The sequence below is a fragment of the Paracoccus salsus genome (genome assembly GCF_021556615.1).
GTDB classification, from domain to species: Bacteria; Pseudomonadota; Alphaproteobacteria; order Rhodobacterales; family Rhodobacteraceae; genus Paracoccus; species Paracoccus salsus.
In genome coordinates this window covers 1-56,054 of record NZ_JAKGGD010000008.1, presented here as the reverse complement: position 1 = coordinate 56,054, position 56,054 = coordinate 1, and the positions used below count along the sequence as shown (strand labels likewise).

Here is a 56,054-nt window from a genome sequence, read left to right as displayed (position 1 = left end):
GCCGATGACCACTTCGGGGTGGATCGACAGTGACCCTTCGGCATGGATGATGTGAAAACCCTCGCCCAGCGTCACGGTCGGTGGAATCCAGACCTTGGTGACATTCAGGATGAAGATGCAGAACAGCCCGTAAAGCTTGTTCGCGAACCAGCGTCCGACCCGGTTCTGACGCTGCATCGCCCACCGCCCATAGCGATAGACCGCCAGGGAGACGAAGGCCGGATCAGAGATTCGGCGGCCATGCCGTTCAAAATCCTTGCGAATATCATGCCACACGGGCCGAACACTCCGAACTGACAACATGATCGGAAGGTTCACACCTTCCATGCGGGACACACCCCACGGGGCGCGGCAAAAATGACCGGGGCGACCAGTCTTTTCAAGCGCATATTGGTTCCAATGCAGCCAAATTGTCCAAAACTACAGGATCAGCGCCAGCGTGCGCTGGACTTCATCCCACGCGATCCGGAAGGAACCGGCCGTCCCGGTGCCAACCAGCAGCGCGAAACGCTGCTGCCAGCGGTCGGTCAGAAGCTTCATCGCGGTGGTGGTGCGGTCGGCCGGCTGGATGGTCAGCAAGGTGCCGCCGGGCGGCATGGCGGCCAATCCGTGGTTGAGCTGGCTTCCCTCGATCCCCGCGACGACGCGTGTCGCGCCGCAGGCGTCCAGCAACTCGTCAACCGTGTGATCCTCGGGGAACATCACGCGAAAGCCGTATTGCGCCTGCAGTTTCCCGGCGATCTCGTCCTCGTTTTCAAGGATTCGCGCATCGCCGCTGCGGCCGCGATACAGGAACACGCCAGGATTCGGCTGCGGCGTCCTGCCGCTCAGCAATCGTCGCCGCATGTCCTGGGCGCGCGCGATCCGACCGCGATTGTTGTGATGATCGTCGAACAGGATCAGTTCATCGAAATGCACGTCGCCGATCCGCTCGGGCGCCATCGACAGCAGTTGCTCGTAGCGCGGTACATGCCCGCCGCGCTCCGGCATCGAGGTGACCGGGTGACCGGCCTGTTCGGCCAGCCGGTAGCTGAGGCAGTCGTCCAGCAACCAGTTGCCGAACCAGCGATTTCCGACCCATGTCTCGTAGAGCGCGCCGGACAGGCTGCGATCCGGCCTGCGACGCCTCAGCGCGTATCGCGTTTGTCGCCGCAGGTGAAGCTCGGCCTTCCCCGAATACAGCACGCCATCGACGAAATCGACGTCGCGCAGCCGGTATCCGATCGTCGCGGGAATGTGCTCCGCGGGATCGCCACGCAGCGATCGCAGGACCACGTCGAGCGGCGCGAATGCGGTGCGCGTGATCCGTTCCGCCTGACCGGGCAGGCAGATGACCGGTGGAACCGGCCGCGTTTCCGCCGGGCTGATCTGCCATGTCTCGACCGCATGATCGGTCAGCGTCCCTGGCCGCCTGCCAGCCATGCGACGCAGTTTGCTTGCCAGATGGCGCAGGGATGTCGTCTGCATCGGCGGGGTCCTTCGATTACCATCACGCCCTGGATCGCATCGGCCTGAACGGCCAGATGCCGGCGCTGAAACGGCTGCCTGGACAGGCGCGGCCGATCCGCTGTCCTGCGCGCTGCGGATCAGGGTGGCGATCGCAGCAGTCCAGTCAGCGTCATCGCGATGACCTGATGGTCGTTCAGCGACGGATGCCAGTGGCAGGCTGTGCGCGCCAGTTCCGGCAACACGACCAGATCGGCGTGATCGCCCGCGGCCGCGAATTCGTCGCGAGCCTGACGGTGCGCGTCTACCAGATTTCTGCCGTATTCGCCGAACACCAGCAGCACGATCCGCGCATCCGGGGCCTCGGCCCGGCGAGCATGCATGAAGTCAAGCAGGGCCGCCGAGAACGCGCGTTGAAAGCGCAGCGTCGCCTCGCGACTGTCGTCAGCGTCGGAAGGCCTGGCGAAATCGTTCGAGCCGAGGCCGATCACCACGGCGTCGGCTGCCGGTTCCGGTGCGCGGGGCGCGTCGGGCAAGGCCGGAACGGCGAGGTCATAGAGATCACGCATGGTCACATCGGTGTCGCCGCCCAGATTGCGGATCAGCCCGATCCCCGATTTGGCGACGACGCGGTAATCCGCCCCCAACGCGCGCGCCGTCAGCGGACCGTAGGCTTTCGAGGTATCGGTCGCCAGATATTGCTGTTCCGCCGTGCAGTCGCGTCCGGGCGCGGTGTTGCCGTAACCGACGGTGTCCGAATCGCCCACGAACTCGATCAGGGGTGCGCTGGCGAGCGGCGGCAGCGCGGTTCCCCCGGCGGGCAGGAAGAAGCCGCCGAACCTTGCGGGCTCCAGCGTCTCGCTCAGCTTCTCGATGCTGATCCGGTGCTCTCCGCGGCCCAGCCCGTCGATCCACAAAAGCCCCTCGCCTGGCCGTGTCAGCATCACGGTCGCCTCGTCCACGGTGATGCGATAGCGGTTGGCGGCATCATCGATCGCCAGCGCGATCCGGGGACCCGTGAACCGGGCGCTGGCGCGAAAGGCCGGCCATTGATGGATGTAACCGTCCGGTCGCAGGCTGGCGCGGCCGGTCACATGGGCGTGCAGCAGCACCATCTGCGGGTCTGGACGCGCGCCGGGCTCAAACCGGGCGTCCATGCCGGCGGGCGCGTGCTGTCCAGGCTGCACCTGCGGCACCGGTCCCTCGGCCGCGCGCGGAGCCTGCGCCGCGATGAGGCCAAGCACGAAAAGTCCCGCCGAGGCGAGCGCCGGCAGCGCGACCCATGTAGCCGTGACGGACATACGCCTCTCGTGGTCCAGCGATCCTTCGGCTGCGATCATATCCTGTGCAGCCGCGCCCGCAACGTCGTTCCAGTCCGGCGGCGGATCGTTGCGCCAGAACTGGCCGAGCCTGGAACGCAGCCGCCCCTGCGCGCCTCTGAGACGGCGCCGGGGTCGGCCATCACGGCCTCCAGTTCAGGAAATTCGCGATCAGCCGCAGCCCGACGGCCTGCGATTTCTCGGGGTGGAACTGGGTGCCGACGATGTTGTCGCGGCCGACCACCGCCGTCACCGGCTGGCCGTAATCCACATGCGCCAGTCGATGCGCCGGATCGGCCACGCGAAACTGCCAGCTATGGACGAAATAGGCATGATCGCCCGTCGAGATGCCCTCGAGCACCGGGTGCGGGCGGTCGATGACGAGATCGTTCCAGCCCATATGCGGGACCTTCAGTCCCGGCGCATCGATGGCCTCCACCTCGCCAGCGATCCAGTCAAGCCCCGCCGTCCGGCGATATTCATGCCCCGTCGTCGCCAGCATCTGCATCCCGACGCAGATGCCGATGAAGGGTACGCCGCGTTTCAGCACGGCCTCTCGCAGCGCCTCGGCCATGCCGTCGACCTCGCCCAGTGCCGCGCGGCAGGCCGGAAATGCGCCGTCGCCCGGCAGCACGATCCGGTCGGCGCGGGCGGCAATCTCGGGGTCCGAGGTCACGTCGATCCGCGCATCAAGATCGCGGCCCATCTTCTGGAACGCCTTCTCGGCCGAATGCAGATTCCCGCTGTCATAGTCGATCAGGGCGACATGCATCTACAGCGCGCCCTTGGTCGAGGGCAGCACGCCCGACATGCGCGGATCGGGCTCGACCGCCTCGCGCAGCGCCCGGGCGACCGCCTTGAAGGCGGCCTCGGCGATGTGGTGGCTGTTGATGCCATCCAGCCGCGCGACGTTCAGGCTGATGCCGCCATGCGTGGACAGCGCCTGGAAGAACTCGCGCACAAGCTGGGTATCGAAGCTGCCGATCCTTTCGGTCGGGAAGCCGACGTTCCAGACCAGATAGGGCCGCCCTGACAGGTCCAGCGCGGCGCGGACCAGCGAATCGTCCATTGCCAGCAGGAAGCCGCCATAGCGCCGGATGCCCTTCTTGTCGCCAAGCGCGCGGGTCAGCGCCTGACCGATGGCGATGCCGGTGTCCTCGACGGTGTGGTGGTCGTCCACATGCAGGTCGCCCGTCGCGCGGATCGTCATGTCGATCAGCGAATGCCGCGACAACTGATCCAGCATGTGATCGAAAAAGCCCACGCCAGTCTGGTTGTCATAGGCACCGCTGCCGTCAAGATTCAGCGTGACCTCGATCTGCGTCTCGGCCGTGTTGCGGGTGATCGTGGCAATACGCATCGGAATTCCTTTCGTCGCGCCGGCCTTATAGGCCGATGCAGGCGATCCGCCAAGATGCCGCTGAATTTCGGAACAGCGTCCCGGCGAGGTTCTCAGCGGGAAATTCCCGCCCAGGGCCATGCCCGAGCCCGACAAGGTGGCACACGCCATTCCAACGCCCGAGGGCGCGACGGAGATCCTCGAGACCGACCACCGGATCGGCCAGAACACCATCGAGGGTCGCGCCGGCACGTTTATCGCCCGCGTCAGCCGCGCCCGGACAAGACGCCCGTTTTCGTGGGCGGTGCTGATCGTGAATTCGGTGCGTCTGGTGCCGCGGATGACCACGCGTGTCGGAACGGCGAGAACGCGCCTGAAAGTCAGCCCGCAGCCAACGGAACGGGCAGCGTTTTCCGCGCCCGTTCTTGTCTTATGCCGCGGGCGGTGCCAAAACCGTGACAGAGGCCATCAAAGGACCGACGCGATGAGCGATATCTCTGTCAGCGAGCGGCGCCTCAGCGCCGCGCTTGACCGCATCGACCACCTGCTCGAGGTCGGGCTCAGGCGACCTGCCGCCGCCGCAACGCTTCAGGAAGAAGCCGAACCGGCGAGCATGTTGCAGGCGCGGATTGCCGATCTCGAATCCGAGAACACCCGCCTTGCCGGGGAGCTGGGGGCGTTGCGGACCGATCGCGGCGGCCCGCTGGAGGCTGCGCTGGCCGAGGCGCGGGCAAGGCTGACCGCGGCCGGGCAACAGGCCGCGCGCCTGTCGGCCGCGAATGATGATCTGGCAGCGGCGAACCGCAGATTGATCGAGGCGGCCTCGGGCGTGGATGCGCCCGAGGATGCGGGCCGTGCCGCGCTGGAGGCCGAGATCGAGGCGCTGAGGGCGGCGCGGGCGGCCGAAATCGCGCAGATGGGCGACATCATGATCGAACTGGAACGTCTGCTTGCGGACGAGCCGTCGGCGGATCGCGCGCGGATTGCAACCCGCGCCGGCGATGACGCCGTTCTGCCCGAGGTGACGGGCGACGTCGCCGGCGTGCCCGAGGACGAGACCGGCGACGACGATCATTCGCCGGACGGTCCCCGTGGACCGCAAGGCGTGGAAGTCAGGGACGGGGACAGGTAGATGGCGGAAGTCGATTTCACGATCGGTCACAAGGAATACCGGCTGGGGGCGCAGGACGGCGAGGAAAACCTGCTGAAACGCGCCGCCGCGCTGCTGGACGGCGAAGCGCAGCAGATCCTCGAACAGGCCGGGCGCATGCCCGAACCGCGGCTGCTGTTGCTGGCCGGGCTGATGCTGGCCGACCGGTATTCGACGATGGAGGATCGCGCCGAGAAGGCCGAACGTCATCTGAACCGGTTGCAGCAGAACCCGGCGCGCGTCGAGGTTCCGGTCATCCCGTCGGACCTGAAGGAAGCCATGGCCGAACTGGCGGCCCGCGCCGAGGCACTGGCGGAACGGCTTGAGGATCAGCAGAACGGCTAGCCGTTTCGGATAGCGGGCGGCCCCTTCCGATGCGGCTGGCTTGGCGAGGCTCGCAGGTCGCGCGCAGCGTTGCCGTCAGGAAGCGATCATCCGTGCTGGGGGCTGGGGCTGGGGCTGGGGCGGCCGGTCGCGTCGCTGTCGGGTTAAGCTGTTTTTAACGAACTCGTGCGACGAATGCGCGATGCGCCGCCTTCTGCCTCTTGTCCTGCTCCTGTCCGCCTGTGCCAGCGGATCGCCCGACATGCTGGGCGCCGCACGCCACGAGGTGAGGGTGGACGGGCTGGATTTTGTCGTCTTCGCCAAGGGAAGCGAGGCCGAAACCGTCCGGATGGGCTATCTGACCCGACCGCAGCGCGCGCGCGTGCCCGCGGCGATGGCGCGCGCGACGGCTCTGGCGACCGGCTGCAGGGTGATCCCTGGCAGCATGACGACGCGCATCCCCGGTGACACCGGCGTTGCCCGCTTCGACCTGGATTGCAGCATCTGAATCGGCCGGACAGCGCCTCAAGCAGGGCCGAGGAACGCGGCCAGCGTTGCGGCGACGGCCTCGGGGGCGTCGGCATGCATCCAGTGCCCGGCATCCTTCAGCGTCACGATCCGCAGCTGCGGGAAATGATCGCGCAGCGCCTGTTGACCGCGATCATCGACATAGTCCGATCTCTCTCCGGCCATCGCCAGCACCGGGCCCTCGAAGGCGCCTTCCGGCAGGTCCGCGGGCCAGCCGGTGATGTCGGACATGCTGTCCTTCAGCACCGGCAGGTTCAGGCGCCATTCAGGAGGGTCCGACTTGAAATCCAGCGATTGCAGCAGGAAGGCCCGCAGCCCGGCATCGTCGATGCTTTCGGCAAGCCGCGTGTCCGCCTCGCTGCGTCGAGACAACCCGCTCAGGTCAAGCTGCGCCATCGCGTCGATCAGCCCGGCCTGGCTGTGATCATAGGCGACGGGGGCGATGTCCATCACCGCCAGCTTGCGAATCAGCGCCGGCCGGGTCAGCGCCAGCACCATGGCCGCCTTGCCGCCCATCGAGTGGCCGACCAGATCGGCCTTGCCGCCAAGATCCCCGATGATTTCCGCCAGATCCCCGGCCATCGCGACATAGCTGTGATCGGGATCCTGCGGGCTTTCACCGTGATTTCGCATGTCCACGGTCACGACGCGGCGGGTTTCGGCCAGCCGGCGGGCGATGGCACCCAGGTTCCTGCCCTGTCCGAACAGCCCGTGGACAAGCAGGACGGGCGGGCCGTCCCGGGGCCCGGCGATGGTGTGATTCAGCTTCATGGTCCTGATCCTAGAGCGTCTGGCGCCCTCCCGCCATCCCGACTATCCTGCGCTCATGAACCGCGACACACATTGTTTCGAAGACGTCCCGGCCATGGCGGACGAGATTTCCCGGCTGATGGTCGCCCGGTTCGGGGGGGCGCGGCGGGGCGAGCGGCCAAGGCTGCACGTCATGCTGCGTCGGCGTGGCGGCGCGCTGCCCGCGAAGCTGCGCAAACCCGCCCGCAAGCTGGCCGAGGCCGATCTGATCAGCGCGCAGCCGAGGGTCGCGCGGCAACTGGACATGGCGTCGCTGAGCAACGCCCATGCCGCGCTGGTCGCCCATCTGCGGCCGCTTGGCCAGCTTGGCAGATGGCGCGGCCGGGCCATCAGCTTCGCGGCCTCGATGGTCTTTGGGCTTCTGGTTCTGGCGGCGGTCGTGATCTGGGTGATGCTGCGGCGCGGCCATCTTTGACCACCCGAAGGCAGGGTTGCACGTGGTGCAAACCGGCTTCCCGGCGCATTCCCCTTGCACATGATGCAATGCAGCTTGATCTTTGGCAGACCCTCGGACAGGACCGCGCCATGACCCAGCCCTCTGAATTCCGCAACGCCATCCTCGCGCTGGCGCTTGGAGCTTTCGCCATCGGCACCTCGGAATTCGCGGCGATGGGCCTGCTGCCCTATTTCGCCGCCGATCTGGGCATTTCCGAACCGCAGGCCGGCCATGTGATCAGCGCCTATGCGCTGGGGGTCGTGATCGGCGCGCCGGTGACCTCGATCATGGGGGCACGACTTCCACGGCGGCGCTATCTGGCGGCGCTGATGGGATTTTATGCCGTCATGAACCTGCTTGCGGCGGTCTTGCCGGGACTGGCTGCGCTGACCGGGATGCGGTTCCTGGCGGGTCTGCCGCATGGCGGCTTTCTGGGCGTGGCGATGCTGTATGCGGCCGACGCGCTGCCTGCCCATCGGCGGGCGCGGGGCGCGGCACAGGTGCTGATCGGGCTGACCGTCGCCAATATCGTGGGCGTTCCGCTGGCAGGCGCGCTGGGTCAGAGCATCGGCTGGCGCTGGGGCTTCGCGCTGCCGGGGGTTCTGGCTTTGGCCTCGGCCTGGATGATCCTGAAGGTCGCGCCGCGCGTCGGCGGGAACCCCGACGCACGGCCCTGGGACGAGTTGCAGGCGCTGCGCAATCCGCGCGTGTTGTGGATTCTGGCGGTCGGTGCGATCGGTTTCGGAGGGCTGTTCGCGGTCTATGCCTTTCTGACCGCGGCGATTCTGGCCACCACCGATGCGCCGGGCTGGGCGATCCCGCTGGCGCTGGCGATGTTCGGCGTCGGCGGCACGCTGGGGACCTGGCTCGCGGGGCGCGTGACCGAAAGGCTGGGGCAGATCCGCGCCGCCTATGTCAGCCTTGCCGCGATGGCTGTGACGCAGGGATTTGCCTCGATCGCGGTCGGGAACTGGCCGCTGATGGTGCTGTCGTCGTTTCTGATGGCGGCCGGTGCGGGCCTTGTGATCCCGCTGCAGACGCGGTTGATGGATGTCGCGGGCAAGGCCCAGAACATGGCCGCTGCGATGAACCATGCCGCCTTCAACGCCGCGAACGCGCTGGGGCCGTTCCTGGCCGGTCTGGCGCTGACTGCCGGCTTGGGCTGGCGCGCGCCCGGCCTGGTCGGGATCGTGCTTACGACTGCGGGCGCGGTGGTTCTGGCGCTGGCGGTGCGGCAGGATCGGGCAAGCGGGCTTGCGGCAGACTGCGCAGGATGACCTGCCGCGAGGTCGAGGCGAATTCGCGCCGCCAGGTCACGAACAGCACGACAAGCGTCCCTGCCAGCAGGCCCCAGGCGCCGGCCAGCCAGCCAAGTGAGCCCATCGCGAAATAGACGCTGCGCAGACCGGCATTGAAGCTGCGGGCGGCGGTAATGTTCAGATCCGCGGCCTGCAAGGCCCGGTCGCGGGCGGCCGGATCGTCGGATCGGTTCGGGACCGCCGCCATCACGATCGCGCAATAGCCGAACAGCCGATGCGCCCAGACGAATTTCAGGAATGCGTTGACGACGAAGAACATCGCCACCAGCAGCTTGAACTCCCACAGGATCGCGGTGCCGCGCTCGATCTCGAACTCGCGGGCGAGGCCGCGCAACTGGTCGGTATTGCCGATCAGCGCGATGATCCCGCCGGTTGCGATCATGCAGGCCGACGCGAAGAACGCCGTTCCCTCGCGCAGCGTCGACAGGATGTTGCCGTCGAAGATGCGCGGGTCGCGGGTCAGCATCTGCAGCATCCATTCACGCCGGAACCGGATCATGAGGATCGACACCGATGGCATGCCCGCGGGCGGACGTTCCGTCACCCAGCCGATCGCGAACCAGCCCAGAAACAGCAGCGCCACCGCCAGCAGGTCAGGCAGGATGAGTAAGCCGGGCAGGGGCAGGCCAGATGTCATGGCTACGTTCTAGGCCGGACCGAGGCGGCTTGAAAGCCCCGGTTGCCGGGACTATCGTCCTTCCCAAGGGAACGCGCACTGACAAGAGGACCGCACTTCATGGCCACACCCCATGCCATCCACGAGGAATTTCCGAACGATGCGCAGCGCATTCACGATCTCAAGATCAGCGATGCACATTTCGCGCGACTGCTTGAGCAATATGATACGTTGAATGATCAGGTCCACGCCGCCGAGACACAGGTTCACCCCGTCTCGGACGAAGCCGAGAAGGAACTGCGTCGCAAGCGGGCGCATCTGAAGGACGAGATCGCGCGGATGCTGTAGAGCGCAAGCTCCGTCCGGCGCCGTCGGACCTGGTCGAGAAAGGAGCCGCCACGATGATGCAGATGCCCGAACCGGACCCCACCGTGCTGTCACGGCGCCAGGCGATCGTGACGGCGCTGCGTGATGCGGTGGCCGGTGCCGTGATCGACGATCCGGCCGAGACGCGTGCCTATGAATGCGACGCGCTGTCCGCCTATCGCTGCGCGCCGCTGGCCGTGGTCTTGCCGCGCACGACGGACGAGGTCGCGCGGCTGATGGCGATCTGCCACGAGCTTGGCGTGCCGGTGGTGCCGCGCGGCGCCGGGACCAGCCTGGCGGGCGGCGCGATGCCGACCGCCGACGCGGTGGTGATCGGCCTGTCGCGGATGACCGACGTGATCGAGATCGCGACCGGCGACCGGCTGATCCGCGTGCAGGCCGGCCGGACAAACCTGTCCGTGTCGGGGGCGGTGGATGGCCAGGATTTTTTCTACGCGCCGGATCCCTCCAGCCAGCTGGCCTGTGCCATCGGCGGCAATATCGCCATGAACTCGGGCGGCGCGCATTGCCTCAAATATGGCGTCACGACCAACAACCTGCTGGGCGTCACGATGGTCCTGATGGACGGCACGGTGGTCGAGCTTGGCGGCCCGATGGGCGAGGGGCCGGGACTCGATCTTCTGGGCGTGGTCTGCGGGTCCGAGGGTCAGCTGGGCATCGTGACCGAGGCGACGTTGCGGATCCTTCCCAAGCCCCCGGGCGCGCGTCCCGTGCTGATCGGCTTTGACAGCAGCGAGACAGCGGGCGCCTGCGTGGCGGCCATCATCCGCGCCGGCGTGATGCCCGTGGCGATCGAGTTCATGGACAGTCCCTGCATCCGCGCGACCGAGGAATTCTCGCATGCCGGCTATCCCGACTGCGAAGCCCTGTTGATCGTCGAGGTCGAGGGAACCGCCCCCGAGATCGACGAGCAGCTTGCCCTGATCCGCGACATCGCCGTCACCTTCGATCCTGTCGAGTTCCGCGAAAGCCGGTCCGAGGACGAATCGCGACGCATCTGGCTGGGTCGCAAATCGGCCTTCGGGGCAATGGGGCAACTGGGCGATTACATCTGCCTTGACGGCACGATCCCGGTATCGGCGCTGCCGCAAGTCCTTGCCCGGATCGGCGATCTTTCGCGCGATTACGGGCTTTCCGTGGCCAATGTCTTTCATGCCGGCGACGGGAACATGCACCCGCTGATCATCTACGACGCGAACGCGCCGGGCGATCTGGACCGGGCCGAGGCGCTGGGGGCGGACATCCTGCGCCTCTGCGTCGAGGTCGGCGGCTGCCTGACCGGCGAACATGGCGTCGGCATTGAAAAGCGCGACCTGATGACGACGCAATATGCTGCGGCCGATCTTGAGGCGCAGATGCGCGTCAAGGATGTCTTCGATCCGAACTGGCTTCTGAACGCGGCGAAGGTCTTTCCGCTGGATGTGTCGGCCAGCCGCCGTGACGCGCGCCCGAACGCGACCCCTCATGCGGCCTGACAGCGAGGCGGCGCTTGCCGAAACGATCCGCGCCGCGCGCGAGCCGATGTCGATCACCGGCGGCGGTACCCGGCTGCGTCCGGGCGAAGGGCAGGCCCCGCGGCTGGATCTGTCCGCGCTGACCGGCGTCACGCTTTACGAACCGGCGGCTCTGACCCTTGTCGTGCGCGCGGGGACGCCGCTGGCGACGGTTCACCAGATGCTTGCGGCCGAGGGCCAGATGCTGGGTTTCGAACCCGGCGGCGAGCCCGGCTCGACCATCGGCGGGGTGATCGCCGCCAACGCCTCGGGGCCGCGTCGCGTCCAGGCCGGGGCTGCGCGCGACGCGCTGATCGGTGTGCGTTTCGTCGACGGGCAGGGCGAGATCGTCCGGAATGGCGGGCGGGTGATGAAGAATGTCACCGGCTACGATCTGGTCAAGCTGATGGCTGGCAGCCGCGGCCAGCTGGGCGCGCTGACCGAACTGTCCCTGCGGACCATGCCCATGCCGCCCGTCCGCCGTACCCTCTGCCTGCCGGATCTGGAGGCCGCTGACGCGCTGCCCGCGCTGACCGCCGCGCTTGTCGGTCCGTTCGAGGTCAGCGGCGCGGCCTGGCTGCCGGACCGCGGCGCGCTCATCCGGCTTGAAGGGCTGGAGGGATCGGTCGCGATCCGCGCGACCGGGCTGCGCGACCGGCTTTCGCAGCACGGCGAGGTTGCCGAGGTCGATGACGACCCCTGGCCGCGTCTTGCCTGGCCCGAGGCGCGCGATGGCGACGGCGACCTGTGGCGCATCGTCTGTCGGCCAGGCGCGGCGGCATCGATCCTGGCGACGCTGCCTCGGCCCGTGTCGCTGGACTGGGGCGGCGCGCTGATCCATGTGCGCCTGCCCGAGGGCGAACTGCCGCAACTTCCGCGTTTCGAGGGTCATGCAAGACGCGTGACCGGCGCCGCCCCGATGGTCCTGCCTGCGCCCGATCCGATGACCCGCCGCCTGGACGCCGGTTTGCGCCGGAAATTCGACCCGCGCGGCATCTTCCTGGGGGCCGACTGATGCAGACCAGCTTCACGCCTGAACAGTTGAAGGACCCGGCCACCGCGCGTTCCAACAGGATTCTGCGAACCTGCGTGCATTGCGGCTTCTGCACGGCGACATGCCCGACCTATCAGGTTCTGGGCGATGAGCTGGACAGCCCGCGCGGCCGGATCTATCTGATCAAGGACATGCTGGAAGCCGGCCGGCCGGCCGACGAGAAGACCGTCAGGCATATCGATCGCTGCCTGTCCTGCCTCAGCTGCATGACGACCTGCCCCTCGGGGGTCAACTACATGCACCTGGTCGATCACGCCCGCGTCCATATCGAGAAAACCTATCGCCGGCCCTGGCGCGACCGGGCCATGCGCTGGATGCTGAAGACCGTGATCCCGTATCCGCGGCGTTTCCGGCTGGCGCTGTTCGGGGCGAAACTGGCGCGGCCCTTTGCGCGGCTGATCCCGGATGCGCGGGTGCGGGCGATGCTGGCGATGGCGCCGCGGGATATCCCGCCGGTCAGCCGCAACGATGACGGCCAGACCTTTCCGGCGATCGGCGAACGCCGCGCCAGGGTCGCGCTGATGATCGGCTGCGCGCAGCGCGCCCTCGACACCGAGATCAACGACGCCACCATCCGGCTGCTGCGCCGGGCGGGCTGCGAGGTGGTGATCCCGGAAAAATTCGGCTGCTGCGGCGCGCTGACGCTGCATATGGGCAAGGAGGCCGACGCCAAGGCCAGCGCCAGCGACAGCATCGCCCGCCTGCTGGCGATCGAGGCTGACGGCAAGCTGGACGCGATCGTGATCAACACCTCGGGCTGCGGCACGACGATCAAGGATTACGGCCATCTGTTCGAGAACGACGAGATCGCACCCGATGCGGCGCGGGTGTCCGCGCTGGCCAAGGACGTGACCGAGTTCCTCGAGACGCTGGGTCTGCCCCGGCGCAGCCGGGCCGAGGGCGAGGGCACGCGCGTCGCCTATCATTCCGCCTGCTCGCTGCAACATGGCCAGCAGATCAGGACCGCGCCCAAATCGCTGCTGGCCCAGGCCGGGTTCCAGATCGTCGAGCCCGAAAACGCGCATCTGTGCTGCGGGTCGGCCGGGACCTACAACCTGCTTCAGCCCGCGCTGTCGGAGGAGTTGAAGCACCGCAAGGTCGCGACGCTGGAGGCGACCGCTCCGCAGGTCATCGCGGCCGGAAATATAGGCTGCATGATGCAGATCGGCGGCGCGACGGAGCTGCCGGTGGTGCATACGGTCCAGTTGCTCGACTGGGCGACGGGCGGGCCGCGCCCGCCCGCTCTGAGGACCGCAGAATCGCGCATTTCAGGGTCTTGAACCGCCGATTCACGCGCCTACATCCTTGATATCGGCGGCCTGAAAGGCGCCGTGAACTGCCCGCCCGGCGATCGGGGGGCAACAACTTGCATCGCTTACGAGAGAGGATGTGACCCATGCGTAACTTCGATCTGACCCCGCTCTACCGTGCGTCCGTCGGCTTTGACCGTCTGGCCGATGTCGTGGACCGCGCCATGTCGGCCGATGTCTCGGCCCCCACCTATCCACCCTACAATATCGAGAAGACCGGCGATGACACCTATCGCATCTCGATCGCCGTGGCCGGCTTTGCCGCCGATGATCTGAGCGTCGAGATCCGGGATGGCGCCGTCATCGTCTCGGCGCAGAGGGCCGAAGAGGACGAGAGCCGCAACTATCTGCATCGCGGCATCGCGACCCGCGCCTTCGAGCGGAAGTTCACCCTGGCCGATCATGTCCGTGTCGATGGCGCCAGCCATGTCGACGGCATGCTGCATATCGATCTGGTGCGCGAGATCCCCGAGGCGCTGAAGCCGCGGCGGATCGAGATCGCCAAATCCGCCTCCAAGGTGGAAAAGCTGGACGCCTGATTCCGGCGTCCCGCGATGGCTGGGGGACTTTGCGTCCCCCAGACCCCCTGCAGGATATCTGAGAACCAGTGCAAAGGGGCGGTCCGGCCGGGTCGCCCCTTTGCTGTCACAATCTGCGGCGGGCGCGCAGCGCGGCGCTGATCGTGCCGTCGTCGAGATAGTCAAGCTCGCCGCCGATCGGCACACCCTGGGCGAGGCCGGTGATGGCGACACCGCTGCCTTCCAGTGCGTCCGCGATGTAGTGCGCGGTGGTCTGGCCGTCCACGGTGGCGTTGAGCGCGAGGATGACCTCGCGGATCTGGTCGTGGCGGACGCGGTCGAGCAGGCCGGGGATGCCCAGATCCTCGGGGCCGATCTCGTCCAGTGCCGACAATGTGCCGCCGAGGACGTGATAGCGGCCGCGGAAGGCGTGGCCGCGTTCCAGAGCCCAGAGGTCGGCCACGTTCTCGACCACGCAGATCTCGCCATTGGCGCGAGCAGGGTCGGCGCAGATCGCGCAGGTGTCACGATCGGTGATGTTGCCGCAGATCAGGCATTCGCGCGACGTGCTTGCCACGCTGTCCAGCAACTGCGCCAGTTGCGTCATCTGGCCGCTGCGCTTGCGGATCAGGTGCAGCACGATCCGGCGGGCCGAGCGCGGTCCCAGCCCGGGCAGTCGCGCCAGCAAACCGATCAGCATCTGGATGTCGTCGCCGCCCTCAGCCATGATCCGCGATCATCGTCTCAGAATGGAAACGTCATGCCGGCGGGCAGGCCGAGTTCCTGCGTGATCCGACCCATTTCCGACTGCATCCTGTCCTGAGCGCGGCGCTGAGCGTCCTTGATCGCAGCCAGGATCAGGTCCTCGACGACCTCTTTCTCGCTGGGTTGGAAGATCGACGGGTCGATGTCCAGCGCGGTCAGTTCGCCCTTGGCCGTGCAGCTGGCCTTGACCAGTCCCGCGCCGGATTCGCCCGTCACGGTGACCTTTCCCAGATCCTCCTGCATCTTCTGCATGCGATCCTGCATGTCCTTGGCGGCCTTCATCATCTTGGTCATGTCGCCAAGTCCGCCCAAACCCTTCATCATGGTCTAATCCTCATCCTCGAACGGGTCCCACTCCTCGACTTCGGCGAGGGGACCCTTGGTGTCATGCGGGTTCGCGGCGCCTTCGGCCGCGATGCTTTCGGGAATGTCCGGATCAGTGACGATCCGGCTGACCTTCTTCAGCCGCGCCTGCGGAAAGCTGGCCAGCACCTGCTGAACGATCGGCAGGTCCAGCGCCCGCTTGCGGGCCTTTTCCATCTCGACGTCGCGCTGCTGGGCGATCGTCAAGGCGCCGCCGCCGTTCGAGACGGTGACCGCCCAACGCTGACCCCCGCACCAGCCGCGCAGGCGTTCGCCAAGCCGCTGCGCCAGATCGGCGGGAGCGTTGGCGCGCGGTTCGAACTCGATCCGTCCTGGGCTGTAGCGGACCAGCGCGACGTGGTTTTCAACCTGCACCAGCAGCAGCATGTCGCCCATGCGGCGGATCAGATCCAGCACCGAGGCGAAGTCGGGGAACGCCGCGAACGCATCCGGAGAGAGGGCAAGCGCGGTTGCTGCTCCGCTGCGCTGCGGGCTGACGGGCAAAGCCGTGCGGGCGACCGCCTGCGGCGCTTGCTGGCCGCCATGCGACGGCGCGGATTGGCGGCTGAACTCACCGGCCGCCTGCGACTGCTGAACCTTGCGGATCAGCGCCCCGGGATCGGGCAGGTCGGCGACATGGGTCAGGCGGATGATCGCCATCTCGGCGGCCATCATCGCGTTGGGCGCGGCCGAGACCTCGTCCAGCGCCTTCAGCAGCATCTGCCACAGGCGGGTCAGAACACGCATCGCCAGCCGCTCGGCCAGGCTCTGGCCGCGCAGCCGTTCGTCCGGAGAAATCGTCGGATCGTCAATGGCTTCAGGCGTGATCTTGACAACCGAGATCCAATGCGTGATCTCGGCCAGATCGCGCAGCACCGCGACCGGATCGGCCCCGTCGGCATATTGGGATTGCAGTTCGGTCAGCGCGGCTGCGGCGTCGCCGCGCAGGATCATCTCGAACAGGTCGATGACCCGGCCGCGATCGGCCAGGCCCAGCATCGCGCGAACCTGATCGGCGCCGGTTTCGCCTGCGCCGTGGCTGATGGCCTGGTCCAGAAGGCTGGTGGCGTCGCGGGCGGACCCCTCGGCGGCGCGGGTGATCAACGCCAGGGCGTCATCGGTGATCTGCGCGTTTTCCGCAGACGCGATGCGGCGCAGCAGCGCGATCATCACCTCGGGCTCGATCCGGCGCAGGTCGAAACGCTGGCAGCGCGACAGGACGGTGACCGGCACCTTGCGGATCTCGGTCGTGGCGAAGATGAATTTCACATGCGGGGGCGGTTCCTCGAGCGTCTTCAGCAGCGCGTTGAACGCGCTGGTCGAAAGCATGTGGACTTCGTCGATGATGTAGATCTTGAATCGGGCAGAGGCTGCTCGATAGTGAACGGATTCAATGATTTCGCGGATATCGTTCACGCCGGTTCGCGAGGCGGCGTCCATTTCCATCACATCGACGTGACGGCCCTCGCTGATGGCGATGCAGTGTTCACACGTGCCACAGGGCTGGGTCGTCGGGCCGCCCTGACCATCGGCTCCGATGCAGTTCATGCCCTTGGCAATGATCCGCGCGGTGGTGGTCTTTCCGGTTCCGCGGATGCCGGTCATGATGAAGGCCTGCGCGATGCGGTCAGCGGCGAAGGCGTTCTTCAGGGTGCGGACCATCGGGTCCTGACCGACCAGATCGCCAAAGGTCTCGGGCCGGTATTTCCGGGCAAGGACCTGGTAAACCTGTTGTGTCTCGCTCATCCGCCACCCGGCTGTTGCGGCGTCACTGTAGCCTTGCGGCGTGGGGCCTACAACCGCTTCAGACGGGGCTCTGGGTGCCGCCTTGATGCAGCGCCCGGAACCTCTCCCACGCCTCGTTGATGCGGCGGGTGCGGGCTTCCGCCAGACGCACGGCCTCGGGCGGCAGACCGCGCGCGATGGCGCGGTCGGGATGCGCCTCGCGGACCAGATCACGCCAGCGTTTGCGGGCCTCGGGCAGCGGCGTGTCGGGGGCGATTCCCAGGACATCACAGGGAGGACAGCCGGCCTTGGGATCATGCCGGGTGCGGATCGCCACGATCTGCGCCGGTGCAAGGCCGAAGATCCGCCCGACCTCGTCGATGAAGGCGATCTCGGCGGCGTGCATGTCGCCATCGGCCACGGCGATGATGCACAGGCCTTCCAGAACGTCGGTCAGCACCGGATCGCCAGCGGGAAACATGGCGGCGATCCGCCGCGCCCAGGCGTCGAATCCCGCCACGTCCTGCCGCGCCAGGTCAAAGACGCGGGCGGCGTTCCTTTCCTCGGCGCGCGGAATGATGAAGACGCGGCGGAAGGCCGCGACTTCGGATCGCGCGACCGAGCCATCGGCCTTGGCAAGCTTGGCGCCCAGAGCGATCACCGCGATGGTGAAGGCGACCGAGCGTTCGGGCGGGGTCACGGCCCCTTGCCGCCCCAGCATCGCCGCCATGCGGTCGCCCATGCGCTGCCAGAAGCTGCGAGGCTTCGGCAGGTTGGGGCAGGGAGCCTGGGTGGGGCGCGTATCCATCAATGTCAGACTAACCGGGATCGGGGTTTTGCGGTAGGGGCGGCGGGCGCGATCGGACCCTGTCAGAACGCCGCAGCCCGCCAGGCGGCGCGAGTGTGCGGACATCACAGCGCGACGATGCCGCCGGGCGTGAGGACATGCACGGCAAAAGGACCGGGTCCCAGCCGCGGATCGGCGCAAGGCATCCGTCCCAGAGGCAGATCGAGCCGCGCCAGCCGCAGACCGTGATCGGGCAGCGATTGGCCGGGATGGGCGCCGTTTTCCCAGTCGATGCGCATCGGCACGGCGCCGTCACCGGGCATCTGGCCGGCGTCGGGGATGGTGATCCGCCAGCGCAGATCGCCACGGCTCGCCTCTGCCACGGTCGTTCCGGCGGGCGCGACAAGCGGTGACTGGCGCATCACCCAGCCCGCGATCCGGGGCGGGCCGTGGAAACGGTCCAGCCCGAACCAGCGCGGATGGGCGGGTGCGGCGGCGCCGGGGTCGATCGCGATCAGTTCCAGGTATTCGCCCGGCCCGAGAGAAAGCAACCGGTTGTGCGTGCCCATCAAGGGGTGGCGACCGCCCGGCTGTGGGGCGACACCCAGGCGTTCGGCCAACCACGCAGCGCCTTCATCGAGGTCTCGTGTGGCAATCGCCACATGGTCGAAGGCTGGCGATGCCGGCACCATCAGCCGCGATGCGCGCCTGCCGCCAGATCGCGCACGAAATCGAGGATCTCGGCGACCGGACGGCCTTCTCCGATTCGCTTGACGATGGCACTGCCCACGACGCAGCCATCCGCGACACGCGCGATCTGCTCGGCCGCCTCGGGGGTCGAGATGCCGAAGCCCACGACCACCGGCAGATTGGCGGCGCTGCGGATGCGTTCGACCTCGGGGGCGACCTCGGCGGCGTTGGCGGCGGCTCCGCCGGTGATGCCGGTGACGCTGACGTAATAGACAAAGCCCGAAATGTTCCTGACCACCGCCGGCAGGCGGCGGTCATCGGTGGTGGGCGTCGCCAGCCGGATGAAGTCCAGCCCGGCACGGGTGGCCGGGATGCACAGCTCTTCATCCTCTTCCGGGGGCAGGTCCACCACGATCAGCCCGTCCACGCCGGCCTCTTTCGCGTCGCGCAGGAATTGTTCGACCCCGCCCGCGCGCGCATAGATCGGGTTGTAATAACCCATCAGCACGACCGGCGTCGTATCGTCCTGCTTGCGGAACTCGCGCAGCATGGCCAGCGTGCGCGTGACGCTGCCGCCCTGGGCCAGGGCGCGCTGCCCGGCCGCCTGGATCGTCGGGCCATCGGCCATGGGGTCGGTGAACGGCATGCCCAGTTCGATGATGTCGACGCCGGCCTCGGGCAGGCCGCGCATGATCTGCAGCGCCGTGGCCTCGTCGGGGTCCGATGCCATCATGTAGGTCACGAAGGCTTTCCTGCCCTGCGTCCGAAGCCGCGCGAAGGTATCGTCGATTCTGGTCATGGCCCCGCCCCTGCACTCTGTCGGGCAACAGCACTAGCCCGGCTGGCGGTGCTGTGCAATCGGGGGCGGCAGGCTGGACTTGGGCGGGCAGGGGGCCTAAGACACCGCCGAATTCAGGAAAGGTTGCGAAGATGGGCTTTCGGATGGGGATCGTGGGGCTGCCGAATGTCGGCAAGTCGACGCTGTTCAACGCGCTGACCAGGACGGCCGCAGCGCAGGCCGCGAATTTCCCGTTCTGCACGATCGAGCCGAATGTCGGCGAGGTCGCGGTGCCCGATCCGCGGCTGGACAGGCTGGCCGCGATCGCCGGCAGCAAGCAGATCATCCCCACCCGCATCACCTTCGTGGATATCGCCGGGCTGGTGAAGGGTGCCAGCAAGGGCGAGGGGCTGGGCAACCAGTTTCTTGCGACGATCCGCGAGGTGGATGCCATCGCCCATGTGCTGCGCTGTTTCGAGGATGGCGACGTGACCCATGTCGAGGGGCGCGTCGATCCCATCGCCGATGCCGAGGTGATCGAGACCGAGTTGATGATCGCCGACATGGAATCGATCGAACGCAGGCTGGCCAACCTGGCGCGCAAGCTGAAGGGTGGCGACAAGGAAGCCGTGGCGCAGGAGCGGCTGCTGAAACAGGCGCTGGCGGTGCTGGAGGACGGCCGGCCGGCCCGGTCCGTCCCGGTGGCCGAGGACGACCGCAAGGCGTGGAACATGCTGCAGCTTCTGACCTCGAAGCCGGTCCTGTTCGTGTGCAATGTCGAGGAAGAGAGCGCCGCGACGGGCAACAGCCAGTCCACGCGCGTGGCCGAGATGGCGGCGGCACAGGGCATGGGCCACGTGGTCATCTCTGCGCGGATCGAGGAAGAGATCAGCCAGCTCGATGCCGGGGAACAGGCCCTGTTCCTGGCCGAGATGGGCCTCGACGAGGCCGGGCTGGACCGTCTGATCCGCGCCGGATACGACCTTCTGGGCCTGCAGACCTATTTCACCGTCGGCCCCAAGGAGGCCCGGGCCTGGACGATCCGCCGCGGGACGCTGGCGCCGCAGGCGGCAGGCGAGATTCACGGCGATTTCGAGAAGGGCTTCATCCGGGCCGAAACCATCGCCTATGACGACTACATCGCCGGCAACGGCGAGGCCGGCGCGCGAGAGGTCGGCAAGCTGCGCGTCGAGGGCAAGACCTACGAGGTCAAGGACGGCGACGTGCTGCATTTCCTGTTCAACGCCTGAAGCCGCGCCACGCGCCCTGGCTGACAGCAGAAAGGCCGGGCAATGCCCGGCCTTTCGCGTGTTTCGTCAGCGGCGTTCACGTCACTCGCGGTTGCCCATGAACTGCAGCAGGAACATGAACAGGTTCAGGAAGTCCAGATACAGCTGAAGCGCGCCCATGATGGCCGACTTGCCGATGAAATCCTGATCCGAGGTCTGCATCTGCAGATAGGTGTTCTTGATGTTCTGCGTGTCATAGGCGGTCAGCCCCGCGAAGATCAGAACGCCCAGCAGCGAGATCGCGAACTGCATGGCCGAGCTTTGCAGGAAGATGTTCACGATCATCGCGACGATCAGGCCGATCACCCCCATGATCAGGAAGCTGCCCCAGGCCGAAATGTCCTTCTTGGTGGTATAGCCCCACAGCGACAGCCCGGCGAAGGCGATCGCGGTCACGAGGAAGGTCTGGACGATCGAGAACGCGGTATAGACCAGGAAGATCGAACTGATCGACAGGCCCATCATCGCGGCGAAGGCATAGAATATCACCGTCGCGCCCTGGACCGACAACCGGTTCATCGCGGCGCCGAAGGCAAACACCATCAGCAGCGGGGCGAACATGATCACCCATTTCAGCGGCGTGGCATAGATCGCCGTGCCGAGCTGGGTCAGCTGGCCCGTTGCATCGACCGCGGCGGTGCTGATGCCGAATGCGGCGACGGCGGTTACACCCATGCCGACCGCCATCAGCCCATAAACCTTGTTCATGTAGGCCCGCAGGCCCTCGTCGATCACCGCGCTGCGGCTGCCGACGCCCTGCGCGGTACGGTACGTGTTGTAATCTGCCATCGATGTCTCCCCAGTGAGGCGTTCGGGGCATTGCCCCTTCATATGCGATCCATATTGGCAGGGTTCCGGGCTGTTTCAATGCTGAAACCGCCTCAAATCCGTGCCATCACAAGGTTATCACAATCTTTCCAACGGATTTGCGGCTGCGCAGCAACTCATAGCCCTCGGCAAGCCGTTCCAGCGGCAGGACGCTGCCGGCGACCGGGTCGAGCTTGCCCTGTTCGAATAGCCCGAACAGCTGGTCCATGCTGGCGCGCAGTGCCTGCGGGTCAAGCTGGCGATACCCACCCCAGTAAAACCCGTGGATCGCGATGTTCTTGACCAGTGCATGGTTCAGCGGCAGGGCGGGGGGGCGGCCGCCCGCAAAGCCGATGACCAGGAACCTTCCGCCGCGCTTCAGTGCGCCGAAGGCCGCCTCGCCGGGCTTGTCGCCCACCGGATCGTAGACCACATCAACCCCGCCCGCCGCGCGCAGCGCGGCCTTGAGATCCGGACATTCGGCGCTGTCGATGACCTGTTCGGCGCCGGCAGCACGGACGATGTCCAGCCGGTCGGGACCGCGTGCGATGCCGATCACCCGCGCGCCCATCGCATGGCCGATCTCGACTGCGGTCAGACCAACCCCTCCGGCCGCGCCCAGCACCGCCAGCGTCTCGCCCTCGCGCAGTCCGCCGCGCATCGTCAGCGCCAGATGACTGGAGCCATAGGCAACCTGAAAGCCTGCGGCCTGTTCAAAGCTCATCGCATCGGGCATGCGCTGGCAGGCGGTGGCCGGCACCGCGACGATCTCGGCCATCGTCCCGGGAAAGGACAGCACGACACGGTCGCCCGGCGCCAGGTCGCAGTCGTCGGGCGCGGCCATCACTTCGCCCGCACCCTCGAGTCCCGGGATGAATGGCGGATCGGCGGCCTCCTGATACTGACCCTTGGCCTTCAGCAGGTCGGCGAAATTCAGCGCCGCCGCGCGCATCCGGACAAGCACCTGCCCGTCAGAGGCGAGCGGAACGGGCGCGTTCCGCAGGGCGGGATCCTGTCCCAATCCCTCGACCCGCGCGATTCGGATTTCGTCGGCCATTCGTATCTCCGGCAAATAAGACAATGAGTTCATTCGTTTGGCGTTGGGTGCGAAAACATGCAGACTGCGCAAATCGGGACCTGTCTTTTTGGTCAGGAAAGACCCCGTTAACCATGTTGACACTCGATAATTGAGACGGCTTGAGCTACTGCCTCTTTAGATTGCATGAGGTAAGGCGATGAAGCACGGTGTAGATGTTCATGTTGGTAAGCGTATCCGTCATCGTCGTTGGATGATCGGAATGACTCAACAACAACTTGCCGACAAGGTCGGTATCAAGTTTCAGCAGATCCAGAAATACGAGACCGGCATGAACCGCGTCTCGGCATCGAGGCTGTGGGACATCGCGCGAGCGGTGGACGTGCCTGTCAGCTTCTTCTTCGAGGGCCTGCAGGAAGGCGAGATGCCCGATCATGTCGAGGGCGATATCCTGGCCGACAAGGAGGCGCTGCAACTGGTCCGCGCCTATTATTCGATGCCCGCCGCGCAGCGTCGGCAGATCTTCGAACTGGCGCGCGTGCTGTCGGACGCCGCTTGACCACGATGCAGGGCTGTCCCCGAGGGTGCGGTCCCGGGACGCGTCTGCCCGGAACGGCAACACGTCCACGACCCTGACTGACCTTTCGCGTTTTCAGCTTTCCGGGCCGTTGCGGCCACTGGCAGTGCCAGGGCTTAGCGGCTAGACCTGTCTCCGGACGGATCGACAGGGCTGGGGGCGACGATGCGGGATGCACAGCAGATCATCGACACCGCGCATGAGATGGCCGATGCCGCGCGCGCCGCGATCCTGCCGTTGTTTCGCAACGCCGCCCTTGTCACGGACAACAAGCGCCCGGCCGATTTCGACCCCGTGACCGAGGCCGACCGCGCCGCCGAGATCGCGATGCGTGAGGTCCTTGCCCGCCGCCGGCCGCAGGACGGCATCGTTGGCGAGGAATTCGGCAGCACGCCCGGCGACAGCGGACTGACATGGATCCTGGACCCGATCGACGGCACGCGCGCCTTCCTGTGCGGTTCGCCCAGCTGGGGCGTGTTGATCGGGCTGAGCGACGGGCAGGCGATCCGCTACGGGATCATCGACCAGCCTTATACCCGCGAACGCTTCGAGGGCGGCCTTGGACGCGCCCGCCTGATCGGACCCGACGGAGAGCGCCCGCTGATCGCCCGCAGCGGCGTGGCGCTGCCAGCGGCGATCCTGATGACCACCTTTCCCGAGATCGGCTCGACCCAGGAAGCGCAGGCGTTCCGCAGGGTCGTGGACAGCGTGCGGCTGACGCGCTACGGCCTCGATTGCTACGCCTATGCGCTGCTGGCGCTGGGACAGATCGACCTGGTGATCGAGGCCGGGCTGCAGGCCTATGACATCGCCGGTCCAATGGCCGTGGTCGAGGCGGCTGGCGGCATCGTCTCGAACTGGCAAGGCGGGCCTGCGACCGAGGGCGGGCAGGTGATCGCGGCAGCGTCGGCCGACCTTCACCGGCAGGCATTACGGCTGTTGAACGGCTGATCGGGACGGCATACTCGACAATCAATTGGATTTCATAGCAGGAGTGGCGGCATGACCGACGAGGAGCGTCCCGAAGTCGAGGATCAGGTTGCCGAAAGACAGGCCGAATCCGAGGAGGACGAGTTCCTGCCGCGTCGGGAATTGCTGGACCGGATCGACGAGGCGATCGAGGCCGAGGATGCCGCTGCCCTGAACGCGCTGCTGGAACCGATGCACGCGGCCGACATTGCGGACATCATCGAACGCCTGCACAGCGCCGAACGGCGCAGCTTCCTGCGGCTCTATTCCGGCGAGATCGACGGCGAGATCCTGTCCGAGATCGACGAGTCGATCCGCGAAGAGGTGATGGAGCAGCTGCCCCGCGAGGTGCTGGCCGAGGCCGTCCGCGAGATGGACAGCGACGATGTCGTCGACCTGATCGAGGATCTCGACGAACCCGGCCGCGCCGAGATCCTTGCGGCGCTGGATGACAGCGACCGCGCTGCGGTCCAGCAATCGCTGGCCTATCCCGAATATTCCGCCGGCCGCCTGATGCAGTCCGAAGTGGTCACCGCGCCGGAACACTGGACGGTCGGGGAAACCATCGACTTCCTGCGGACAGAGGAATGGCTGCCCGAACAGTTCTATCACATCATCCTGGTCGATCCGCGCCGCCACCCGATTGCCTATGTCACGCTGGGTCGGCTGCTGGCGTCGCGGCGCGACGTGGCGCTGCGCGACATCACCGAGGACAGTTTCCGCACCATCAGCGTCTATGCCGAGGAAGGCGATGTGGCGTATGCCTTCAACCAGTACCACCTGATTTCGGCTCCCGTCGTGGATGGCAACGACCGGCTGGTGGGCGTCATCACCATGGACGACGCGATGGCCGTCATGGACGAGGAGCATGAGGAAGACATCCTGCGCCTTGCCGGTGTGGGCGAGGATTCGGCGATTACCGATACGGTGTTCGAAACGCTGCGGCAACGGCTGCCCTGGCTGATGGTGAACCTTGCCACCGCCATCGCCGCTTCGCTGGTCATCGCGATCTTCGAGACCACCATCCAGGCGCTGGTGGCGCTGGCCGTGCTGATGCCGATCGTGGCCTCGATGGGCGGCAATGCCGGCACCCAGACGCTGACGGTCGCGGTTCGGGCGCTGGCCACCAAGAGCCTGACCGGCAGCAATGTCTGGCGGGTCGTGCGACGCGAGGCGATCGTCGGGCTGTTGAACGGGCTGGCCTTCGCGCTGGTGATGGGTGTGGTCGCCTGGATCTGGTTTGACGGCATGTCGCTGGGCGCCGTGATCGGCATCGCGATGGTCATCAACCTGGCGGTCGCCGCGCTGGCGGGGATCCTGATCCCGCTTGGCCTCGAAAAGGTCGGCGCGGACCCGGCGCTGGCGTCGGGCACCTTTGTCACCACCGTCACGGATGTGGTCGGATTCTTCGCCTTTCTCGGCTTGGCTCAGGCGGTGCTGCTGTGATCGCGGCGCAGAAGGCGCTCTTGCGGGCGCAGGCGCTGGCGGCGCGGCTGCAGCAGGGCGGCGACCCGTCCGGAATAGACCGGCATCTGGTCACGGCGCTGGCGCCCTTTGCCGGGCGGGTCCTGTCCGGATACTGGCCGATGCGGGGCGAGGCTGATCCCCGGCCGGCGATGGCGGCGCATGCCGGCCGGCTTTGCCTGCCGGTGGTGACCGGCAAGGCCGTGCCGCTGGTGTTTCGCGCCTGGGACGGCGGTCCGCTGGTGGCCGGCCCCTTCGGAACCTCGCATCCCGCCGAATCAGCCGAGGTCCTGACGCCGGAGGTGCTGATCGTGCCCCTTGCCGCCTTCGACCGGACGGGCAATCGGATCGGCTATGGCGGCGGTTACTATGACCGGACCCTGCAATTGCTGCGTGAATCCGGCTCGGTCGTGGCGATCGGGCTGGCCTTCGGAGCGCAGGAACTGGCCGAGATCCCGGCCGAGAGCTTCGATCAGCCGCTGAACATGATCGTCACCGACCATGAGATCATCCGTCCTGGAAAGTAAAAACTGCACCTGCTGTTGCGCTGTTGCATCGGGTGTGTGCAACCTGAGGATGAACAGGGGATAAGCCTGTGGAAAACCCCTGAGTGGTTTTTACCAAGCCATTGTCTTGAATTGATAAAATCTCTTTCCGGACTGTCGGGACAAGACGGGGTCGTTCAGCGTGTGAACGAATCTGTCGCGTCGGTTCGGCCCGTGCTGTCAATCTCCATAGCGTCCGGTCAGCGCGAAAAAATCTGTTGAAAGCTGTATCGAGTCGCGTCAGTTTGTGTCTCAGGGCCAAGGCGACACAAAATGTGGTGGCGGCTGCCACTGACCACCACCGCGCGGCACGGCCCGGAACTTGAAAATGCACTGATTGCGGTATTCGACCGCCTCGCCCGTGCGCGACACGGCGTGGCGGAACGCGCCCTGGTCGCTGCGGCTTCGGGATCCGGCAATCAACAACAGAGACGAGAGCACCAAAAGGGGCGGGGCATGAAGATCGAACGGCGTTTTACCACCCAGGACAGCGGCGCCTATGGCGACATCGCTTTCACCACCACCACCAGCGAGATCCGCAACCCCAACGGCACGATCGTCTTCCGCAACGATCAGGTCGAGGTGCCGAAAGGCTGGAGCCAGGTCGCAAGCGACGTCATCGCGCAGAAATATTTTCGCAAGGCCGGCGTTCCGGCGGCCCTGAAGCGGGTCAAGGAAAAAGGTGTTCCCGAATTCCTCTGGCGCAGCGTGGCCGACACCGACGCGCTTGAGAAACTGCCCGCGGATCAGCGCCATGTGGGCGAAACCAGCGCAAGGCAGGTCTTCGACCGGCTTGCCGGCGCCTGGACCTACTGGGGCTGGAAGGGCGGCTATTTCAGCAAGGAAGCCGACGCCCGCGCCTATTTCGACGAGATGCGGTACATGCTGGCCCGCCAGATGGCGGCGCCGAACTCGCCGCAATGGTTCAACACCGGGCTGCACTGGGCCTATGGCATCGACGGCCCGTCGCAGGGGCATTTCTACGTCGATTTCAAGACCGGCAAGCTGGTCAAGTCAGACAGCGCCTATGAGCATCCCCAGCCGCATGCCTGCTTCATCCAGTCGGTCAGCGACGATCTGGTGAACGAGGGCGGGATCATGGATCTTTGGGTCCGCGAGGCGCGACTGTTCAAGTACGGCTCGGGCACCGGCACCAATTTCTCCAGCCTGCGCGGCGAGGGCGAAAGCCTGTCCGGTGGCGGCAGATCCAGTGGGCTGATGGGGTTCCTCAAGATCGGCGACCGCGCCGCCGGCGCCATCAAGTCGGGCGGCACGACGCGCCGCGCCGCCAAGATGGTCATCTGCGACATGGACCACCCCGATATCGAGGCCTTCATCAACTGGAAGGTCATCGAGGAACAGAAGGTCGCCAGCCTCGTCGCCGGCTCGAAGATGCACGAGGCAAAGCTGAACGAGATCTTTGCCGCCATCGGCGCGTGGGACGGCAGCATCGAGGACGCGACCAGCCCCGACACCAATGCCGGGCTGAAGGCCGCCATACGTGGCGCCAAGCGGGTGATGATCCCGGAAACCTATATCAACCGGGTGCTGCAATATGCGCGGCAGGGTTTCGACAGCATCGAATTTCCGACCTACGACACCGACTGGGACAGCGAGGCCTATGTCAGCGTGTCAGGGCAGAACTCGAACAATTCGGTCCGCGTCACCGACGCGTTCCTGACTGCGGTTCGCGAGGACAAGCCCTGGGAACTGCTGCGCCGCACGGACGGCAAGGTGTCCAAGACCGTCGGCGCGCGGGAATTGTGGGACCAGATCGGGCACGCGGCCTGGGCTTGCGCCGATCCCGGCATCCAGTTCCACGACACCGTCAACGCCTGGCATACCTGCCCGTCCGACGGGCCGATCCGCGGCTCGAACCCGTGCAGCGAATACATGTTCCTGGACGACACGGCCTGCAACCTTGCCTCGATGAACCTGCTGAAGTTCTGGACCGGCGACCAGTTCGACGCCGACGGCTATGTCCATGCCACGCGGTTGTGGACCCTCACGCTGGAGATCAGCGTGCTGATGGCGCAGTTCCCCAGCAAGGAGATCGCGCAGCGCAGCTATGATTTCCGGACTCTGGGTCTGGGCTACGCCAATATCGGCGGGCTGCTGATGAACATGGGTCTTGGCTATGACAGCGCCGAGGGGCGTTCGCTGTGCGGCGCGCTGACGGCGATCATGACCGGCGTTGCCTATTCGACCTCGGCCGAGATGGCCGCCGAACTGGGCGCCTTTCCGGGCTACGAGAAGAACGCCGATCACATGCTGCGGGTGATCCGCAACCACCGCGCCGCCGCCCACGGCACCGGCAACTACAACGGCGTCAATGTGCGCCCGGTCGAACTGGACGACGAGAACTGCCCCGACGCGCGTCTGGTCGCCATCGCCCGCGAGGCCTGGGACGAGGCGCTGACCCTGGGCGAGGATCACGGCTTTCGAAATGCCCAGACCACCGTCATCGCGCCGACCGGCACGATCGGTCTGGTCATGGATTGCGATACGACCGGGATCGAGCCCGACTTCGCGCTGGTCAAGTTCAAGAAGCTGGCGGGCGGCGGTTATTTCAAGATCATCAACCAGTCGGTTCCCGCCGCGCTTGAGATGCTGGGCTATTCCAGCGCCCAGATCGAGGAAATGATCGCCTATGCGGTCGGCCACGCCAGCCTGGGCAACTGCCCCGGCATCAACCACACGGCGCTGACCGGCCACGGCTTCGGCCCGCGCGAGATCGAGAAGGTCGAGGCGGCCCTGGCATCCGCCTTCGACATCCGCTTCGTCTTCAACCAGTGGACCCTGGGCGAGGAATTCTGCAAGGGCACGCTGGGGATCCCGGCCGACCGGCTGAACGATCCGGCCTTCGACCTGCTTCGCCATCTGGGCTTTACCCGCGCCCAGATCGACGCCGCCAACGACCATGTCTGCGGCACCATGACGCTGGAGGGCGCGCCGTTCCTGAAGGACGAGCATCTGTCGGTCTTCGACTGCGCCAATGCGTGCGGCAAGAAGGGCAGACGCTATCTGTCGGTGGCCAGTCACATCCACATGATGGCCGCCGCGCAGTCCTTCATCTCGGGCGCGATCAGCAAGACGATCAACATGCCCAACGACGCAACCATTGCCGACGCTCTGGCAGCCTACGAGCTGTCCTGGTCGCTGGGGATCAAGGCGAACGCGCTGTATCGCGACGGATCGAAACTGTCGCAGCCGCTGGCCTCGGCGCTGGTCGAGGATGACGAGGAGGCCGAGGACATCCTGGCCAGCGGCAACCCGCAGGAGAAGGCTGCCGTCATCGCCGAGAAGATCGTCGAGAAGATCATCGTCAAGGAGGCCATTCGCAGCCACCGCGAGAAACTGCCCCAGCGACGCAAGGGCTATACCCAGAAGGCAGTCGTGGGCGGTCACAAGGTCTATCTGCGCACTGGCGAATATGACGATGGCGGTCTGGGCGAGATCTTCATCGACATGCACAAGGAAGGCGCGGGCTTCCGGGCGATGATGAACAACTTCGCCATCGCCGTGTCGGTGGGCCTGCAATACGGCGTGCCGCTGGAGGAGTTCGTGGACGCCTTCACCTTCACCCGGTTCGAGCCGGCGGGGATGGTGCAGGGCAATGACAGCATCAAGAACGCGACCTCGATCCTCGACTACGTGTTCCGCGAACTGGCCGTCAGCTATCTGGACCGCACCGATCTGGCGCATGTAAAGCCCGAAGGGGCGCGCTTCGACGACATGGGTGGCGGCGAGCACGAGGGCCATAACCTCACTCCCGTCAGCGAGCAGTCCGAGCTCAAATCGCTGACCATGCTGAAACAGATCAGCAGCGCCGGATATCTGCGCAAGCGTCTGCCGCAGGAACTGATGGTGCTGCAAGGCGGCGTCTCGACCGCCGCCGTCACCTCGGGCATGGCCGAGACGCAGGCCAGCTATACCGTCGCCTCGGTCACCACGACCGCGATGGACGCCCGCACCAAGGCCAAGATGCAGGGCTATGAGGGCGATCCCTGCGGCGAATGCGGCAACTACACGCTGGTCCGCAACGGCACCTGCATGAAGTGTAACACCTGCGGCGGCACGTCCGGGTGTAGCTGATGAGATTGGGTTGGGGCGCGAAGGTTCCAGCTTCGCGCCCCGGCCGCCCCGCATCTCATTGCACCATGCGGGGCAAGCCATTCCTCGGCCTATCAGATGGCCGATGGTTCGAAAGAACAGCATGTGAAGGGCGACTCAATAGGTGCGTCAACGGTCCACAGACTTACCCCGAGAAAAATGTCGGAACCTGTGGATAACATGAGGTTAAAAAATATGGCTGGCAAGAAACCAGGTCAAAGTTCAGGAAACTCTGGCGGTATCTTTCAAGAACAAGGACCGCGAGGTGGACTAAAGCCGAACTATTCGACGGTAGCGGACAACAAGCCAATGCCGCCAACGAGTAAGCCGGGGTCTACATGGCTCCCGGTAAGCAGGACACCTGATAGCAAGCGTTAGCTATCGCATAGATGGCCAGGCAACCGGCCATCTAACGTTGTGTCAGGCGAAGGGCGCGGGTCTTGCTTCCACCCCCGCGCGCCTATCGAAGCAGCCAGCCGCCCGGCAAGAGGCGCGCAACCTGACCCCGGCCCCCCCGCATTGTGGCAGCAATTGCGGGGGATGCCTTTTGCCGGATGTCATTGCGGACGACAGGCAGAAACCCGGTTTTATCCTGCGCCGGGGTTGATATAGCCTCGGCGCATGTCCGATCCCTGCTCCATGCCGTTTCCGCTGCGCCCCGCCCGCGTTCACGAAGCCTGTGGTCCCGGGGCCACAGGCTTTGCGGCAGTGGCCTGCGCGCAGGCGCAGGGCGATCTGATCTGGATCCGCGAATCGTGGCAGGCCGAGACGCTGCATCCTGTCGGGTTGTCGGCGTTTTTCGATCCATCGCGCCTGCTGGTGGCGCAGGCCAGAAACCAGATCGACGCGCTGGCCGTCGCGGAGGACGCGCTGAGGGACGGCTCTGTCGCGCTGGTCGTGGCCGAATTCAGCCGCGCTCTGGATCTGCGTGAAGGGCGTCGGCTGCAGCTTGCCGCGCAGGCGGGCGGGTCCACCGGGCTGTGCCTGATCGGCGAGGGCATGGGCAGCAACGCGGCCGAGACGCGATGGCTTTGCGCGCCGGTTTTCGATCCGCAGGACAAGGCGCCCTCGACTCGGATGCGCTGGGAAATTATAAAGAACAAATCGGGAACAGTAGGGGCCTGGCATGTTCGATGGAACGCAGAGGCGCATCGTCTCGATGTGGTTTCCCCGGCTTCCCAGTGACCGGGTTCTGCGGACATGCCCGACGGATCGCCCCTTTGCGCTGACCCTGCGCGCCGAAAATACCGACCGGATCTATTGCCTGAACGCGATGGCCGAGGCGCGGGGCCTGCATCGCGGCATGCCCTTTGCCCAGGCGCGCGCCTTCTGTTCCGATCTGGGCCATGCGCCCGCCGATCCGGTCGCGGATGCACGGATGCTGGCTGTGCTGCGGCGATGGGCCACGCGCTATTGCCCGTGGGTCGGGCGCGACGGGCGCGACGGGCTGGCGCTGGACATCACCGGGTCGGCGCATCTGGCCGGCGGCGAACAGGCGATGCTGGATGACATGCGCGGGCGGTTGGCGCGCGCGGGCTTCGCGGTCCGGCTGGGGCTTGGCGACAGCCCGGGCGCGGCATGGGCGCTGGCGCGGCATGGTGACGGGCGGGGCGGGGAACGCGCCGCGCCGGGGCAGGGGGCGCGGGCGCTGGCCCCGCTGCCGGTTGCGGCGCTGCGCCTGGACGAGGCGACGTCGATCGGGTTGCAGCGTCTGGGGCTGCGGCGAATCGGCGATCTTGTTGCCACGCCGCGCGCTCCCCTGGCCCGGCGCTTTGGCCCGAACCTGCTGACCCGGCTGGATCAGGCACTGGGTCGGCAGCCCGAATCGATCGCCCCCGAGCCCGATCCGCCCTCCTATGTCACAAGGCTGACCCTGCCCGAGCCGATCGGGCTGACCGCCGATGTGATGGCAGGCACCGAGCGGCTGTTGCGGGCCTTGTGCGACCGGCTGAAGGCGCAGGAGGCGGGCGTGCGGGTGCTGTGCCTGACGCTGCGCCGTGTCGATCAGGCCAGCCGGCAGGTCGAATTGCGCCTGGCCGCCGCGATGCGCGATCCGGCCCGCATCCTCCCCCTGTTCGCGCGCGGCGTGGACGAGGTCGAGGCCGGTTTCGGCATCGACCAGCTTCGCCTGGAAGCCACGCAGGTCGAACCCCTGCCGGTCGCGCAGATCGGCCGGATGCAGGTCGCGCAGGACCGGCTGGAAAACCTGATCACCCGGATCGGCACGCGCATCGGGCTGGAAAATATCCAGCGATTCCTGCCTGCCGACAGCCATATACCCGAACGCAGCTTCCTGATCGCCCCGGCCGCGTGGTCGCAGCCCGAAGCGGGATGGTCCGCGTCGTTGCCGCGTCCGCTGCGGCTGTTCGCCCCCGAACCGCTGGTTGCGCGCGGTTCGACACCGCCCGCCCGGTTGCGCTGGCGGCGGATGGCGCTGGATGTCACGCGCGCCATCGGTCCCGAACGGATTGCGCCGGAATGGTGGCTGGACGATCCGCAGTGGCGAACGGGCCTGCGCGATTACTGGCGGATCGACACGCGGCAGGGGCGGCGGCTGTGGATGTTCCACACGCCGCAGAACCCCGGCTGGTTCGTGCAGGGGGAATTCGCATGACCGTCCCGCCATCCGCGCCGCCATCCGCGCCACCGGCCCCGCTGCCGCCCCGCTATGCCGAACTGGGCATCACCACCAACTTCACCTTCCTGACCGGGGCCTCGCATCCCGAAGAACTGGTGCTGCGCGCCGCCGAGCTGGGACTGGAGGCGATCGCCATCACCGACCGCAACTCCGTGGCCGGGGTGGTTCGGGCATGGTCGGCGCTGAAGAACCTGAGCAAGGAGGTCGAGGGAAAGCTGCGGGTCCGTTCCACCCACAGGATCGACCCCTGCTCGCGACAGGAGGTGGGCGATCCGGTGGACATGCCGCACGCCCCGATGCCGGCCTTGCCGAAGCTGATCGTGGGATCGCGGCTGGTGCTGCGCGACTGCCCGGTGGAGTTTCTGGCCCTGCCCACCGACCTCCCGGCATGGCAACGTCTGTCGCGGCTGCTGACGCTTGGCAAGCGTCGGGCGGAGAAGGGCGACTGCGCGCTGATGCTGGAGGATCTGGTTCAGGGCTGTCGGGGCATGGTCCTGATCGCGCTGCCGCCGGCTGACGATCCCGGACAGGCGCTGGCGCCCCTGCGGATGCTGCGCCGGCGCTTTCCCGATCACGTCTTTCTGGGCGCCGCGCCGCGCTATGACGGGACCGACCAGGCATGGTTCGACAGCTGCGCGGCGCTGGCACTGCGGGCCTCGGCGCCGATGGTGGCGGTGGGCGACGTGCTGATGCATCGTGCCGCGCGCCGGCCGCTGGCCGATGTGCTGACCTGTCTGCGCGAACGGATCACCATCGACCAGATCGGCACCCGTGCCCTGCCGAACGCCGAGCGCCGGCTGAAAGCGGCCTCCGACATGATCCGCCTCTACGCCCGCCATCCGGCCGCGATCCGCCGTACCCTGGACATCGCCGCGTGCTGCAGCTTTGATCTGGGCGAACTCAACTATGACTATCCCGACGAGATCGCGGACGACGAATCGCCGCAGGATCGGTTGGAACGCCTGGCGCGGCAGGGATTGGCCCGACGCTGCCCGGCAGGCATTCCCGACCGCTATCACGCGCTGCTGGCCAAGGAACTGGTCGTGGTGGGCGAACTTGGATATGCGGCCTATTTCCTGACGGTGCATGATATCGTCAGCCATGCCCGTTCGATCGGCATCCTGTGTCAGGGGCGCGGCTCGGCGGCGAACTCGATCATCTGCTGGGCGCTGGGGATCACCGATGTGTCACCGGACATGATCGGCATGGTCTTCGAGCGCTTCGTGTCGCGCCACCGGGGCGAGCCGCCCGATATCGATGTCGATTTCGAACATGAGCGGCGCGAGGAGGTGATCCAGTGGATCTACGAGAAATACGGCCGCGACCGGGCAGGGCTGTGCGCCACGGTGATCCATTTCCGCGCGCGCGCGGCAATCCGCGAAGTGGGCAAGGTGATGGGGCTCAGCCAGGATGTGACCGCGGGGCTTGCGGGGCTGGTCTGGGGACTATCGGACAAGGGGGCCGATCCCGCGCAGATGCGCGAACTGGGTCTGAACCCGGATGACCGCCGCCTTGCCCAGACGATCCGCCTGATCCGCGAGATCGTGGGGTTTCCCCGCCATCTGTCCCAGCATGTCGGCGGCTTCGTCATCACCAGGGGCCGGCTGGATGCGCTGTGCCCGATCGAGAACGCCGCGATGGAGGGCCGCACCTGCATCGAGTGGGACAAGGATGACATCGACGCGCTGAACATCCTCAAGGTCGATGTGCTCAGCCTGGGGATGCTGACCTGCATCCGCAAATCCTTCGAGCTTCTGGAAACGCATGAGGGCATCCGCCACGATCTTGCCACCGTGCCACAGGGCGACACGGCCACCTATGACATGCTGTGCCGCGCCGATGCGGTGGGGGTGTTCCAGGTCGAAAGCCGCGCGCAGATGAATTTCCTGCCGCGCATGCGGCCGCGGGAATTCTATGACCTGGTGATCGAGGTCGCCATCGTCCGTCCCGGCCCGATCCAGGGCGGCATGGTCAAGCCCTATATCAGGCGTCGCCAGGGGCTGGAACTGCCCGAGCCCTTCGGCCCGGAACTGGAACAGGTGACGCGCCGGACGCTCGGCGTGCCGCTGTTTCAGGAACAGGCCATGCAGATCGCCATCGTGGGCGCGGGCTATTCGGCGGAAGAGGCCGACCAGCTGCGCCGGTCGCTGGCTTCGTTCCGGCGGATGGGCACCATCGACCAGCATCGCGACCGGTTCGTGGGCGGCATGATGGGCCGGGGCTATGACCGCGAGGTGGCCGAGCGTTGCTTTGGCCAGATCGAGGGTTTCGCGGATTACGGATTTCCCGAAAGCCACGCGGCGGCCTTTGCGATGCTGACCTATGTCTCGTCATGGCTGAAATGCCGGCACCCGGCAATCTTCGCCTGCGCGCTGCTGAATTCCCAGCCGATGGGATTCTATGCGCCCGCCCAGATCGTGCGCGACGCCCGCGAACACGGCATCGAGGTCCGGCCCATCTGCGTCAATCACAGCGGCTGGGACAACGCCCTTGAACGCCGCGCGGACGGGGCCCTGGCGCTGCGTCTGGGGTTTCGTCAGATCAAGGGCTTCCGCAAGGACGACGCCGAATGGATCGCGGCGGCGCGCGGAAACGGTTATCCCGACCCCGAAAGCCTTTGGCTGCGCGCAGGCGTCGCGCCCGCCGTGCTGGAGCGTCTGGCCGAGGCCGATTGCTTTTCCGGGATGGGGCTGACCCGGCGCGACGCGCTGTGGCAGGTTCGCGCCATCCGCGCCCCTGCGCCCCTGCCGCTGTTTTCCGATCCCATCGACGGCGAGGGCCTGCGCGAGCCTGTCGTCGATCTGCCCGCCATGCATCTGGGCGAGGAGGTGGTCGAGGATTACGTCGCCATGCGCCTGACCCTGCGCGCCCATCCGATGGAGTTGCTGCGTCCTGCCATTCACGGGCTTGTGGCCCATGCCGACCTGCCCGTGGTTCCCTCCGGCCGGGTTTCGGTCTGCGGGCTCGTCATCACGCGTCAACGTCCCGGCACGGCTTCGGGCGTGATCTTCCTGACGCTGGAGGATGAGACAGGCACGGCGAATGTCGTCGTCTGGCCGGCGATCAGCAAACAGTTCCGGCGGGCGGTCATGGGCGGGCGGCTGCTGCGCGTCACCGGCCGGGTGCAGAGGGAAGGAATCGTCGTCCACCTGATCGCCCAGACGATCGAGGACCTGTCGGACCATATCTCGGCCCTCGGCTCGCCCCTGGATGACGCCGTGGGCATCACCGGACCACAGGCCGATGATGCGCCCCGGCCCCGCCGTCACGCAGCCCCGGCCAGACATCCCCGGGAACAGTCGAAGCGGCTTTTTCCCAGCCGCGACTTCCACTGAAACCCACGCCCCGGCGCAATGGGTCACTCAACTCGGGCCCATGCGCGGACGCCGCCATGTCTTGCCTGCGTCCGCACCGCGGGGTGCCGGTGCTCAGCCCTGCGGCGTCACCATTCTCTTGAATTCCAGACGTCGCGCATGAAGCACCGGTTCGGTGTAGCCCGAGGGCTGTTCGCGGCCCTTGAAGACAAGGTCGCTGGCTGCCTGGAAGGCAATCCCGTCAAAGCGGGGTGCCATGGGCATATAGTCGGGGTCGCCCTCGTTCTGCCGGTCGACCACCTGCGCCATCCGGCGCAGGATGTCATCGACCTCGTCATGCGAGACGATGCCGTGATGCAGCCAGTTGGCGATATGCTGGGCCGAGATCCGGCAGGTCGCGCGGTCCTCCATCAACCCGACATCGTTGATGTCCGGCACTTTCGAGCAGCCGATTCCCTGATCGATCCAGCGCACGACATAGCCAAGGATGCCCTGCGCGTTGTTCTCGACCTCGGTGCGGATCTGGTCCGCCGTCCATTTGCGATAGCTGGCCAGCGGAATGTCCAGCAGCGCATCGACATAGGCGCGACGCCCGCCACGGGCCAGTTGCGCCTGGATCGCGAACACGTCGACCTTGTGGTAATGCAGCGCGTGCAGTGTGGCCGCGGTCGGACTGGGCACCCAGGCGCAGTTCGCGCCGGCACGCGGATGTTCGATCTTCTGTTCCAGCATCGCCGCCATCCGGTCCGGCATCGCCCACATGCCCTTGCCGATCTGTGCCTTGCCCGACAGCCCGCATTCCAGGCCGATATCGACGTTCTGGTTCTCATAGGCCGTGATCCAGCCCTTGCGCTTGATGAAGTCCTTGCGGCTGAACGGGCCCGCCTCCATCGAGGTGTGGATCTCGTCGCCGGTCCGGTCCAGAAAACCGGTATTGATGAAGCAGACACGGTGCCGCGCGGCGCGAATGCATTCCTTCAGGTTGACGCTGGTGCGGCGCTCTTCGTCCATGATGCCCAGCTTGACGGTGTGGGCGGGCAGGCCAAGCACACGCTCGACTTGCGAAAACGCCTCGTCGGCAAAGGCGACCTCTTCGGGGCCGTGCATCTTGGGCTTGACCACATACACCGATCCCCGGACCGAGTTGCGCAGCCCGTCCTGCTTCTTGAGGTCGTGCATCGCGATCAGCGTCGTGACCATCGCGTCCATCAGACCCTCGTAGACCTCGTTGCCGTCCGCATCGAGGATCGCGGGATTGGTCATCAGATGGCCGACATTGCGAACCAGCAGCAGCGCCCGCCCCTTGATCGTGAAGGGCGCTCCATCGGGGGCAAGATATTCGCGGTCCTCGTTCAGGGACCGGGTGATCCGCTTGCCGCCCTTGTCGAAGGTCTCGGACAGGCTGCCCTGCATCAGGCCCAGCCAGTTGCGATAGGCCAGAACCTTGTCCTCCGCATCGACGCAGGCGACGGAATCCTCGCAGTCTATGATCGCCGACATCGCCGATTCCAGGATCACGTCGGCAAGACCGGACGGGGTCTGCTGACCGATCGGATGCGCGCGATCGAACACCAGTTCGACATGCAGCCCATGATTGCGCAGCAGGATCGAGCCTGGTGAGTCGGCCTCGCCCCGGTAGCCCACGAACCTGTCGGGGTCCTTCAGCCCCGAGCCGTCCACCTCCAGCCGGCCGTCACGGATGGCATAGCGGCGGGCGTTGCCGTGGCTGGTATCGGCCAGCGGAAATGTCTCGTCCAGAAAGACCGCCGTGCGCGACACGACGCGGGCGCCCCGGCCGGTGTCGAAGCCGCCGGTCGGGACCGGTCCGCCCATCGCGTCGGTGCCATAGAGCCCGTCGTAAAGACTGCCCCAGCGCGCATTCGCGGCATTCAGGACAAATCGCGCATTGGTGACAGGCACGACAAGCTGCGGACCGGGCACGGTCGCGATCTCGGGATCGACATGGGATGTATCGATCGCGAAATCGCCGCCTTCGGGCACAATATAGCCGATCTCTTCCAGGAAGGCCTTGTAGGCCTTTGCATCATGCGCCTGGTCAAGCCGCGCGCGATGCCAGTCGTCGATCTGGCGCTGCAGATCCTCGCGCTTCGACAGCAGGTCGCGGTTTCGCGGACCGAAATTGCCCACCATCTGCGCGAAGCCGCTCCAGAACCGGTCGGGGTCGATCCCGGTGCCCGGAAGTGCCTCCTGCTCGATGAAACGGGCAAGGTCATGGGCAACACGCAACCCGGCGCGCGGGCAATGGTTCATCGGCTTTTCCTGGTCGGTCACGTCAAATCCTCGCAGTTGGTCGGGTCACAAGGGTATGCCACGGTATGCCGGCAGCCGGCGCAGCCTATCTATACCAGAGGGATGCCCCCGGTCATTTTCAAAGGCAAGCGACTTTGCCGCGAAATCCGAGATGCAGTTTCCACGGATTGCGGGGGACAGGGCCGCCCTTGACCTGGGTCATCATGCGCCCCGAGGCAGCCTGGACGGCGAATGCCGGATACATGGCGATCCCGGGAGGACTCGAACCCCCAACATCCTGATTAGAAGTCAGGTGCTCTATCCGGTTGAGCTACGGGACCGTGATTTCCTGATAACGGTTCGGAAACCGGTTCGCAACGCCTTGCCCTTGTGGATCGCCCGCTGCGCGCCGCCTTCACCGGGATCGGCCCCCGACCCGCATCCCGACCCGCATCCCGGGGCCGTTCCGGCAGCGACAGGTCAGCGGGATCGCACCGTTGCCGGCGGGTCCGGATCCCGCCCGAAGCGGTGGCGCTGCCGAGCAGGATCAGGCAGGTGCGGATCGGTCGTCCACCAACGCCAGGGTCATGAAACAGCTGTTGGGGTCGGGTCGATATGCGCCGAAGGGCGGGCATTCGACGAACCCTGTCCGGGCATACAAGGCGCGGGCCGCCGCGAAGCTTGGCTGAGCGCCCGTTTCCAGAGACAGCCGCGACAGTCCGGCCGTGCGGGCATGCGCGATCATGTGGTCCAGAAGCCTGCGCGACAGGCCTTGCCCGCGATGTTCGGACAGCACATGCATGGATTTCAGCTCGCCTTGCCGTTCGGCCCAGATCTTCAGCGCGCCGATCGCGGCCGGCTGGCCGGCAAGCCGCAGCACGAAGAAGTCGATTTCCGGCGAAACCAGCGCCTCGCGCGGCATCATGTGGATCGATTCGGGCGGAGTGTCCGCGTGCATGTCCGCGACATGGCGCCGGAAGATCAGGTCCAGTTCGCGGCTCAGCGGGCTTTCCCGTGCGATCTGCGGTTCGGCGATTTCCTTCATCGGGGCGCAGGATTGTCCCACCTGCTGATCTGTTTTCATGGTCCTGACCCTTCAAGCTGCTGGCGGCTCTTTTCGCGCCGTCGCGGCAGCGACGCGTTTCCCGGGGACCTTGCCGCTCTGCGGTGCCCTCTGTGTTCATGCCATCTGCGTCCAGAGCTGGAACAGCAGCCCTGACGAGAAGGCGCCGGCCAGCGACAGCCCGATGTAAAGCACGAAGACCTGTGGCCGCGCCAGCGCCCAGACCGCCATCGCCGCCGGAATCGAGGTGACGCCACCGGCGACGAGGAAGGCCATCCCCGCGCCCGGTGCCATGCCCTGTTCGATCAGCCCACCGACGAGCGGCAGGGCTGCGTAGCCGTTGAGATAGGCCGGCACGCCCACCAGCGTCGCGGTCACGATGGGCAACAGCCCCTCGCCCCCAAGCGCGGCGGTGACGGTTTCCGCCGGGATCCAGGCCAGCATCAGGCTTTCGAGGATGAAGGCGAGCGTGAGCCACTTGGCGAGGAACAGCGCCGTGGTCAGCCCCGTCCTGCCGAATTTCGCGCGGCGCTCGGGCTCGGCCCAGAACCGCCAGACCACGGGCTTGGGCGCGCGGATCTTCGCGCCGCCGCAACCGCCGCTGCCGATGCCCTCGCGCAGCGGGTCGGCGAAGGCACCGCCCTTCATCATCAGGTGCACCACCGTCCCGCCGAACACGCCAAGACCGATGGCGGCAATGGTCTTGGCCACAGCGAACTCGAGGTCCAGCACGCCCGCCGTCAGCACGAACATCGACGGGTCCATGATCGGCGAGGCCAGCCAGAAGGCCATGACGGCGGACAGCGGCACGCCCATCGCCAGCAGCGCCGCGATCAGCGGGATCACTCCGCAGGAGCAGAACGGCGAGATACCACCCGCCAGCGCGCCGAGCCCGATCATCAGGAGCGGCGCGCCGGTGAAGGCCTTGGCGATCAGGTTGTCGGCGCCGGTGGCGTTGGCCCACGCGGCGATGGCGATGGACAGGATCAGGAACGGCGCCGTGCCCAGCAAGGCATTGCCCGCGAACAGAGCGCTGTCCTTGGCCTGGGGCGTGTCAAAGACCGCCAGCGCCGCAAGGATCAGCGCCGAGGCGAGCCAGACCCGCTGGTCCTGCCACAGGTGGCGCAGCGTGGACCGGAGGCCAGGTGTCGGGAGGGTTGAGTCAGTCATCACCAAATCTCCGGAATTGCGGTTGTTTCAAGGCAAGAAAAAGGCGGCACAGGTCTCACGCCGCATCCTCCGAGGCGCGGATCGCAACACCGGCGCAGCATTCGGAGGTCAGGAACCCGACCACGCGATGCATCGCGGGGAAATCGACCCGGTTGAACACCTCGCGGCCCTGCTTGTCCTGCAGCACCAGCCCGGCATCGACGAGTGTCGAGAGGTGATGCGCCAGGGTCGACGGGGCGAGCCCAAGATGCTCGCCGATATCGCTGACCCGCAGCCCGTCGTCCCCCGCCTTCACCAGAAGGCGAAAGATCGACAGGCGGGCATCATGGCCAAGTGCGGCAAGGGCGCGGGCGTTGGGACTGGTCGTGGTCATGCGATTAAAATAACCACAATGCTAGTTTTGTAAATGATTCGGTTGGGGCGAGCCTCCGGAGACTGGCCGAGCCTAACCGGCGGCCGCCAGCATGTGGCGGATCCGGGCCGCGACCGGCCCGTCGCCCGGAACTTCGAGACAGGCCGCGAACTCGGGCTTGCGCGCGGCATGCTGTCGAACCGCCCTTGCCGTGCCCTCGCGGACCAGCGTCGCGACGATCAGCGCCATGCGCCGCAGCGGCACATCGGTCGCGACCGTGACGGGCGCCCTGGAGATCTCGGCGATGGCTTCACAGAACGGCAGCCGCGCCCTGTCGGCCCGGTCGATCTTGCGATCGAAGGCAGGATCCGACGGCTCGCGGCGATGAAGATCGCGCTCTGCCCAGATGTGGCTCGGCCAGCGCATTCAGAAGGTCGACAAGGCGCAAGGCGAACGGGCTCAGCATCCGCATCGGCGCTTCAACCGCGCCGGGGCGCGTGGTAATGGTCTCGGTGCCGTGGGATCTCCTCAGACGAGGCTCGATGGTCAGGGCCTCGGCGAGAGCGGCTACTCTTGTCCTGGTCCGCTAATTGCTGGAACCATAAAACAGTAAAGCCAACAGTTGAACTCGGCGATGGACAAGAAAAACAGGATTGGACGTCCACGCGTTGACACTGATTCGGTAAACTTGCGCCTTCCGCGCGAATTGATCGAAGCGAGCGACGACAGGTGCCGTCTGGAGAAAGACCTGCCGACACGGCCCGAGATGATCAGGCGCGCCCCGGTTCCGTGGCTCGGGTTGACCGGTGAAGACTGACCGCAGCCGGATCGTGCCTCGGTCCATGCTCCGCGCCCCGTCGGCGCATCATGAGCTGTCAGTCGGAAAATACCCGTCCGGCTGCCGCGCCGACTGAACCGCAAGGATGCGACACGCCCCCATGACCCATGCCGAAGCGCGACACTGGATGGTGGACGGTCTCCGCCTGTCGGGGCTTGCCTGGGGGCCCGAGGACGGAACGCCCGTGTTTGCCCTTCATGGCTGGATGGACCACGCCGGCAGCTTCCAGGTCGTTGCGCCACGGCTGCACGGCTGCCGGGTTGTCGCGCTGGATCTGAGCGGGCAGGGCCACAGCGCCAATCGCGCGGCGCATGCCACCTACAACATCTGGGACGACCTTCCGCAGATCGCCGGGCTTCTGGATCAGCTTGGGTGGGACGATTGCGTCCTTCTTGGCCATTCCCGCGGCGCGAATATCTCGGCCCTCTTTGCCGCCGCCTTGCCTGAAAAGGTCCGTGCCTTCGTCGCGATCGAATCCCTCGTGCCCGAGCCGAGTGACGACACCGTCGTCGCCACCTTGCGCGCCTTTCTTCAGCAGACCCGCAGACAGTCCGCGCGCCCGGCGAGATGCTTCCCGACCCGCGAGGGCTACATCGACCGCCGCATCGCACAGGGCAGTTCCCGGCGCACTGCCGACGCGCTTGCCGAGCGTGCGCTCGAAGAAACCCCCGGCGGGTTCCGCCTGCGCGGCGATCCGCGACTCTTCGCCTGCTCTGCGCTCAAGCTGACGCTCAACCAGGTCGAGGATGTGCTGCGCGCGATCCGATGCCCGGTCCTGAATATCTGGGCCACCGAGGGCATCCTGCAGTCCCGCCCCAGGCTTGCCGATCTCGTGCGCGACGCCGAAAGCCTGATCCCCGACTACGAACGCGTCGAGATCCCCGGCGACCATCACCTGCACCTCGACGCCGACGCGGCGGGGCGGATTGCCAGGGAGACCCTCGCCTTTCTGGATCGGCGCGATGTGCGGTGAAACCTGTAATCACGGCCCAATGCGGACCTTCGACGCTCTCGTGGATTCTGCGACCGCAGCCCGCTTTCCGGACATTCGCTGCGGGCACAGGACTGGATCTGTTGATCCTCCCAACCCTGACCGGCCTCTGTAGTCCTACGGATTTCAAAACCGCGCCAAGAGGTTATGCTTGTCTCGAATTCAAGATGCTGGAACAGGCATCGCCCGCAGCGGAACCGGACCCGTGTCAGAGAAAACGCGATCAGCACGAGACATCCTGCGCCGACCCCTTGCCCGGGGGATCACCTGGGTTTTTGTCAGCATCCTGGCGCTTGGGCTCCTCGCCAGTTTCGAGCGCAGCGCGCGACTGGCCGATCTGACGGCGGAGAGCGAGCGCCTTCACGCCGTCGCCTCGCAACGCGTGGACCAGCACGATGCGCATCTGACGGCGCTCTCGGCCATCGCGGTGGCCGGAGTGGAGCAGCGTCCGGACCTCTTTCGCGAGGTCGCGGGCGCGATCATGCGTTTCTACCCCCGTATCATCGGCATTTTACTCGTGCCGCTCGACGGCGAGGGCAGGGTGCTGGAGGTCGGGGTCCGCGAGGCCGATCTCCGCGAGTTCATCCGCGCGGCGGCCGGACGCTCGACCGGCGCCCCGGTCCTGGTGCGGTATCCCTCCGACCGTCCGGCCTATCTGATCGTCAAGCGAAGCCCGAACTCCGAGACGGCGCGCTACGGGCTCGCACTCGTGATCGACGCGGCGGCGCTGCTTGACGGGGATTCCGCCTATTGGACTCGGGCCAAGGCGACGCGCTGGCTGGCCCTTCCCGACGGCACTCCGCTCGTCGGTGTCACCGGGGACGCGCGCGCGCCGCAGTTCACCCGCGCCCTTTCGAGCGGCACGCAGCCGCTAGAGCTGAGGACGGCGATCCGCATGACGGTATCGGATATCTTTCCGCCGGGCCGGGTGGCCCTGGTCCTTGCGGTGATTGCAATGGGCGCCATGGCGCTTCGCGCGATCGGGCGGGGCAACGCGCCAAGGTCCGCGCCGCGGAGGCGCGAGCCGACTTGAGCGGTCTCGAGACCCGTCTCAGCCATGCGTCGCGGGTGAACGCGCTCGGCGAGATGGCAAGCGGCATGGCGCATGAACTGACCCAGCCTCTGACGGCGATCCTGGCGCAGGCGCAAGCGGCCCGGCACCTGGTCGCACGGGGCGACACGGACCGCGTCGCGGGGATCCTGGAGGATGTGGTCGGACAGACTCGGCGCGCCGCTGCCATCCTGGAGCGCCTGCGGACGTGGACGCGGCCGCGGGAGCGCAATGCGGAACCGATCGATCTCAGAGACTGCATCCGCGTCGCTGAAACCCTGCTCGCGGGACAAGCCGCCGAGCTTGGCGCCCGCCTTGTCCTGACGATGTCACCGACGCCTGTGACGGTGGAGGGCGATCGCGTGGAACTGGAGCAGGTGCTGTTCAACCTGATGCGAAATGCCCTCGACGCGGTCGCCGAGAGCGCGGGGGCGCGCGAGGTTGTCGTTGACGCGTCTCTGGACGGCGCGATGGCGGTGATCGACGTGAGCGACACCGGGCCCGGCATCCGGTCGGATGTGCGGGACCGGCTGTTCACCCCATTCGTGACAACCCGGGAAAACGGAACGGGCCTCGGCCTCGCCCTCAGCCATCGCCTTGTCGAGCGCGCCGGCGGCGATCTGGCGGTGGTCGAGGCCCGCGAGGGCGCACGGTTCAGGATCAGCCTTCCGCTGGCGCGCGCCATCCGGGAGGCCGCGGAATGACCGCGCCGGTCTATCTCGTCGACGACGATGCGGCGGTCCGAGATTCGCTCTCGCTGCTTCTCTCGACGGTGGGGATCGATGTCAGGACCTTCCCCGGTCCCGAGGACTTCCTGTCGGCCCTGCCCAAACTCAATCCGGGCTGTCTGATCCTCGACATCCGGATGCCGGCGATCTCGGGATTGAGGCTGCAGGAACGCCTGACCGCCAGCGGCGTGGCCTGGCCGACCGTGGTGATCTCGGGCCATGGCGATATCGAGGCCTGCCGAAAGGCGTTCCGCAACGGCGCCATCGACTTCCTGTCGAAGCCGGTGGACGAACAGGACTTGATCGACGCCATCCAGAAGGGACAGGCGGCGCTCGGCCGGGCCGCCGAAGCCGACGCCGAGCGGCGTGAGACGATGGCGCTGCTGGCCGGGCTGACACCGCGCGAGCGGGAAGTCCTGTCGCTCGTGGCGCGCGGGTTCGCGACCCGTGACATCGCGGGGGCGCTCGACGTTTCGCCCCGGACCGTGGAAAGCCATCGCGCGGCCATCGGGGCGAAGCTCGGCACGACCTCGCCGGCCGAGATGACGCGTCTCTGGATCGAGGCCAAGAGCGCCCCGTAGTTCTACGGAGGCGGAGGGCCGGTCCACGAATGGGGCGAGGTCCCGCGATGGCGTAGATGTCTCCGTGTTACCAGCAAAGGAGAACCGACATGCTCAGAACAACCGCTCTTCTCGCCGCCCTCGCCGCTCCCGGGGCTGCCGTCGCGCAGGACCTGCCGACCAGCCCCTATCTGCCGCTCGCCATGGCGAGTGACGCCGCGAGTGCGGCCCTCGAGGCCTGTGCCGCCGAAGGTCACAACGTCAGCGTCGCGATCGTCGCCCGCGACGGCAACACCAAGGTGCTTCTGAATGCGGACAATTCCGGCCCGCACACCGTATCGAGCGCGAGCGGCAAGGCCTTCACTTCGGCCGGTCTCGGTCGGGACACGGCCGGGCTTGCCGAATTCATCTCCGGCAACACGCAGAACAATGGTCTTCGCGACATGGACGCGCGTCTTGTAATCCAGGCCGGCGGTCTGCCGATCCGGATTGGTGGTGCGCTGGTGGGCGGCATCGGCGTCGGCGGCGCACCGTCGGGTGCGATCGACGCGGATTGCGCCCGTGTCGGTCTCGACGCGATCGGCGCCGAGTAAGTCAGACGGGGTCCGCGCGTCAGACGCGGACCCTTCCTCACGAAAACCCCGGAAAAAGTAAGCCAATGCGCCGTCTTTCCCTGATTGCCCTTCTCATCGGACTTGCGGGTCCAGTCGGAGCACAAACCGCCCCTTCGGCCCGCGACGTCGCGGCCTATGATGGACTCTTCCGGGCCGCCCATCAGGGCGATGTCGCCGGGATCAAACGGCTGGTCGCGGCGGGCGCTGCCTTGGATGCCCGCGACTCCAGGGGTCGGACGCCGGCCCATGTGGCGGCTTTCGCCTCCGAGGACGAGGCACTGCGCGCTCTGGCCGAGGCCGGTGCCGACATGAACGCACTTGAACACCGGGCCTACGATGTCGTGACGATCGCCGCGGTGGCGGACGATCCCGAACTGATGTCGCTCGCGATCGAGTTGGGCAGCGATCCGGGTCTTGTCACCAGTCCCTATCTTGGTACCGCGCTGATCGCCGCGGCCCATCTTGGCCATGCCGAGGTCGTGCGTCGTCTGATCGCTGCGGGCGCGCCGCTCGACCATGTCAACAACCTGCACTGGACCGCCGTCATGGAAGCCGTGGTGCTGGGCGACGGTGGTCCGGATCACCAGGCCGTGCTCGACGCACTTCTGTCGGCGGGTGCTGACCGAACGCTTGCCGACCGCGACGGCGTCACGCCGCTTGAACACGCCGAGGCGCGGGGCCTTACCGAAATGGCTGAACGACTGCGCAGAGAGGATTGACCCACAGGCGCAGAAGGAATTGTCCATAATTATCAGATGGTTAATCCAGAAATCGGCCCATTGCGGCCCTTGGCCGAACAGCACTCTTGCTGCGGTGCGGTGCGTCAAGGCCGCCGTTCGCCGCAGATGCAAGATTTCAGCCCAACTGAAGGCCTGCAGCGCGGACCTTGTCAGCTTGCGAGACCTCAAGGATCGTTTCGGGCTCTCCGACCGGATGCCGTTCGTGTTTCTTGGCCACGGAAGTCCGATGCACGCGATCGAAGACGGGCCTTTCAGCCGGTCCTGGGCCGCGCTTGGCAAGAGTCTGCGACGACCCAAAGCGATCCTCGTCGTCTCTGGGCATTGGATGACCCGTGGGACAACATGTGTGGATGTCTCGGCCAGGCCGTGCATGATCAACACGTCTTCCAGGCGGAGGTTGGCGTCTGATGAACTGAACGACATGTCCGGCGCTCGGCTGTTCTTCAAATACGAGAACTTCCAGAAGCCGGGGGCCTTCAAGGTCCGCGGCGCCAGCAATGCGGTTTTCGGGCTGGACGAGGCGCAGGCGGCCAGGGGCGTGGCGACGCATGCTTCGCGCGATGAGGTCGAGGGATCGCATACGGTGATCTTGCCCCCATAGCGCGAAGAGACTTTCGCCAGGGTGCAGGCCGAAACCGGTGGCGATTTCGTCCACCCCTGCAATGATCCGCGCGTGATCGCGGGGCAGCGTCTCGCCGAAGACGAGCGCCGCCGACATGGACAGCGTGGCAACGATATCGAGGCCGACCTCGCCGCGCCCGATGCTGCGCAGGATCGCGACCACGAGCGCGGCGAGCGCGGGAACGACCCCGGCGATCCAGACAAGGTTCGCGAAAACGGGTTCGCCGGCGAAGTGGAACGCAAGTCCGCCAGTCAAGCCGGCCACGGCCAGCAGCAGGATGGCGGTCTTGAAGCGGTCGGCACGGTTCTGTTCCATGCGGCTCATCTTCCCCCGGTTGAGGCGATTGCCGCTGGTTCTTCGGAAAAAAGTCGTCCGACTCCCACGCCCCTTGCGTTCCTGTCCTCATCGCGCAGGAGAAACAGGGCGTCGAGCCCGTGTTTTCTTGCGAGTGCCGCGCCCCTCTCGGGACCAAGCACCATGAGCGCCGTCGCCCAGGCGTCGGCCTCGGCACAAGTGCGGGCGACGACGGTGACCGAGGCCGGCGACGCGATCAGCGGCGCGCCGCGTCTAGGATCCATGATGTGCGACAATCGCCGCCCGCGCAGCTCGACCCAGTGGCGGTAGTCGCCCGACGTCGCCACGGCGGCATCCTGCAGCGCAAGGATGGAATGGGGCGTCCGGAGCCCCGGGTCCGGCGCTTCCACCGCGATGGTCCAGGCCTCTAAATCCGGCCGCAGGCCCGTCGCCCGCATCTCCCCGTCGATCCCGACAAGGGCGGCCCCGATTCCGTGTTCGTGCAAGGTCTCGGCCAGCCGATCCACGCCATAGCCCTTGGCGATGCCGTTGAGGTCGAGCGCGACGGGCGCGGCCTTGCGGACCTGGGCGCCGTCGAACTCCAGAACCTCATGCGCGGGGCGGCGCGGGGCTTCCAATGCGGCACGGATGGCATCGGGCGCGGCGGTTCCGGGGCCGAAGCCCCAGGCCGTCACGGCGTCGCCCATGCCGATATCGAAGGCCCCGCCCGAAGCGCGCCCGATCTCGACCCCGAGCCGCACGACGTGTCGAAGGCGCGCGGGCACCGGCACCCATTGGCCCACCGGCGCGGCGTTGAGCCGCATCAGGTCGCTGTCGGGCTTCCAGGTCGACATCTGTCCGTCCACGTCGTCCACGGCCGCTTGCAGCGCCGCGCGGATCGGGTCGGCGTCGACGCCCGGCTTCGCGAAGAACAGCGCCGACCAGCGTGTGCCCATCGTCGGGCCGTTCAGGGCGACCCTAACCAGCTCAGTAGACATCTTCGACATACCGCCCCTCGGCCTTCAGGACTGCCGGTGTCAGCCCGGCCGGTGCGAGGATCTCGGCCAGCGCATCCGCCACGCCCGCGGCCATGTCCCGTCCGCCGCAGACCATCACGCGCGCCCCGTTTCTGACGAGATCCGCGACCTGGGCGGCCTCGCTGCGCAGCGCATCCTGAACGTAATGGGGACGCGCCCCGCGCGAGACGGCCGTGATCAGCCGGGTCAGGCGCCCCTCTTCCTTCCAGGCGGGGAATGCCTCGCCGTAGAAAAAATCGCTGTCGGGATGACGCATGCCGAAGAACAGGTGAACCGGCCTGCGGCGCCCGTTGCCGCGCACGAAGCCCGCGAGCGGCCCGATACCAGTCCCCGCGCCGATCAGGATCAGCGGCGCCCGGCTCCGTCCTGGACGGAAACCCGGGTTGCGGCGGAGGAAGGCAGCGACGGTATCACCCGGCTCCAGGGCCGTGATCTGTCCCGAGCAGAGGCCACCGGGATGCTTCTTGACCACGAGCTCGATGAATCCGTCGCGACGCCCGGATGCGAGCGAGTAGAGCCGCGGGACGGCGCTGCCCTCGGGCAGAATGCCGATCAGGTCACCGGCCGTGAACCGAGCGAAGCCCGCCCCGGTCAGCCGCTGCCAGAGCGGGATGCGCGGCAGGGCGAAGCGGAGGATTGCGGTCGGGGCCTGCACCTCGGCGCCGTAGTCGCGGCGCGAGACGAGGGTCAGCGTGGTTGTCTGCGGCTGGACCGGCTGATGAGACAGTTCGAGTTCAATGCCGGCCGCGTCTCCGAGCGCGCGGCCCCAGCGCGCGAAATCCTGTGGCGATTGGCGGTCGATCGTGTCGAGCGGCAGAAGCTCGGGCCAGCCCGTCGCCTGCGCCGCTGCCGCAACGGCCTTGGCGAAGGCGCAATAGGCCGGAAAGCTGCGGTCGCCAAAGCCGAGCACGGCCAGAGGCATGTCCGGCACGCGGTCGAGGGCGTTCAGCCGGTCGAGGAAGCCCTTCGCCGAGGCGGGTGCCGCCCCCTCGCCATAGGTCGCGGCGAGCAGGATGATCCGTTCCGCCCGCGCATAGCGCTTCGGCGCGAAGCCCGACATCGGGCCAACATGGACGCTCTGACCGGCCTCGGTCAGCGCGGCGTGAAGGGTCGCGGCGAAGCCCCAGGTGCTGCCGCCCTCGCTGCCGACGAGCAGAATCGTCGCGGCGCGCCCCGCGGGCTGGTTGCCCCGGATGCGCGGCCGCCCGCGCCGCCCGGCCAGCCAGACCAGGACGCCAGTCACGCCCATCGCCGGCACAGCAAGCGCCATGAACCCGAGCACGAGGCCAAGCGCCGCCGCACCCTGTCCGGTGTGCAGCATGTAGATGGTGTCCGACAGGCGCTCCCATCCCGTCAGGTCGGTCCAAGCCAAGAGCGCGCCGGTGCCCTGGTCGAGATAGCCGGTGCCCCGGTCGGTCTTGAGCGTGAAGACGTCCGTCGCGTCGCCGGGATAGGGAAAGCTCAGCTCGCGCAGCCCGGCGACGGACGTCCGCCGCAGCGTGTCCATCTGGTCGAGAGCGAACCCCGTCTCTCGGCTCACCTCGGTCGGGATGGCCGGGATGGCGCCTCGGTCTGGCAGCAGATCGAAGGTGGAGGCCGTCATCCAGAGCGCGGTCGTGGAGGACAGGACGAGGCCGATCACGGCGATGCGGGCGATCTCGACATGCAGCCGGCCCGCGAGCGGTCCGCGCAGAGGCGCGAACCAGTGCCGCCAGCCGCCCGCCCGACGCGCGAGCAGCGCGGCGCCTGAAAGGGAAAGGACCAGCATCGCCGCGGCGCCGGCGGCCATGGCGATGCGCCCGCCATCCCCGAGCAAGAGCGAGCGATGAAGGTTGGTGAGCCAGCGAAGGGCCTGGTTCGGGTCGGCCGAGGCCACGCCCTTGCCCGTCACCGGGTCGATCACGGCGGCGCCCGGCGCGCCCTGATCGAACCAGTAGGCGGTGATGCGACCGGAGGGCGACCGGCGGACCTGCTCGACGCCCGGATAGACGGCCTGAATGCGGCCCGCGAGAGCGGCGACGGTCAGGCCGGCCTCCGCCTGCGGCGCGGCGATGCGGTCGGCCGCGGGAAAGACCGAGAGCGCCGCACCGCTCAGGCTCAGGATGGTGACGAGAGCGAGGGCCAGAAGACCCGGCCCGCGATGGAGTGCACGGATCATGGCCCAGCCCCTCACATGTCGTAGGCGAAGCTGGCGACGTAGCGGCGGCCGGCCACCGGCGTGCCCGCACTGTCGCTTGTGAGCGGCACCGCCACCTCGTTCGGGCTGTCGCGCATGTCCTCGACGGCCGCGTCGATGTGCAGCGTGTAGCCCGCGTCGAAGAGCGCGTCGGCCAGGTCGAGCGTGATCTCGAGCGTGCGGCCCGCCCCGACGCTGGCGCCGGTGATGCCGTTCACCTGCGCGGTGTCTCCGCCGGTCGCGCGGTACCAGTCGCTCAGATGCTCGTAGTATTTGGACTTGCCGCCGGCCATCCACAGGCTGCCGACATAGGCGCCGGAGGCGTCGGTGACATAAAGCGCGAGATAGGCCCCGTCGCCGCCATAGCTGTTGAGGGTCGTGGTAAGCGTCACCGGCCGCGCCATGGCGAGGCCGGGAAGTGTCAGCGCCGTGGTCAGCGCAAGCGTGGCGAGAAGCGATTTCATTGGATGGATCCTTGTTCGGAGAGGGGCTGCGAAGCGGCTCAGTTCACCTGAACCTGCGGAGGAGCGCCGTTCCCGAAGAGCCCGTTCGGCGGCGGAGCGACGGTGCCCGCGGGCGCGGGATTGCGAGCACCACCGCGGCATTCGTCGTCGTCATCATCGTCGTCGCAGTCGTCGTCATCGTCGTCATCGTCGTGGCCGCGACGCGAGCCGTCCCGCCAGCGGTCGTCGTCGTCGTCATCGTCGCTTGCGAGAACGAGCGGCATCGCTTGCGTGGCGTCATGGAAGAGCGCGGCAACGGGCCGAAGGACGCCATCGGCCGGGGCGTGCATGGCACTCCACGCGGGGACGCCGATGGCGGCGGTCAGCGCCGTGGATGCGGCGAGAAGTGTCAGGATCTTTTTCATGGCAGGGTCTCCTTTCGTCTGCTGAGACCAATCTGGCGCACCGACCTGAGGGCTTGCTGACGGCGCGGCGATTCCCGCTTCAGCTTGCCGTCAGGAAGAAGGCCCCGCCGGTGACGAGCGGGGCCAAAAGCTGCGGGCGAGAGCCACACGGCCGGCATGGCGATGTGACAGGCCCTTTCTCAGACGAATTCGAACTGCTCGAAGCGGACCCGCCGCGGCGTCTGGCCCCGTGCCTTCAGACCCTTGAGGATCCCGTCCTTCAGGCCGGTCGGGCCGCAGAACCACAGATCGGCCTGCCTGACCGCGAACGGCGCCGCGCCGATCAGGCGTTCGGCCGTGAGCCGGCCATCGCGGGTCGTGACGACCACCTCGAAACTGAACCTCGGGTTGCGGGCGGCCGCAGCGCGCAGCGTCTCTATCCCGATCGCTTCCTCTTGTGTGCGGACGCAGTGGACGAGGTGAATGTCGCGCCTTTCCGCCTCGGTCATGCTTTCCGCCCAGGCGAGGAAGGGCGTGATGCCGATGCCGCCGGCGAGCCAGATCTGGCGCGCACCACCCTTGCGGAAGTCGAATCGCCCATACGGGCCCTCGACCTGCACGCGCGTCCCGGTCCGCAAGGTCGCGGGAAGACTCCGTGTCCAGCCGCCCAGCGCCCGGATGGAGAACGTCAGGGCGCCGTCAGGACGCGGGGCGCTGGCGATCGTGAAAGGGTGCGGCTCGGACAGTCCTGCCTCCGGCGCGCGAACAAAGGCGAATTGCCCCGGACGCCACCGCATGGCCCGACCTTTCGGGCTGAGCCTCAACGTGGTGGTGTCACCGGTCTGGCTGATCTCGCTCACGGTGAATTCCCGACGCCGCAGCTGCGGGGCGACCAACTCGGTGAAGATCCACGCGGCCACTCCGGCGATGCCGAATGTGTTCAGAAGTATCGAGAGAAATGGATCTACCCCCGTCGGCATGTCGACGAAGAACTGGTGAACGATCACGATGGCAAACAGGACGCCCATGAAACGATGGCTGAAGCGCCAGATCTGATAGGGGATTTCCAGCCCGATGAAGGGCAGCCGCCGGAACCAGCTGACAGCAATCAGCGCGAGAAGCGCGTTGAAGGCGAGATCGCCCGCCTCCTCACCCAGTTCACCAAGGCCGGTTTCACGAACCGTCCGCTCGAAGTCCGGCTCGATCTGCTGATGCAAAATCATCAGGACCGCCGCGGAGATGCCCAGCCATTTGTGGACCCGGTACATGCGGTCGAGACCGCCGAACAACGGCTCCACCAAGGGCGGCCGTGCGGCAAGGATCAGCGTCTGCGCCATTGCGACAACCGCCGCGGCCCCAAAGGCAATGCCGAGTGCCGCATCCGCGCCATAAGGCGCATAGGTTTTGAACCCGAGCAGCGCCGCCAGCAGGCATGGCAGTGCCACCAGCAACGGGCCGGTCATGGGCAGAGGCGAGATGAACGGAAGCCGGGGGAGTGTCGGAAGGCCCTGGATCGAGGCATTGCCGTCGCGATGCACTGCATCAGTCATCGTCGCCTCCTTCTCGATCACGGCGGGGGCGACCGTCGTCCTCGTCGTCCTCGTCCTCGTATTCGAACTCGATCACCTGAAGCGTGGCCGGGTGGACCGTCACCTCGATCCGGCGCCCCTCGGCGTCGCGGCCGTCGATCTCGTAGCAGCCGTCGTCGATCTTGATGCGGCGGACCGTCCAGCCGCTCTCTTCGGCCAGCCGGGCGACGGCGTCGCGCGGTTGCCAATCGGCCATCGGTGAGAAGCAGCCGTCGTCCGCCAGCGCGACCCCGGCCGGGAAGACGGCGAGAAAGCCAAGAATTGTCACGGTCGTCTCCATGGGCCAAACTCCTCGTCGCTCGCCTCTTGATGCACTTCATGCGCGGCGAAGCTGACGGCAGCCTGAAGGGGCCTGGCCCACCGGCTTCAGCTTCGCGTCAGCCAGACGGATCATGGAGGGTCATCGCACCAGGACAGGGACGACCATGCGCATACTGCTGATCGAGGACGACACGACTCTCGGCGCCGCGGTGCGCGACCAGATCGCAGCCGATGGCCAGTCGGTGGACTGGGTCACGCGGCTCGATGAGGCGGGCGATGCGGTGGGTTCAACCTCCTACGACCTGATTCTGCTCGACCTCATGCTGCCGGATGGGCGCGGCATCACCTTCCTCAAAGGCCTGCGCACCCGGGGCAATGTGACGCCAGTGATCATTCTGACCGCGCTCGACCAGGTCTCGGACCGGATCGAAGGGTTGAACGCGGGCGCCGACGACTACCTCGTGAAGCCCTTCGACCTCGCCGAACTGTCGGCCCGGATCGGCTCGGTCGCCCGCCGCTACAGCGGCAACCCGAACCCGATCGTGACCCACGGCCCGCTCGAGATCGACCTCGCCGCCCGCAGCGTTCACCGCGACGGCAAGCCTGTCCAGCTGACGGCGCGGGAATGGGCGCTGTTCGAGGCCTTTCTCGCCCGCCCGGGGCAGCTTTTGTCCAAGCCGCAACTGGAGGAGAAACTCTACGCGTTCGACGCCGAGGTCGAGAGCAACACCATCGAAGTTCATGTCAGCCGCCTGCGCAAGAAGCTCGGGAGCGCAATCCTCGAGACCGAGCGCGGCCTGGGCTACCGGCTGGGTCGGCCATGAGGTGGCCCGCCAGCCTTCAGGCGCGGCTCGGTCTGTCGCTCGCCCTCGTGCTGACGGTCCTCTGGCTCGCCGCCGCGACGGTTACGGCGGTGATCGTCCGGGGCGAGATGGACGAGGTCTTCGACAGCGCGCTGCGCGAGACCGCCGAGCGCATCCTGCCGCTGGCCGTGACCGACATCGTCGGGAGGGAAGACCAGGGATTGGCCCAGCGGCTCGCGCCGATCCGGGAGCACGACGAGTTCTTCACTTATCTCGTCCGCGATGCCGATGGGCGCATCCTGCTGCAATCCCACGCGGCCGAGCCCGCAGTGTTTCCGCCTTACGACGGGCCGGGGTTTCGGCAGACCGCCACCCACCGCCTCTACGGCGACGCGGCACTGCAGGGCACGATCCGCATCACAGTGGCCGAACCGCTTGCGCACCGCGCCACCGTCGCGCGGGAAATCCAGATGGCCCTCGGCCTGCCGCTTCTGATCGTGCTGCCCGTCGCGCTGGCGGCGATCATCCTCGCCGTCCGCTTCAGCCTCGATCCCCTGCGCCGGTTTCGGTCGCGTCTTGAAGCGCGCGGCGCCCGCGACTTGTCGGAGGTTCCCGCCGAAGGACTGCCGACGGAGATCGGCCCGCTGGCCGAAACCCTGAACAGCCTTCTGGCCAGACTGCGCGAGGCGTTTGAGGCCGAACGCAGCTTTGCCGCCAACGCCGCTCACGAGTTGCGGACACCGCTGGCGGGCGCCATCGCGCAGGCGCAGCGGCTTCGCTCCGAGACGGGCGAGCCCGTTACCAAAGCGCGCGCCGCGGAGATCGAGGCGACGCTCAAGCGCCTGACCCGGCTTTCCGAACGCCTCATGCAGCTTGCACGGGCCGAAGGCGGGCGGCTGCGGATGGACCGAAGCGCGGACCTGAGGGCGGTCGCCCGCGTGGTGATGGACGATCTTGAACGCGCCAGCACGAAGGACCGCATCGCGCTGACGCTGCCGCGTACAGCCGTCATGTCCGACCTCGACCCCGACGCCTTCGCCATCCTGTGCCGCAACCTCGTGGAAAACGCCCTCCGGCACGGAGCCGAGAAAACGACGGTCCAGGTTGCGTTGACCGCCGACGGGCTGCTGTCCGTCGCGAACGACGGCCCGGTGCTGCCACGCAACACTCTGGACCGTCTGACGGCGCGCTTCGAACGGGCGAACGCGAGTGCCGACGGCAGCGGGCTCGGGCTCGCCATCGTCGCCGCCATTGCGGACCGGATCGGTAGCTCGCTCGTTCTGGAGTCGCCGCGTCCGGGTGCATCTTCCGGTTTCCAGGCGTCGCTCAGGTTGCCGACCGATGGCCAGGACCCTCCTGCGAGGCGCGACGCGTAGTTGGAGGCCGGTGCCGAAACATCAGCACGTTCGCGGCCTCCCGGTCGTCCGAGCGAGGCCCATACCCGCCAAGAAGGCGGACGCCGACCGAGGTGAAGAAATCGAAGTCATGGCGGATGACGGCCCCATCGACGAATAAGATTGGAAGTCAGCGCTCTTGGCCGTTCTTGGAAAGATGCCTCCGGATGGGTTCGAACGCCTGGCGCAGCGCCTCCTTCGCGAGGCGGGCTTTACCAAGGTCGAGGTGCGCGGCAAGTCCGGCGACGGCGGGATCGACGGTGTCGGTGTGCTAAGGGTGAACCTTGTTTCGTTCCAGGTTTATTTCCAGTGCAAGCGTTGGAAAGGAAGCGTCGGAGCAAAGGAAATCCGCGACTTTCGTGGGGCGCTCCAAGGGCGAGCTGACAAAGGGCTGCTCATTACCACCGGGCATTTCACCAGTCAGGCGTCGGATGAGGCCACGCGCGACGGCGCGATTGCAATTGACGTAATCGACGGTGACCGGCTGTGCGAACTCTTGAAGGAAAATCGGCTGCCCAGACCGCCCTTCACCAGCGACCGTCCGATCTCGCCGAAGCGCAAAGGGCCGCGATGCAGGACGCAGAGGATGTGCAGCTTGTAACGGCCGCCCACGATCTTGTTGAACGCGATGGCCGGACAGAGCGTGACATGGCTCATGTCGAGGCCGGGTAATGTCCGAGCACGTGGTGTAATTTCACCGGCTCGTTCGGTGTAATCTCAGGTGGCCATCGAGGTGTATGGTCGAGGTGGAGTTTGGCGACTTCA

At 66.8% G+C, this 56,054-nt stretch carries 54 protein-coding genes, 1 tRNA gene and 2 pseudogenes (1 of these 57 running past the window's edge); 30 read left to right on the top strand and 27 right to left on the bottom strand.

The window, feature by feature from the left end; all coding sequences use genetic code 11:
* The 5 genes from L1965_RS14550 to hisB form a co-directional block, all read right to left on the bottom strand.
* Positions 1–177, bottom strand: partial view of a serine O-acetyltransferase gene (locus L1965_RS14550; protein ID WP_235757171.1) — the beginning only. It extends 261 nt beyond the left edge of the window; the window shows 177 of its 438 coding nt (coding positions 1–177); its start codon is at positions 175–177; its stop codon lies off the left edge, out of view.
* Between the two features lie 243 nt (positions 178–420).
* Complete coding sequence (locus L1965_RS14545) at positions 421–1,467, bottom strand: glycosyltransferase family 61 protein (protein ID WP_235757170.1); 1,047 nt, start codon at positions 1,465–1,467, stop codon at positions 421–423.
* A 119-nt stretch (positions 1,468–1,586) separates the two neighbouring features.
* Positions 1,587–2,747: an SGNH/GDSL hydrolase family protein gene (locus L1965_RS14540; protein WP_235757169.1), complete on the bottom strand. Its 1,161-nt coding sequence runs from the start codon at positions 2,745–2,747 to the stop codon at positions 1,587–1,589.
* Positions 2,748–2,907: 160 nt separating this feature from the next.
* Positions 2,908–3,537, bottom strand: coding sequence for an imidazole glycerol phosphate synthase subunit HisH (gene hisH / locus L1965_RS14535; RefSeq protein ID WP_235757168.1), 630 nt, complete (start codon positions 3,535–3,537; stop codon positions 2,908–2,910).
* Complete coding sequence (hisB, locus tag L1965_RS14530) at positions 3,538–4,125, bottom strand: imidazoleglycerol-phosphate dehydratase HisB (protein WP_235757167.1); 588 nt, start codon at positions 4,123–4,125, stop codon at positions 3,538–3,540. It lies immediately after the preceding gene.
* Between the two features lie 463 nt (positions 4,126–4,588).
* Here hisB and L1965_RS14525 point away from each other — a divergent pair, with 463 nt between their 5' ends.
* The 3 genes from L1965_RS14525 to L1965_RS14515 all read left to right on the top strand — a co-directional run bounded on the left by L1965_RS14525 (position 4,589) and on the right by L1965_RS14515 (position 6,086).
* Positions 4,589–5,236, top strand: a complete 648-nt coding sequence (locus tag L1965_RS14525) for a hypothetical protein (protein WP_235757166.1) — start codon at positions 4,589–4,591, stop codon at positions 5,234–5,236.
* Entirely contained in the window at positions 5,237–5,599 is a 363-nt protein-coding gene (locus L1965_RS14520) for a cell division protein ZapA (protein ID WP_235757165.1), read from the top strand.
* 181 nt (positions 5,600–5,780) lie between these two features.
* Positions 5,781–6,086: a hypothetical protein gene (locus L1965_RS14515; protein ID WP_235757164.1), complete on the top strand. Its 306-nt coding sequence runs from the start codon at positions 5,781–5,783 to the stop codon at positions 6,084–6,086.
* A 17-nt stretch (positions 6,087–6,103) separates the two neighbouring features.
* Here the strand turns inward: L1965_RS14515 and L1965_RS14510 are convergent, their stop codons facing one another.
* Positions 6,104–6,877: an alpha/beta fold hydrolase gene (locus L1965_RS14510; RefSeq protein ID WP_235757163.1), complete on the bottom strand. Its 774-nt coding sequence runs from the start codon at positions 6,875–6,877 to the stop codon at positions 6,104–6,106.
* On the opposite strand from L1965_RS14510, the gene L1965_RS14505 reads away from it, so the two are divergent.
* Together L1965_RS14505 and L1965_RS14500 are read left to right on the top strand one after the other, a co-directional pair.
* On the top strand, positions 6,876–7,331 hold the full coding sequence (locus L1965_RS14505) for a hypothetical protein (protein WP_235757162.1): 456 nt from the start codon (positions 6,876–6,878) through the stop codon (positions 7,329–7,331). The two genes, L1965_RS14510 and L1965_RS14505, sit on opposite strands and share 2 nt — an antisense overlap.
* Positions 7,332–7,441: 110 nt before the next feature.
* The gene (locus L1965_RS14500) at positions 7,442–8,629 is read left to right on the top strand and encodes an MFS transporter (protein ID WP_235757161.1); all 1,188 of its coding nucleotides are present in this window, start codon (positions 7,442–7,444) and stop codon (positions 8,627–8,629) included.
* Here L1965_RS14500 and L1965_RS14495 read toward each other — a convergent pair.
* A complete protein-coding gene (locus L1965_RS14495) occupies positions 8,547–9,308 on the bottom strand; it encodes a DUF599 domain-containing protein (RefSeq protein ID WP_235757160.1) in 762 nt (253 codons plus the stop codon). The genes L1965_RS14500 and L1965_RS14495 overlap by 83 nt on opposite strands.
* Before the next feature lie 99 nt (positions 9,309–9,407).
* Here L1965_RS14495 and L1965_RS14490 point away from each other — a divergent pair, with 99 nt between their 5' ends.
* From L1965_RS14490 to L1965_RS14470, 5 genes are all read left to right on the top strand, one after another.
* Positions 9,408–9,635, top strand: a complete 228-nt coding sequence (locus tag L1965_RS14490) for an HP1242/YdcH family protein (RefSeq protein WP_235757159.1) — start codon at positions 9,408–9,410, stop codon at positions 9,633–9,635.
* 56 nt (positions 9,636–9,691) lie between these two features.
* Positions 9,692–11,149, top strand: a complete 1,458-nt coding sequence (locus L1965_RS14485) for an FAD-linked oxidase C-terminal domain-containing protein (RefSeq protein ID WP_235757215.1) — start codon at positions 9,692–9,694, stop codon at positions 11,147–11,149.
* The gene (locus tag L1965_RS14480; protein WP_235757158.1) at positions 11,139–12,182 is read left to right on the top strand and encodes an FAD-binding protein; all 1,044 of its coding nucleotides are present in this window, start codon (positions 11,139–11,141) and stop codon (positions 12,180–12,182) included. The genes L1965_RS14485 and L1965_RS14480 overlap by 11 nt, the downstream gene beginning before the upstream one ends.
* Entirely contained in the window at positions 12,182–13,501 is a 1,320-nt protein-coding gene (gene glcF / locus L1965_RS14475) for a glycolate oxidase subunit GlcF (protein ID WP_235757157.1), read from the top strand. The genes L1965_RS14480 and glcF overlap by 1 nt, the downstream gene beginning before the upstream one ends.
* Before the next feature lie 116 nt (positions 13,502–13,617).
* Positions 13,618–14,070 carry an Hsp20 family protein gene (locus L1965_RS14470; protein ID WP_235757156.1) on the top strand — a complete coding sequence of 151 codons (453 nt, stop codon included), beginning with the start codon at positions 13,618–13,620 and terminating at the stop codon, positions 14,068–14,070.
* A 106-nt stretch (positions 14,071–14,176) separates the two neighbouring features.
* Here the strand turns inward: L1965_RS14470 and recR are convergent, their stop codons facing one another.
* From recR to trpA, 6 genes are all read right to left on the bottom strand, one after another.
* Complete coding sequence (recR, locus tag L1965_RS14465) at positions 14,177–14,776, bottom strand: recombination mediator RecR (RefSeq protein ID WP_235757155.1); 600 nt, start codon at positions 14,774–14,776, stop codon at positions 14,177–14,179.
* A 17-nt stretch (positions 14,777–14,793) separates the two neighbouring features.
* The gene (locus L1965_RS14460) at positions 14,794–15,138 is read right to left on the bottom strand and encodes a YbaB/EbfC family nucleoid-associated protein (RefSeq protein WP_235757154.1); all 345 of its coding nucleotides are present in this window, start codon (positions 15,136–15,138) and stop codon (positions 14,794–14,796) included.
* Between the two features lie 3 nt (positions 15,139–15,141).
* Entirely contained in the window at positions 15,142–16,923 is a 1,782-nt protein-coding gene (locus L1965_RS14455) for a DNA polymerase III subunit gamma/tau (RefSeq protein ID WP_235757153.1), read from the bottom strand.
* A 58-nt stretch (positions 16,924–16,981) separates the two neighbouring features.
* Positions 16,982–17,710 (bottom strand): TerB family tellurite resistance protein, encoded by a 729-nt coding sequence (locus L1965_RS16120; protein WP_439332096.1) that lies wholly within the window; start codon positions 17,708–17,710, stop codon positions 16,982–16,984.
* Between the two features lie 104 nt (positions 17,711–17,814).
* Positions 17,815–18,381, bottom strand: coding sequence for a VOC family protein (locus L1965_RS14445; protein ID WP_277882977.1), 567 nt, complete (start codon positions 18,379–18,381; stop codon positions 17,815–17,817).
* Positions 18,381–19,178 (bottom strand): tryptophan synthase subunit alpha, encoded by a 798-nt coding sequence (gene trpA, locus L1965_RS14440; RefSeq protein ID WP_235757151.1) that lies wholly within the window; start codon positions 19,176–19,178, stop codon positions 18,381–18,383. Before trpA ends, L1965_RS14445 begins: the two co-directional genes overlap by 1 nt.
* Positions 19,179–19,309: 131 nt before the next feature.
* Between trpA and ychF the strand changes: the two genes are divergently transcribed.
* A complete protein-coding gene (gene ychF / locus L1965_RS14435; protein ID WP_235757150.1) occupies positions 19,310–20,407 on the top strand; it encodes a redox-regulated ATPase YchF in 1,098 nt (365 codons plus the stop codon).
* Between the two features lie 81 nt (positions 20,408–20,488).
* Here ychF and L1965_RS14430 read toward each other — a convergent pair whose 3' ends face one another.
* Positions 20,489–21,235: a Bax inhibitor-1/YccA family protein gene (locus L1965_RS14430; protein WP_235757149.1), complete on the bottom strand. Its 747-nt coding sequence runs from the start codon at positions 21,233–21,235 to the stop codon at positions 20,489–20,491.
* A gap of 106 nt (positions 21,236–21,341) precedes the next feature.
* The gene (locus L1965_RS14425; protein WP_235757148.1) at positions 21,342–22,310 is read right to left on the bottom strand and encodes an NADPH:quinone oxidoreductase family protein; all 969 of its coding nucleotides are present in this window, start codon (positions 22,308–22,310) and stop codon (positions 21,342–21,344) included.
* Positions 22,311–22,488: 178 nt separating this feature from the next.
* On the opposite strand from L1965_RS14425, the gene L1965_RS14420 reads away from it, so the two are divergent.
* From L1965_RS14420 to L1965_RS14385, 8 genes are all read left to right on the top strand, one after another.
* The gene (locus L1965_RS14420; RefSeq protein WP_235757147.1) at positions 22,489–22,848 is read left to right on the top strand and encodes a helix-turn-helix domain-containing protein; all 360 of its coding nucleotides are present in this window, start codon (positions 22,489–22,491) and stop codon (positions 22,846–22,848) included.
* 183 nt (positions 22,849–23,031) lie between these two features.
* Positions 23,032–23,817: an inositol monophosphatase family protein gene (locus L1965_RS14415; protein ID WP_235757146.1), complete on the top strand. Its 786-nt coding sequence runs from the start codon at positions 23,032–23,034 to the stop codon at positions 23,815–23,817.
* Between the two features lie 51 nt (positions 23,818–23,868).
* A complete protein-coding gene (gene mgtE / locus L1965_RS14410) occupies positions 23,869–25,281 on the top strand; it encodes a magnesium transporter (RefSeq protein ID WP_235757145.1) in 1,413 nt (470 codons plus the stop codon).
* Positions 25,278–25,826 (top strand): 5-formyltetrahydrofolate cyclo-ligase, encoded by a 549-nt coding sequence (locus L1965_RS14405; protein WP_235757144.1) that lies wholly within the window; start codon positions 25,278–25,280, stop codon positions 25,824–25,826. Before mgtE ends, L1965_RS14405 begins: the two co-directional genes overlap by 4 nt.
* A gap of 474 nt (positions 25,827–26,300) precedes the next feature.
* Positions 26,301–29,939, top strand: coding sequence for a vitamin B12-dependent ribonucleotide reductase (locus L1965_RS14400; RefSeq protein WP_235757143.1), 3,639 nt, complete (start codon positions 26,301–26,303; stop codon positions 29,937–29,939).
* Between the two features lie 639 nt (positions 29,940–30,578).
* Entirely contained in the window at positions 30,579–31,142 is a 564-nt protein-coding gene (locus L1965_RS14395) for an ImuA family protein (protein WP_235757142.1), read from the top strand.
* A complete protein-coding gene (locus L1965_RS14390) occupies positions 31,084–32,571 on the top strand; it encodes a Y-family DNA polymerase (protein WP_235757141.1) in 1,488 nt (495 codons plus the stop codon). Before L1965_RS14395 ends, L1965_RS14390 begins: the two co-directional genes overlap by 59 nt.
* Positions 32,568–35,930: an error-prone DNA polymerase gene (locus L1965_RS14385; RefSeq protein WP_235757140.1), complete on the top strand. Its 3,363-nt coding sequence runs from the start codon at positions 32,568–32,570 to the stop codon at positions 35,928–35,930. Before L1965_RS14390 ends, L1965_RS14385 begins: the two co-directional genes overlap by 4 nt.
* Positions 35,931–36,023: 93 nt before the next feature.
* On the opposite strand, the gene L1965_RS14380 is transcribed toward L1965_RS14385, so the two are convergent.
* The 6 genes from L1965_RS14380 to L1965_RS14355 form a co-directional block, all read right to left on the bottom strand.
* Positions 36,024–38,180: a malate synthase G gene (locus tag L1965_RS14380; RefSeq protein WP_235757213.1), complete on the bottom strand. Its 2,157-nt coding sequence runs from the start codon at positions 38,178–38,180 to the stop codon at positions 36,024–36,026.
* A gap of 243 nt (positions 38,181–38,423) precedes the next feature.
* Positions 38,424–38,500: transfer RNA gene (locus L1965_RS14375), tRNA-Arg, on the bottom strand.
* A gap of 206 nt (positions 38,501–38,706) precedes the next feature.
* Positions 38,707–39,243 carry a GNAT family N-acetyltransferase gene (locus tag L1965_RS14370; RefSeq protein WP_235757139.1) on the bottom strand — a complete coding sequence of 179 codons (537 nt, stop codon included), beginning with the start codon at positions 39,241–39,243 and terminating at the stop codon, positions 38,707–38,709.
* A 96-nt stretch (positions 39,244–39,339) separates the two neighbouring features.
* Positions 39,340–40,392 carry a permease gene (locus L1965_RS14365; protein ID WP_235757138.1) on the bottom strand — a complete coding sequence of 351 codons (1,053 nt, stop codon included), beginning with the start codon at positions 40,390–40,392 and terminating at the stop codon, positions 39,340–39,342.
* A 55-nt stretch (positions 40,393–40,447) separates the two neighbouring features.
* The gene (locus L1965_RS14360) at positions 40,448–40,765 is read right to left on the bottom strand and encodes an ArsR/SmtB family transcription factor (RefSeq protein ID WP_235757137.1); all 318 of its coding nucleotides are present in this window, start codon (positions 40,763–40,765) and stop codon (positions 40,448–40,450) included.
* Between the two features lie 72 nt (positions 40,766–40,837).
* The gene (locus tag L1965_RS14355) at positions 40,838–41,170 is read right to left on the bottom strand and encodes a hypothetical protein (RefSeq protein ID WP_235757136.1); all 333 of its coding nucleotides are present in this window, start codon (positions 41,168–41,170) and stop codon (positions 40,838–40,840) included.
* Between the two features lie 512 nt (positions 41,171–41,682).
* On the opposite strand from L1965_RS14355, the gene L1965_RS14350 reads away from it, so the two are divergent.
* From L1965_RS14350 to L1965_RS14315, 8 genes and pseudogenes are all read left to right on the top strand, one after another.
* Entirely contained in the window at positions 41,683–42,555 is an 873-nt protein-coding gene (locus L1965_RS14350) for an alpha/beta fold hydrolase (protein WP_235757135.1), read from the top strand.
* Positions 42,556–42,778: 223 nt separating this feature from the next.
* Positions 42,779–43,606, top strand: coding sequence for a hypothetical protein (locus L1965_RS14345; RefSeq protein WP_235757134.1), 828 nt, complete (start codon positions 42,779–42,781; stop codon positions 43,604–43,606).
* A 65-nt stretch (positions 43,607–43,671) separates the two neighbouring features.
* On the top strand, positions 43,672–44,328 hold the full coding sequence (locus L1965_RS14340; protein ID WP_235757133.1) for a sensor histidine kinase: 657 nt from the start codon (positions 43,672–43,674) through the stop codon (positions 44,326–44,328).
* Positions 44,325–44,933 carry a response regulator transcription factor gene (locus L1965_RS14335; protein ID WP_235757132.1) on the top strand — a complete coding sequence of 203 codons (609 nt, stop codon included), beginning with the start codon at positions 44,325–44,327 and terminating at the stop codon, positions 44,931–44,933. The genes L1965_RS14340 and L1965_RS14335 overlap by 4 nt, the downstream gene beginning before the upstream one ends.
* An 89-nt stretch (positions 44,934–45,022) precedes the next feature.
* On the top strand, positions 45,023–45,505 hold the full coding sequence (locus L1965_RS14330; RefSeq protein ID WP_235757131.1) for a GlcG/HbpS family heme-binding protein: 483 nt from the start codon (positions 45,023–45,025) through the stop codon (positions 45,503–45,505).
* A 65-nt stretch (positions 45,506–45,570) separates the two neighbouring features.
* The gene (locus tag L1965_RS14325; protein ID WP_235757130.1) at positions 45,571–46,245 is read left to right on the top strand and encodes an ankyrin repeat domain-containing protein; all 675 of its coding nucleotides are present in this window, start codon (positions 45,571–45,573) and stop codon (positions 46,243–46,245) included.
* A 214-nt stretch (positions 46,246–46,459) separates the two neighbouring features.
* Positions 46,460–46,645: pseudogene (locus L1965_RS14320) on the top strand (4,5-DOPA-extradiol-dioxygenase); the annotation flags it as partial.
* A pseudogene (locus tag L1965_RS14315) lies at positions 46,637–46,954 on the top strand (hypothetical protein); the annotation flags it as partial. The pseudogenes L1965_RS14320 and L1965_RS14315, both read left to right, overlap by 9 nt.
* A 254-nt stretch (positions 46,955–47,208) precedes the next feature.
* On the opposite strand, the gene L1965_RS14305 reads toward L1965_RS14315, so the two are convergent.
* From L1965_RS14305 to L1965_RS14280, 6 genes are all read right to left on the bottom strand, one after another.
* A complete protein-coding gene (locus L1965_RS14305) occupies positions 47,209–48,189 on the bottom strand; it encodes an FAD:protein FMN transferase (RefSeq protein WP_235757129.1) in 981 nt (326 codons plus the stop codon).
* Positions 48,170–50,377, bottom strand: coding sequence for a PepSY domain-containing protein (locus L1965_RS14300; RefSeq protein WP_235757128.1), 2,208 nt, complete (start codon positions 50,375–50,377; stop codon positions 48,170–48,172). Before L1965_RS14300 ends, L1965_RS14305 begins: the two co-directional genes overlap by 20 nt.
* Positions 50,378–50,388: 11 nt before the next feature.
* Positions 50,389–50,859: a DUF2271 domain-containing protein gene (locus L1965_RS14295; RefSeq protein ID WP_235757127.1), complete on the bottom strand. Its 471-nt coding sequence runs from the start codon at positions 50,857–50,859 to the stop codon at positions 50,389–50,391.
* Between the two features lie 38 nt (positions 50,860–50,897).
* Positions 50,898–51,263: a hypothetical protein gene (locus tag L1965_RS14290; RefSeq protein WP_235757126.1), complete on the bottom strand. Its 366-nt coding sequence runs from the start codon at positions 51,261–51,263 to the stop codon at positions 50,898–50,900.
* A gap of 179 nt (positions 51,264–51,442) precedes the next feature.
* Positions 51,443–52,792, bottom strand: a complete 1,350-nt coding sequence (locus tag L1965_RS14285; RefSeq protein WP_235757125.1) for a ferredoxin reductase family protein — start codon at positions 52,790–52,792, stop codon at positions 51,443–51,445.
* The gene (locus tag L1965_RS14280; protein WP_235757124.1) at positions 52,785–53,111 is read right to left on the bottom strand and encodes a PepSY domain-containing protein; all 327 of its coding nucleotides are present in this window, start codon (positions 53,109–53,111) and stop codon (positions 52,785–52,787) included. The genes L1965_RS14285 and L1965_RS14280 overlap by 8 nt, the downstream gene beginning before the upstream one ends.
* 145 nt (positions 53,112–53,256) lie before the next feature.
* On the opposite strand from L1965_RS14280, the gene L1965_RS14275 reads away from it, so the two are divergent.
* From L1965_RS14275 to L1965_RS14265, 3 genes are all read left to right on the top strand, one after another.
* Positions 53,257–53,916, top strand: coding sequence for a response regulator transcription factor (locus L1965_RS14275; protein WP_235757123.1), 660 nt, complete (start codon positions 53,257–53,259; stop codon positions 53,914–53,916).
* Positions 53,913–55,271, top strand: a complete 1,359-nt coding sequence (locus L1965_RS14270; protein ID WP_235757122.1) for an ATP-binding protein — start codon at positions 53,913–53,915, stop codon at positions 55,269–55,271. Before L1965_RS14275 ends, L1965_RS14270 begins: the two co-directional genes overlap by 4 nt.
* Positions 55,272–55,428: 157 nt before the next feature.
* Entirely contained in the window at positions 55,429–55,890 is a 462-nt protein-coding gene (locus tag L1965_RS14265) for a restriction endonuclease (RefSeq protein WP_235757121.1), read from the top strand.
* The last annotated feature ends 164 nt before the right edge of the window (positions 55,891–56,054 follow it).

Excerpts from the sequence above, each read along its gene's own strand:
- L1965_RS14545 (WP_235757170.1), bottom strand. The coding sequence starts at position 1,467 with ATGCAGACGACATCCCTGCGCCATCTGGCAAGCAAACTGCGTCGCATG.
- L1965_RS14540 (WP_235757169.1), bottom strand. The coding sequence starts at position 2,747 with ATGTCCGTCACGGCTACATGGGTCGCGCTGCCGGCGCTCGCCTCGGCG.
- hisH (WP_235757168.1), bottom strand. The coding sequence starts at position 3,537 with ATGCATGTCGCCCTGATCGACTATGACAGCGGGAATCTGCATTCGGCC.
- hisB (WP_235757167.1), bottom strand. The coding sequence starts at position 4,125 with ATGCGTATTGCCACGATCACCCGCAACACGGCCGAGACGCAGATCGAG.
- L1965_RS14525 (WP_235757166.1), top strand. The coding sequence starts at position 4,589 with ATGAGCGATATCTCTGTCAGCGAGCGGCGCCTCAGCGCCGCGCTTGAC.
- L1965_RS14520 (WP_235757165.1), top strand. The coding sequence starts at position 5,237 with ATGGCGGAAGTCGATTTCACGATCGGTCACAAGGAATACCGGCTGGGG.
- L1965_RS14515 (WP_235757164.1), top strand. The coding sequence starts at position 5,781 with ATGCGCCGCCTTCTGCCTCTTGTCCTGCTCCTGTCCGCCTGTGCCAGC.
- L1965_RS14505 (WP_235757162.1), top strand. The coding sequence starts at position 6,876 with ATGGTCCTGATCCTAGAGCGTCTGGCGCCCTCCCGCCATCCCGACTAT.
- L1965_RS14510 (WP_235757163.1), bottom strand. The coding sequence starts at position 6,877 with ATGAAGCTGAATCACACCATCGCCGGGCCCCGGGACGGCCCGCCCGTC.
- L1965_RS14500 (WP_235757161.1), top strand. The coding sequence starts at position 7,442 with ATGACCCAGCCCTCTGAATTCCGCAACGCCATCCTCGCGCTGGCGCTT.
- L1965_RS14495 (WP_235757160.1), bottom strand. The coding sequence starts at position 9,308 with ATGACATCTGGCCTGCCCCTGCCCGGCTTACTCATCCTGCCTGACCTG.
- L1965_RS14490 (WP_235757159.1), top strand. The coding sequence starts at position 9,408 with ATGGCCACACCCCATGCCATCCACGAGGAATTTCCGAACGATGCGCAG.
- L1965_RS14485 (WP_235757215.1), top strand. The coding sequence starts at position 9,692 with ATGCAGATGCCCGAACCGGACCCCACCGTGCTGTCACGGCGCCAGGCG.
- L1965_RS14480 (WP_235757158.1), top strand. The coding sequence starts at position 11,139 with ATGCGGCCTGACAGCGAGGCGGCGCTTGCCGAAACGATCCGCGCCGCG.
- glcF (WP_235757157.1), top strand. The coding sequence starts at position 12,182 with ATGCAGACCAGCTTCACGCCTGAACAGTTGAAGGACCCGGCCACCGCG.
- L1965_RS14470 (WP_235757156.1), top strand. The coding sequence starts at position 13,618 with ATGCGTAACTTCGATCTGACCCCGCTCTACCGTGCGTCCGTCGGCTTT.
- recR (WP_235757155.1), bottom strand. The coding sequence starts at position 14,776 with ATGGCTGAGGGCGGCGACGACATCCAGATGCTGATCGGTTTGCTGGCG.
- L1965_RS14460 (WP_235757154.1), bottom strand. The coding sequence starts at position 15,138 with ATGATGAAGGGTTTGGGCGGACTTGGCGACATGACCAAGATGATGAAG.
- L1965_RS14455 (WP_235757153.1), bottom strand. The coding sequence starts at position 16,923 with ATGAGCGAGACACAACAGGTTTACCAGGTCCTTGCCCGGAAATACCGG.
- L1965_RS16120 (WP_439332096.1), bottom strand. The coding sequence starts at position 17,710 with ATGGATACGCGCCCCACCCAGGCTCCCTGCCCCAACCTGCCGAAGCCT.
- L1965_RS14445 (WP_277882977.1), bottom strand. The coding sequence starts at position 18,381 with ATGGTGCCGGCATCGCCAGCCTTCGACCATGTGGCGATTGCCACACGA.
- trpA (WP_235757151.1), bottom strand. The coding sequence starts at position 19,178 with ATGACCAGAATCGACGATACCTTCGCGCGGCTTCGGACGCAGGGCAGG.
- ychF (WP_235757150.1), top strand. The coding sequence starts at position 19,310 with ATGGGCTTTCGGATGGGGATCGTGGGGCTGCCGAATGTCGGCAAGTCG.
- L1965_RS14430 (WP_235757149.1), bottom strand. The coding sequence starts at position 21,235 with ATGGCAGATTACAACACGTACCGTACCGCGCAGGGCGTCGGCAGCCGC.
- L1965_RS14425 (WP_235757148.1), bottom strand. The coding sequence starts at position 22,310 with ATGGCCGACGAAATCCGAATCGCGCGGGTCGAGGGATTGGGACAGGAT.
- L1965_RS14420 (WP_235757147.1), top strand. The coding sequence starts at position 22,489 with ATGAAGCACGGTGTAGATGTTCATGTTGGTAAGCGTATCCGTCATCGT.
- L1965_RS14415 (WP_235757146.1), top strand. The coding sequence starts at position 23,032 with ATGCGGGATGCACAGCAGATCATCGACACCGCGCATGAGATGGCCGAT.
- mgtE (WP_235757145.1), top strand. The coding sequence starts at position 23,869 with ATGACCGACGAGGAGCGTCCCGAAGTCGAGGATCAGGTTGCCGAAAGA.
- L1965_RS14400 (WP_235757143.1), top strand. The coding sequence starts at position 26,301 with ATGAAGATCGAACGGCGTTTTACCACCCAGGACAGCGGCGCCTATGGC.
- L1965_RS14395 (WP_235757142.1), top strand. The coding sequence starts at position 30,579 with ATGTCCGATCCCTGCTCCATGCCGTTTCCGCTGCGCCCCGCCCGCGTT.
- L1965_RS14390 (WP_235757141.1), top strand. The coding sequence starts at position 31,084 with ATGTTCGATGGAACGCAGAGGCGCATCGTCTCGATGTGGTTTCCCCGG.
- L1965_RS14385 (WP_235757140.1), top strand. The coding sequence starts at position 32,568 with ATGACCGTCCCGCCATCCGCGCCGCCATCCGCGCCACCGGCCCCGCTG.
- L1965_RS14380 (WP_235757213.1), bottom strand. The coding sequence starts at position 38,180 with ATGAACCATTGCCCGCGCGCCGGGTTGCGTGTTGCCCATGACCTTGCC.
- L1965_RS14370 (WP_235757139.1), bottom strand. The coding sequence starts at position 39,243 with ATGAAAACAGATCAGCAGGTGGGACAATCCTGCGCCCCGATGAAGGAA.
- L1965_RS14365 (WP_235757138.1), bottom strand. The coding sequence starts at position 40,392 with ATGACTGACTCAACCCTCCCGACACCTGGCCTCCGGTCCACGCTGCGC.
- L1965_RS14360 (WP_235757137.1), bottom strand. The coding sequence starts at position 40,765 with ATGACCACGACCAGTCCCAACGCCCGCGCCCTTGCCGCACTTGGCCAT.
- L1965_RS14355 (WP_235757136.1), bottom strand. The coding sequence starts at position 41,170 with ATGCGCTGGCCGAGCCACATCTGGGCAGAGCGCGATCTTCATCGCCGC.
- L1965_RS14350 (WP_235757135.1), top strand. The coding sequence starts at position 41,683 with ATGACCCATGCCGAAGCGCGACACTGGATGGTGGACGGTCTCCGCCTG.
- L1965_RS14340 (WP_235757133.1), top strand. The coding sequence starts at position 43,672 with ATGGCGCATGAACTGACCCAGCCTCTGACGGCGATCCTGGCGCAGGCG.
- L1965_RS14335 (WP_235757132.1), top strand. The coding sequence starts at position 44,325 with ATGACCGCGCCGGTCTATCTCGTCGACGACGATGCGGCGGTCCGAGAT.
- L1965_RS14330 (WP_235757131.1), top strand. The coding sequence starts at position 45,023 with ATGCTCAGAACAACCGCTCTTCTCGCCGCCCTCGCCGCTCCCGGGGCT.
- L1965_RS14325 (WP_235757130.1), top strand. The coding sequence starts at position 45,571 with ATGCGCCGTCTTTCCCTGATTGCCCTTCTCATCGGACTTGCGGGTCCA.
- L1965_RS14305 (WP_235757129.1), bottom strand. The coding sequence starts at position 48,189 with ATGTCGAAGATGTCTACTGAGCTGGTTAGGGTCGCCCTGAACGGCCCG.
- L1965_RS14300 (WP_235757128.1), bottom strand. The coding sequence starts at position 50,377 with ATGATCCGTGCACTCCATCGCGGGCCGGGTCTTCTGGCCCTCGCTCTC.
- L1965_RS14295 (WP_235757127.1), bottom strand. The coding sequence starts at position 50,859 with ATGAAATCGCTTCTCGCCACGCTTGCGCTGACCACGGCGCTGACACTT.
- L1965_RS14290 (WP_235757126.1), bottom strand. The coding sequence starts at position 51,263 with ATGAAAAAGATCCTGACACTTCTCGCCGCATCCACGGCGCTGACCGCC.
- L1965_RS14285 (WP_235757125.1), bottom strand. The coding sequence starts at position 52,792 with ATGACTGATGCAGTGCATCGCGACGGCAATGCCTCGATCCAGGGCCTT.
- L1965_RS14280 (WP_235757124.1), bottom strand. The coding sequence starts at position 53,111 with ATGGAGACGACCGTGACAATTCTTGGCTTTCTCGCCGTCTTCCCGGCC.
- L1965_RS14275 (WP_235757123.1), top strand. The coding sequence starts at position 53,257 with ATGCGCATACTGCTGATCGAGGACGACACGACTCTCGGCGCCGCGGTG.
- L1965_RS14270 (WP_235757122.1), top strand. The coding sequence starts at position 53,913 with ATGAGGTGGCCCGCCAGCCTTCAGGCGCGGCTCGGTCTGTCGCTCGCC.